This window comes from Marinobacter sp. X15-166B (assembly GCF_001752365.1).
In the GTDB taxonomy this organism is placed as follows: Bacteria; Pseudomonadota; Gammaproteobacteria; order Pseudomonadales; family Oleiphilaceae; genus Marinobacter.
The window spans coordinates 228,087-284,477 of the sequence record NZ_MEIY01000001.1 but is presented as its reverse complement, the minus strand read 5'-3'; the positions used below and the strand labels follow the sequence as shown (position 1 = coordinate 284,477).

Below are 56,391 nucleotides of genomic sequence, written 5' to 3'. Positions count from 1 at the left end.
CCGGGAGCATCACCCGTTCCAGCGAGGCGCGCTTCTGGCTGACTTCCAGATCGGAGTAGCCATTGGCGCGCTTGAATTCATGGTGCAGCCGGGTCTGGGCGTCCTGCTCCGATTCAGAATCAAAGCGGATTTTTTCCGACAGAATGACCACGCCGCCCGGGCGTGTCGCGGCGGCGATCCGTGCCAGCAGTCCGGCCCGGGCCTCCGGCGCCACAAACTGCAGGGTGAAATTCAGCGTGGTCACCGACGCATCCTGAAGTTCGGTGGTGAGGATGTCCTCGCACCGCAAGGTGACCGGCAGCGGGTGATCATCCAGTGCGATGAAGTGCTCACACCGCTCCAGCATGGCGGCGGAATTATCCACGCCGACCAGGGTGCAGTCCTCGAAGGGAATGCCGTGGCGCATGGCCAGGGTCGAGGCGCCCAGCGAGCAGCCCAGGTCGTAACAGTGGCTGCCCGGCTGCACGTACTGACTGGTGATGACCTCAATCATCGGAATGATGGTGGTGTAGCCCGGCACCGAGCGGCGGATCATGTCCGGGAACACCCGGGCCACGGCGGCGTCAAAGCGAAAATCGGTGTGCGCACGCTGTTCGGCAAACAGGGTGTCGGTCTGATGTTGCGGGTGTTTCGGGTCGGGCATAAGAGCGTCTCCGCGAGGGCTTCAGTCGGTCGGGTTGCTGGTGTCGTTGGCGGCCGGATCGTCGACAAAGGTGTGGATGTCGCCGCAGCGCACCCCGCGGTTCTTGTAGTCCACCATCACACCGCGAAACGCCGGATCCACATCCGAGGCGATCGCCAGGTAACCCTGTTCGCACACGGCGTGTAATTCGGAAAATTTCCGCGACATGCGGAAGGGTTCATCCGGGGACAGGTGGATGGCCCTGAACTCGCCGATGGGCACCGCCGATTTATCCTCAGTGTGGATAATGCGGCCCGCGCTTTCCAGTGCCAGCACTGTGCCCACCAGGGTGACCAGCCCGGTCAGTATGAGGGCACGAACTGAATACCTGGCTTCGCTCTGGCTCATAACAGCAACTCCTGAAATGGTTCAATTGTGGTTGTCCCGATCAATACTGACCAGGAATGGTGATGGGGGGCGCCTGCAGGGCAGCCAGTTGCTCCCGCAGCGCCAGAATCTGGTCGGACCAGAAGCGCGGCTGGCCAAACCAGGGAAAAAACCGTGGAAAGGCCGGGTCATCCCAGCGTCGGGCCAGCCAGGCGCAATGATACAGCTGCCGGTGACACCGCAAGGGCTCGATCAGGTAGCGTTCCCGGCGGTCGAACTCGCGGAACATCTCGTAGCCTTCAAGCAGTTCCGCGAACTGTCCGCCCTGGGCATGCTCGTCGCCGTTGAGCAGCAGCCACAGGTCCTGCACCGCGGGGCCGGTGCGGCAGTCGTCCAGGTCCACAAACAGCATCTGCTCGTCGCGGACCAGGATGTTGCCGGCATGGCAGTCGCCGTGCAGGCGCAGGGTGCTGACGGTACCCGCTTCCTCAATCCGCCGGGCACAGTGCGTCAGCAGGTGCGGAATCAGACTGTCCCACGCGGCACGCAAGTCTTCGGGAATCCAGCCGTTTTCGGTCAGAAAGCGATTGTGTTCGTGCAATTCCGGGAGTATGTCGAGGGTCTCCCGGTGCGCAAACGGCGCCACCGCACCGATATTGTGCAACTGCCCCAGCCACTGCCCCAGGCGGTACAGGGTGTCGGGCACGCTGGTGTCCGGTGCCTGGCCGCCCCGTTGCGCGAACAGCGCAAAGTGGAAGTGATGATGCCGGCCCAGAGTGTCGCCCGAGGGCATGCGCTGGGGCGCGACCACCGGGATGCCCGCATCCACCAGATCCAGTGAAAAACGGTGCTCTTCGCGAATCTGCGCTTCCGACCAGCGGTCGGGGCGGTAAAACTTGGCAATCAGCGGTGGTTGTTCTTCAAGGCCGATCTGGTAAACCCGGTTTTCGTAACTGTTGAGCGCAAACAGGCGCCCGTTAACGTCGTAGCCCTCGGCTTCTATGGCGTCCAGGATGTTATCCGGGGTGAGGGCATCGTAAGGATGGGTGGTGCTGTGGGTCATGGGGGCCTGTCAGTGCGAACCTGCCCGCTGGTGTTGCATCGCGGTCAGGTGATACCAGTTGCTGTCCAGTTCCCAGCGAATGCGGGAAATGCCAGGTGAACTCAAGATGATACTGCCGGCCAATGCCTGCACGTGGGCGAGATCCCGCTCGGCACGCTGCCAGGAACGGTCGCCATCACTTGCCAGTCGCAATTCCGGATGCAGTGTGGCGAGGGCCTCCCGTGCCGAGCGCTGGTATGAGTGCAGGGCGCTCATCACCGCGGTGCGGCCTTCCACCCGGAGCACCCGGTGTTGGTACGGGTAGTTGGCGATGGTCTCGTTGTCACGCAATTTCTGATTCAGAGATATCACCTCAAAGCCCCGCCAACCAATCCAGCCTACGAAGATCGCAGCCACCACCATGACAATTAAAAACTGCATTCTGTCCGTCATTATGCCGAGTAGCTCCGTGCTTTGCAGATCATGGGCCCGATTATACCGGTTTAAACGGACACAGAGGAGGGATTGCGTACATTCTTCCTCCCGGCGTACCGCAGAAATCGCGGCGGGTGTGGTAAATCAGTCCCGAGGGCGGGCCACCGGGGCCGGCGTCCGGGCCAGGGCCCAGATCTCGATGTTCCTGGCTCCGGCGCGGCGCAGCGCGCTCGCCATGGCCCGGGCGGTGGCGCCTGTGGTGACCACATCGTCCACGATCGCCACCCGGGCCGGCACCGCTCCGGTGACCCGATAGAGGTTGCTGAGATTGGTCAGGCGCTGATGGCGATCGAGGCCCGACTGGGGAGCGGTCCGGCGGATGCGCTGCAACACGTTCACCGACCAGGGGATGCCGGCGCAGCGCGACACCCGCTCGGCCATGTCCTCCGCCTGGTTGAAGCCCCGTTGGCGGCGTTTGTCCGGATGCATGGGGCTGGGGATGATCAACTCCGGTCGCCGGGGCGGCGTGAAGCACCCCTGGTCGTGCAGGTGTTGGACGAGGCCGTCAATCAGCGGGCGCCCACAGGCGTATTGCCGCTGGTACTTGTAATGGCTGATCAGCCGGTCAACAGGGAACTGGTAGCACCAGGGGGCCAGGGCGCGCTGGAAGTGGGGCGGGTCGCGCAGGCATTCACCGCAGCGCAGGTCCGCCGCGGCGGTGGGCAGGGGCAGGGCGCATTGCCGGCAGCTTTGCCGGTTCAGGGGCAAGCTCGCCCGGCACGGTGCGCACAGCCCTCCGGGTGAGCGGGGGGCGAGGCAGGCGACACACAATGTCAGTGGCCGGCCGGCTCTGTTAACCCATCCTTTGGCAAGGGTTGACACGTGCATCGATCTCTTTATCATCTGGTTCATCCGTAAACCCCGATTCGCCGATACGTTAACAGGACTTGTGCATGACCGCCAACGCCATCCGCCACGACTGGACTGTCGAGGAAACCAGAGCGCTGTTTGAACTTCCCTTTAATGATCTGCTGTTCAAGGCACACTCGGTGCACCGGCAGCATTTTGATCCCAACCAAGTGCAAGTCAGCACCTTGCTGTCGATCAAAACCGGTGCCTGTCCGGAGGATTGCAAATACTGCCCCCAGAGTGGTCATTACAACACCGGTCTGGAAAAAGAAAAGCTGCTTGAGATCGAGAAGGTGGTCGCAGAGGCGCGGGCCGCCAAAGCCAAAGGTGCGTCCCGCTTCTGTATGGGGGCGGCCTGGCGCAGCCCCGCGCGCAAAGACATGCCCTATGTGGTCGACATGGTCCGACAGGTGAAAAGCCTCGGGCTGGAAACCTGCATGACCCTGGGCATGTTGCAGGAAGACCAGGCCCGGGAGCTGGCGGATGCCGGCCTGGACTATTACAACCACAATCTGGATACCTCCGAGACTTACTACAACCATATCATCACCACGCGCACCTATCAGGATCGGCTGAATACGCTGAGTAACGTGCGCAAAGCGGGCATGAAGGTGTGTTGTGGCGGCATCATGGGCATGGGCGAAGACCTCAACGACCGGGCCGGGCTGCTGGTGCAGCTGGCGAATCTGCCCCACCACCCGGAAAGTGTACCGGTGAACATGCTGGTCAAGGTGGAAGGCACCCCCATGGCCGATGTGGCCGATCTCGATCCTTTTGATTTTATCCGCACCATCGCCGTGGCCCGCATTCTGATGCCCGCATCCCATGTGCGCCTGTCGGCAGGGCGGGAAAACATGAACGAGCAAATGCAATCCCTGTGTTTTTTCGCCGGCGCCAACTCGATTTTTTACGGCGAGAAACTGCTGACCACTGCCAACCCGGAAGCCGACAGTGACCGGCAGCTGTTTGCGCGCTTGGGCATTCAGCCCGAGCCCAGAGAAACAGCCCATTCCGACCAGCAGGAACAAGCGGCGCTGGCCGAGGCAGTGGAGTACGAGCAAACCCGGCACCTGTTTTATGACGCCACCCGCGACACGGCTTGAGTACGGACCGGTGCGTGATTTCCAGGCCGAGTTGCAACAACGCCGGCAGGACGGACTGTACCGCAAGCGCCGGCTGATCGACGGCCCTCAACAACCCAGGCTGAGCGCAGATGGCCAGCCGCAGCTGGCGTTTTGCAGTAACGACTACCTGGGACTGGCCAGCCACCCCCGTGTGCGTCAGCAACTGATCGATGCGGTGGCCGAACAGGGGGTGGGCGGCGGCTCGTCCCATCTGATCTGTGGCCACCATCAGGCGCACCACGAACTGGAGCAGCGTCTGGCCCGCTTTACCGGGCGCAGTGCGGCCTTGCTGTTCTCCACCGGTTACATGGCCAACCTCGGGGTGATCAGCGCTCTGGCGGGGCGGGGCGACACCATTTTCTCCGACCGGCTCAACCACGCCTCCATTGTGGATGGCGCCATCCTCAGTCGCGCCAAGGTGCACCGTTACCCCCACAACGACCTGGAGTGGCTGGCCCCGCGCCTGGCGCAGACGCCGGGCCACAAACTGGTGGTCACCGATGGGGTGTTCAGTATGGACGGTGATCTCGCCCCCTTGCGGGAACTGGCCGGGTTGTGTCGCACCTACAACGCCTTGCTGATGGTGGATGATGCCCACGGGATCGGCGTGCTGGGTCGTCACGGCGGGGGGCTGGTCGATCAGCTGGGACTGTCGGAACAGGAGGTCCCTCTGTTGATGGGGACCCTGGGGAAAGCCCTGGGCACCGGAGGCGCATTCGTGGCGGGCCCCGAACTGTTGATCGATTATCTGGTGCAGAAGGCCCGCTCTTACATCTACACCACGGCGATGCCGCCGGCGTTGGCGTCGGCCACCTGTGCCAGCCTGGACCTGGTGGCCCGGGAACCCGAGCGTCGCGAGCATGTGCTTGCGCTGGTGCGCCGCTTCCGTGCGGGCGCCACGGCTCTGGGGTATCAGCTGCTGCCCTCAGCCACACCGATTCAACCCATTCTGGTGGGCGATAACCAGACCGCCCTGGAACTCAGTGCCCGGCTGGAAGCCCGGGGAATTCTGGTGGGCGCGATCCGTCCGCCCACGGTCCCGGCCGGGGAAGCGCGCCTGCGGGTGACGCTGACCGCCAGCCACACGGAGGCGGATGTACAGCGGTTGCTGGACGCTCTGGCGGAGGTGCGCCCATGACCCCCGATATCGTGCTGGTTGGCGGTTGGGGGGTGGATGCCGCGATGGTTGCGCCGATTGTCGAGCAATGGCCGGCGGCGGTGCATCTGGTGACTCTGGACGACACCACCCTGGGTTCAGCGGACACGGTCGATGCGCTCGCCCGGCAGTTGCTGCGCCAGTACCCGGAGCCTGCGCTCTGGCTGGGTTGGTCTCTGGGTGGGCAGGTCGCCATGGCGGCGGCCCGGCAGGCAGCGGCGCAGGTCGTGGGGGTGGTAACCCTGTGTTCATTTCCCCGGTTCGTGGCCGCTCCCCAGTGGCCCTACGGCATGCCGGAGGACAGTTTTACGCAGTTTTACCGGGGCTTGCACGACGATGGCGTCCGTTACTGGAAGCGGTTCCTGCTCATGCAGGTGGTGGGCGCACCCGATGCCGAAGCCGCTAAAGAAGCGCTGAAACACTGGATGGTGACAGGCCCACCGGCGGATCAGCTCCGCCTGGAACGCAGTCTGGGCTGGCTGGCGAGCAGCGACCAGCGGGCCGACTGGCAGCGCATGCCGGTGCCCTGTCTGCACCTGTGGGGAGAGCAGGACTATCTGGTTAATCCGCTGATGGCCTTATCGGACTATGGCCCCGGCGCGCGGGTGGAGGTGATTCCCGGCATGACCCACTGGCCGAGGGCCGCGGCGGTCGCGCTGTGCCGGCGGGAGCTGGAGCGGTTCAGTGACCAGCTGCAACCGGCCGGGCGGGTGGCGGTATGACGGTGGCGGCCAAACATTCGGTAGCCCGGGATTTTGGCGAAGCGGCCCGCTCCTACGATGACGCGGCGCGTTTGCAACGTCATATGGGGCAGGCCCTGCTGGCCCGGGAGGGGGCACCAACCGTTGCCGGTGTGCGCCAGGTGCTTGATCTGGGCTGCGGTACCGGCCAGTTTTCGGCGGCATTGGCAAACTGTTATCCCGGCAGTGCGCAGCTGGGCCTGGATTTGTCGCCCGCCATGGTTGCTTACGCCCAAGCCCGTCAGAGGGGGGCCGAACCTGTTGATGGGAGTCGTAACAATCCGGCCATGCGCTGGCTGGTGGCCGACGCCGAGCAGCTGCCCCTCGCGGATGCCAGTGTGGACCGTATTTTCAGCAATCTGATGATCCAGTGGTGCGCCGACCCGCGCCCGGTGCTGCAAGAATGTCTGCGGGTGTTACGCCCGGGCGGCGTGTTGCTGTGCTCCAGTCTGCTGCAGGGTACCTTGCGGGAACTGGAGGCCGCCTGGCAGCGGGCGGATCCGGGCCGACCGCACATCAACCGGTTTGAATCGGCGGAGGTGTTTGCCCGCCAGGTGAAGGATGCCTGTCCGTCTGCCGAAGTGCTGGTTGAAACGGTCCGTCTGCGTTACCGCTCGCCGCTGGCCTTATTGCAGGAACTGAAAGCGTTGGGGGCCCGGTACAAGGGGCAAGGGCGCCGCCGTACCGCCACCGCCCCCGGCCGCTTGCGCGCCATGTGCCGGCACTACCCGCGAACGCCCCGGGGCGATGTGCTGGCCAGCTACGAAGCCGGGTACATCATTTGCCGGAAACCCGCCTGACCCCGAGGTCGGCGCGGACATACAATCAGGACACGCTATGGCTCGTAAAACGTTTTTTGTCACCGGCACGGACACCGGTGTGGGCAAAACCCTGGTCACCCGGGTGTTGTTGGAGGCGGCCCGGCTGCAGGGCTTGAAAACCCTGGCGATGAAACCGGTCGCGTCCGGGTGTGAGCAGACGGCGGACGGGCTGCGTAATGAGGACGCGGTATTGCTGGCGGCGGCCATGACCGAACGGGTGCCTTACGAGCAGGTCAACCCGGTTGCGCTGGCACCGGCCATCGCCCCCCATGTGGCGGCACAACAAGCCGGTCGCCGGTTGACGGCGGAGCGGCTGGCAGGGTTTTGTCGGGGCATGCAGACGCAACCGGCGGATCTGCTGCTGGTGGAAGGCGCCGGAGGTTGGTGTGTGCCCCTGAATGACCGGGAAACCTACGCAAAAGTGCCGCAACTGCTGGAATTGCCTGTGATTATGGTGGTGCCGCTGCGATTGGGGTGCATCAACCATGCGGTACTGACGGCCCGTGCCGTACTGGCCGATGGGGTCCCTCTGGCGGGCTGGGTGGGGAATCGGCCGGATGCCCAGACGATGTCCTGTGAGGCGCAGACGGTGAGTTATCTGGCCGATCAGTTGCCGGCGCCCTGTCTGGGATTATTGCCCTGGCAGCCATCGGTGGATGTGACCGCCCTGGCGGCGCAGGTGTCACTGGACCCCCTGCTGCTCGGTTGAGAGGCTTTGTTTGAAAATTGAGCAGCGCTATGGCCTAATGCACCCAACCTTAACAATAATGAGTGACGGTATGATCAACAATACCTTGTCGGTCGGCTTGCAGGGCCTGCAGAACAGCGTGCAGGGCATGGAGAGCGCCGCACGGCGCATCGCCCACGCCGGCAGCGCGGGTCCCGAGGGTGCGACCCGGCAACCGGGCGGATTGCTGGAGCCGGTCATGGACCTCAAACTGTATGAGCGCCACGCCGAAGCGTCGGCCCGGGTGATCCGCACCGCCGACGAAACCCTGGGCTCGTTGCTGGACATCATGGTTTAGGCGCCTGTCGCCCACCAAGCCAATCCTGCCCCTGCCGGGCGCCCCCTTCCTGTTTCGCTATGGCCGTCCCGACGGTCCGTGCTCCGTACTCGCCCCTGCTCGATTAACTAACTGAAACCAACTCGCTGCGCGCACCATCCGCGCGGGATAGGGCGTGGCTGTGGGTCCTTATTGGGGCGCCGGGAGCACAAGATTTACCCGTCGGGCTTGACAATTCCAACCTTGCAAACGTATGTTTCAAACAGTTGTTTTATTTTCGAAACCCCGAGGTGGATGCAATGCCTGAATATAAAGCGCCCCTGCGTGAAATTAAGTTTGTCATGAGTGAATTGCTGAACAGTGAGCAGCACTACGCCGGTCTGGAGGGGGCGGAAGATGCGACTCCGGATATGGTCGATGCCATCATTCAGGAAGGTGCCCGCTTTTCCGAACAGGTGCTGGCACCGCTGAACCGGACCGGTGATCTGGAAGGCTGTCGCTGGAGTGCCGACGGGGTCACCACACCCACCGGCTTCAAGGAGGCCTATCAGCAGTATGTCGAGGGTGGCTGGCCATCCATGAGTGCCGATCCGGCTTACGGGGGGCAGGGCCTGCCCGGTTCGCTCAGTATTGTCATGAACGAAATGGTGGGCACCGCCAACTGGTCCTGGGGCATGTACCCGGGGCTGAGTCATGGCGCCACCCACACGGTGGAAACCCACGGCACCGAAGAGCAGAAACAAATCTATCTGACCAAACTGATCAGCGGGGAGTGGACCGGCACCATGTGTCTGACCGAGCCCCACTGCGGTTCTGATCTGGGTATCCTGCGTTCCAAAGCGGAGCCCAACCCCGATGGCAGCTACAGCATTTCGGGCACCAAGATATTCATTTCGGCCGGTGAGCACGACATGGCCGAGAACATCGTGCACATCGTGCTGGCCCGATTGCCGGATGCGCCGGAAGGTACCAAGGGCATTTCGCTGTTCATCGTGCCCAAGTTTCTGCCAACAGCAGACGGTGAGGTGGGCGACAGAAACGCGGTCACCTGCGGTTCCATTGAGCACAAGATGGGCATCCACGGCAACTCGACCTGCGTGATGAATTTTGATGGCGCCAAAGGCTGGTTGATCGGCCCCGAAAACAAAGGCCTGAACTGCATGTTCACCTTTATGAATGTGGCCCGGATCGGCACCGCCATTCAGGGGCTGGGTGCGGCGGAACTCGGTTTCCAGGGATCCCTGGCGTACGCCAGAGAGCGTCTGGCCATGCGCTCCCTGACCGGTGCCAAGAACCCCGAAGGTGCGGCCGACCCGATCATTGTGCATCCCGACGTGCGGCGCATGCTGCTGACCCAGAAAGCCATTGCGGAAGCCGGCCGCGCGCTGATTTATCTGACCGCCCAGCAGGCCGACATTGTGCAGCGTGGTAAAACCGACGAGGAACGCCACAACGCGGATGAGCTGCTGGGTTTCCTGACCCCGATCGCCAAGGCGTTTGTGACCGAAGCCGGTTACGAAGCGGCCAATCTGGGCCTGCAGGTATTTGGCGGTCACGGTTATATTTCCGAATGGGGCATGGAACAGAACGTCCGTGACGCCCGTATCGGGATGATCTACGAAGGCACCACCGGCATTCAGGCCCTGGATCTGCTGGGCCGCAAGGTGCTGTTGACCCAGGGTGAATCCCTCAAAAACTTCACCAAACAGGTGCATCTGTTCTGTAAGGAACACGCCGCCAACGAGCAGCTGAGCGAGTTTATCGAGCCGTTGCAGGCGATCAACAAAGAATGGGCCGACCTGACCATGAAAGTGGGCATGAGCGCGATGAACAATGCCGACGAGGTGGGCGCCGCATCGGTGGACTACCTGATGTACTCCGGGTATGCCGTGTTCGCCTATCTGTGGGCGCGGATGGCCCAGGTGGCTCTGGCGGCCATGGCCGATGGCACCACCGAAGAGGCGTTCTACCATGCCAAGTTGCTGACCGCGCGTTTCTATTTCAAACGCTTGCTGCCACGCACCAAGGCGCACGCGGTCAGCATGCTGGCCGGCGCGGACACCCTGATGGATCTGCCCGACGAATCCTTTGCCTTTTAAGGAATGCCACCGCAGTAAAACCCCCGCCTTGTTGTTTCTGGCGGGGGTTTTTATGTATTCTGGCTGACATACCATTCAATAAAAAAGAAATACCAAGGCACACACCTTGTGGTGTAGTTGATACAGCTGCATCAATCAGAATAGACGGAATCCTGGAGAATAAAGATGGCAGACTATCAAGCGCCTTTGCGAGACATGCGCTTCATCCTTAACGAAGTCTTTGATGCACCGGCATTGTGGCAGTCGTTGCCCGGTATTGCCGACCACGTTGATCCGGAAACAGCGGACGCTATTCTGGAGGAGGCGGCCAAGATCGCAGGGGGTGTGCTGGCGCCGCTGAACCGTGAGGCAGACGAGCAGGGGTGCCAGTGGAACAACGGCGAAGTGACTACGCCGGAAGGTTTTCGTGAAGCCTACCAGACGATCGTGGAAGGGGGCTGGAACGGTCTGGGCGGCAATCCGGAGTTTGGCGGCATGGGCATGCCCAAGACCCTCGTAGCCCAGTTTGAAGAAATGATGCAGGGGGCCAATATGGCCTTCGGTCTGGCCCCCATGCTCACCGCCGGGGCGTGTCTGGCGCTGGACGCCCACGGCAGTCAGGAGTTGAAGGACAAGTACCTGCCGAACATGTACGCCGGTGTCTGGTCGGGTTCGATGGATCTCACCGAGGCCCACGCCGGCACCGATCTGGGTCTGATCCGTACCAAGGCGGAGCCCAATGGAGACGGTTCCTACCAGGTGACCGGTACCAAGATATTCATCACTTGGGGTGAGCACGACATGGCGGAGAACATCATCCATCTGGTGCTGGCCAAGTTGCCGGACGCGCCCCCGGGCGCCAAGGGCATTTCCCTGTTTCTGGTCCCCAAGTTCCTGGTGAACGACGACGGTTCCCTGGCGGAGCGCAACAGTGTCAGTTGCGGCTCCATCGAGAAGAAAATGGGGATCAAGGCGTCGGCCACCTGCGTGATGAACTTTGACAGTGCCAAAGGCTGGCTGGTGGGCGAGCCCAACAGGGGACTGGCCGCCATGTTCACCATGATGAACTACGAGCGTCTGGGAGTGGGCATTCAGGGCATGGGGGCGGCCGAAGCGTCGCTGCAGAGCGCCCGGGAGTATGCGCTGGAACGTATCCAAAGCCGCGCACCCACCGGCGCACAACAGCAAGACAAGGCGGCTGACCCGATCATTGTGCATCCTGATGTCCGTCGCATGCTGCTGACCATGAAGAGTTACGTCGAAGGTGGCCGCGCTTTTTCCACCTACGTGGCCCAGTGGCTGGATATCTCCAAGTACGCGGACGACACCGCGCGCCGTGAGCAGGCTGAAGGTCTGGTGGCGCTGCTGACCCCGGTGGCCAAGGCGTTTCTGACCGACCGGGGCCTGGAGGCCTGCATCCTCGGCCAGCAGGTGTTCGGCGGGCATGGCTACATCCGCGAGTGGGGCCAGGAGCAGCTGGTGCGGGATTGCCGCATTACCCAGATCTACGAGGGCACCAACGGCATTCAGGCGCTGGATCTGATGGGGCGTAAAGTAGTCGGCAGCCAGGGCCAGCTGTACGAGCTGTTTGCCAATGACGTCGCCAGCTTTATCGAAGACAACAGTGGCGACGAACAATTGCGGCCCTATCTGGAATCGCTGGCAGCGGCGCTGGAGCGGCTCTCGGATGTCACCGAGCACGTCATCAAACAGGCGGCGGACACCCCCAATGCGGTTGGTGCCGCGTCGGTGGATTATCTGGACCTGTTCGGCATGACCGCGGTCGCCTATATGTGGGCCCGAATGGTCAAAGCGGCGGGCGTCGGGGCGGACAGCGATACTTCGGGTTTTTACAGCGGCAAGCTGAAGACCGCGCGCTTCTACTACGATCGGCTGTTGCCCAGAACTGTGTCGCTGGCGGAAAGTATCCGCAGTGGCAGTGACGCGATGATGGCGTTGGCGGCTGAAGAGTTCTGATGCCGCTGAACGGACAGTAACCGCGAATGCCGGAACCCCGTTCCGGCATTTTTTATGGTGCGCGGGTTACCGGCTACTTCAGACGGTCCCGCAGGCGGGAATAGCTGTTTTTGAGTTCTTCGCCCAATTTGCGCGCGGCGTCGACGGCATTCTGGCGTGCTTCGTCCGTTTCCTGACCGATACCGTCCAGTTTGTGTCGAAACTGCTGCCACTTCGGCTCCAGATCCTCCCATTCGTCCTTGAGCTCTTCCCTGGCCAAATGCAATTGGACGCGCACTTCGTCCCGGTACTGACGCACCTTGTCGCCCAGCTTTTTCAGATCGTCTTTTAAATCCATCCTCATAGCGCCTCTCTGGGTTAGTGGACCGAACAGTTATCACCATGCGCCGAGGGGCGCAGCAGGTCAAGAGGGCGGGCTGTCGTGAACACCCTGCAGGGACAATCAGCGGCTGGCGAGGAGGGTCGCCAGATCACGCAAGTAATGCCAGGGAGGCAGGTCGGCAAAGCCTTTGGCGGCGCGATCGGTGTCGCTGCAATAGTTGAGCGCCTGATGGATTTGCGCGCGGGACAGGCGCCGGGCCGCCTGTTCAAGGGCTCGCGCCCGTTGCGGCTGAAAGACACCGCGTTTTTTCAGGAAGCCGCTGCCGGCTTCCCGGCGGGCCTGGGCCTGCTTCAATTCGAGAATCAGGTTCAGATCCCGGGTCAGCACGCTTAACAGCCCCAGCGGATTTTCACCTTCCTGTTGCAAGGCGCCGATGATTTTTTGGGCGTGGGCGGCCCGGCCCAGCAGCAGTTCGGTGACCAGTTCAAAGCCATTGAAGCGGGCGCTGTTCTGTACCGCCAGCTGCACCACGTCTTCATCAATGGTTGCGCCCTTGGAAAACAGCGCCAGGCGTTCCAGTTCCTGACTGGCGGCCAGCAGGTTGCCCTCCAGGCGCTCCGTCAGCAGGGCCAGCGCACCGCGGGTGAGCCCCAGCCCCTGTGCCTGCGCGCGCTGTTGCAACCAGGCGGGAAATTTGTCGGCGTCTATGGGCCACACCGGCAGGTGCACGCCGCAGGTCTGCAGGGCCTTGTACCATTTGCGCCGGGTTTCGGCGGCGTCCAGACGGGTGCTGATCAGCAGCAGAATGATGTCCTCGGGCGGGTTGGCCAGCACCCGCTCGATCACGTCGCGACCATTACCAAGCCGGCCGGTGGGCAGGTGGATTTCAATCCGGCGGCGCTCGGCAAACAGCGACAGGGCGCCAAATTCTTCCGCCACCCTGGACCAGTCGAGCTGGTGATCCGCGTGATAGGTGATCCGGTCCTGAAAGCCGGCGTCACGGGCGGCCTTGCGTATCTGGTCGCAGCATTCCTGCACCAGCAGCGGCTCATCCCCGGACACCAGGTAGACTGGCGCGAGGCCCTTTTTCAGCGTCTGCGCCAATTGGGCGGGTTGAATTTTCACGGCCCCGGGCTCGCCTCAGGCTCGGCCGCTGTGCTGCGCTCCAGTATGGCCTGGATGCGTTCGGCGGACAGGGGCGCGAGCCGGAAGATGATTTGCTGCGCCAGACGTTGATGCAGGGTCTCCCGAATGGCCCGCTCCTCCCGCTGCTTGGCCAGGACGCTGCTTTCGTCGTAGCGATAGGATTCGCTGCTGTGCACATCGGTCAGGGCCACCAGCGGAATCTGTTCCCGGGTGATGACCTGGATACCGACGCTCTGGCGGATATCGTACTCTGCGGCTGCGCCCTGCAGGGTGACGGCGCTGGCCCGCCGGGTTTCCTTGAATTGGGACAGCTTAAGCCGATAGGCGGCGGCCTCGGGGGGGCTGGACTCAATCCCCCCAAGGCGCAGCTGCTCCCGCACTGCCTGGCACAGGGTTTCCGGAATCCGGGTGGTGCATTCCACGGCCAAAGGCTGCAACGCCGCAGACACCGGCGCCGCGCCCCGCAGCTGGAAGCCGCAGGCCGACAGCATCAGCAGGGCGGCCAGAGCCGCTAACTGCCGGATCCTCAATTGGCCACCACGTTTACCAGTTTGCCGGGCACCACGATGACTTTGCGTACGGTTTTCCCCTCGGTAAACCGCTGTACGTTTTCATCGGCCACCGCCAGGGCTTCCAGCGCAGGCTTGTCGATATCAGCGGGTACATCCACCTTGGCGCGCACTTTGCCATTGACCTGCAGCACAATCTGGATTTCCGATTTGACCATTGCCTCGGGGTCCGCTACCGGCCACAGGGCGTCGACCACCGGTGTGTCGTGTCCCAGCTCGAACCACAGGCTGTGACAGATATGCGGGGTGATCGGCGCCAGCATCTGCACCGCCGCATTGAGGGCTTCGCCGGTGACCGCACGACTCTGGCGGTCCTGTTTCAGCTGCGCGTCGTTATTCAGTTTCGATACTTCGTTGAGCAGCTCCATCACCGCGGCAATGGCGGTGTTGAAGGTCAGGCGGCGGCTGACGTCGTCACTCACCTTGGCAATGGTCTGATGGGTTTTGCGACGGACCGCTTTTTGGGCATCGTTCAGTGCCGCCACCTCCACCGCTGGCGTCGGACCGCCGCCGGTGTGCTCGGTCACCATGCGCCATAACCGCCGCAGGAAGCGATTGGCACCTTCCACGCCGCTGTCGGACCACTCCAGCGATTGCTCCGGCGGTGCTGCGAACATGATGAACAGGCGCACGGTATCGGCGCCAAACCGGTCAATGATGGCTTGCGGGTCGATGCCGTTATTTTTGGATTTGGACATCTTGGTGACGCCGCCGGCAATCACGGGCTGGCCGTCGTCCTTATGACGGGCCGAGATCACGTGGCCTTTGTCGTCCCGCTCGGTGATCACGTCGGCGGGCGGAATCCACTGGATGCCGCCGTTGCTGTCTTCGCGGTAATAGGTCTCGGCCAGCACCATGCCCTGGGTCAGCAGGCGCTTGAACGGTTCGCTGCTGGTGACCAGCCCCACATCCCGCAACAATTTGTGGAAAAAGCGGGCGTACAGCAGGTGCAGGATGGCGTGCTCCACCCCGCCAATGTACTGGTCAACCGGCAGCCAGTAGTTGGCGGCTGCGGGGTCGAGCATGCCCTGGTCGTAGTTGGGGCTGCAGAAACGGGCGTAATACCAGGAGGACTCCATAAAGGTATCAAAGGTGTCCGTTTCCCGGGTCGCCGGCTGGCCTTGGTAGGTGGTTTTGGCCCACTCCTCGTCGGCCTTGATGGGGGACTTGACGCCGTCCATTTCCACGTCTTCCGGCAGTACCACCGGCAACTCATCGGCGGGCACCGGCCGCTCGCTGCCGTCCGCCAGCGTCAGCATGGGGATAGGCGCCCCCCAGTAACGCTGCCGGGATACCCCCCAGTCGCGCAGACGGTAATTGACGGTACGCTTGCCGATGCCACTGTGTTCCAGGTCGTCGGCGATGGCGTCAAAGGCCTCCTCGCTGGTCAGACCGTTGTATTTGCCCGAGGACACCAGCACGCCGGTGTCGGTAAAAGCGGCTTCCTGGGGGTCGATCTCACGGCTGTCGGTGGGTGCGATCACCTGTTTGATCGGCAGTCGGTATTTGCGCGCAAACTCGTGGTCACGCTCATCGTGGGCGGGTACCGCCATCAGCGCACCGGTGCCGTAATCGGTGAGTACAAAATTGGCGACCCACACCGGAATCAGCTCCTGGGTCAGCGGGTGCACCACCTGGAAACCGGTGTCGACGCCGAGTTTTTCCATGGTCGCCATATCAGCTTCGGCGACTTTGTTGCTGCGGCATTGGGCAACGAATTCGGCCACTTCCTTGCTGCGTTCCGCAGCGGCGGTGGCGAGCGGGTGCTCAGCGGCCACCGCCATATAAGTGACCCCCATCAGGGTATCCGGGCGGGTGGTGTATACCGTCAGACCCTCGCCGTTGTCCTGCTGGGTAAAGGTCAGTTCCACCCCGACGGACTTGCCGATCCAGTTGCGCTGCATGGTTTTGACCTGCTCAGGCCAATCGTCCAGCTGGTCCAGATCGCTCAGCAACTCTTCGGCGTAATCGGTAATGCGGATAAACCACTGGGGGATTTTCTTGCGTTCAACCAGCGCACCGGAGCGCCAGCCGCGGCCATCCACCACCTGTTCGTTGGCGAGTACGGTCTGGTCCACCGGGTCCCAGTTCACGGTGGCCATTTTTTTGTAGACCAGCCCCTTTTCGTACAGCTGGGTGAAAAACCACTGTTCCCAGCGGTAGTAGTCCGGCTGGCAGGTGGCCAGTTCCCGCTTCCAGTCGTACCCGAAACCCAGCTGCTTGAGCTGGTTCTTCATGTACTCGATATTGGCGTACGTCCATTTGGCGGGGGCCGTGTGGTTGGCAATGGCGGCGTTTTCGGCCGGCAGACCAAAGGCGTCCCAGCCCATGGGCTGCATCACGTTCTTGCCCTGCATGCGCTGGTAGCGGGAAATTACGTCGCCGATGGTGTAGTTACGCACGTGCCCCATGTGCAACTTGCCGCTCGGGTAGGGGAACATGGACAGGCAGTAATACTTGGGCTTGTCAGGATCTTCCTGCACGGTGAACGTATTGTTGGTTTCCCAAAAAGTGCGTGCGTTGTGTTCGACGTCGCTGGGGCTGTATTGCTTGTCCATACCTGCCATTACTGAGTTTACCCTGTGTAGATAATCGATTTGGGGAGCGGCCGGACATTCTAACGCACCGGGGCCGCAACAGGTAGTCTGCGAAAAGGCCAAAGCTGTGCCAGACTGGGGGTAAGGTGTCATTTTGCGAGGTAACACCATGACGGAGACCGAACGCAAGCGTCTGTCCGGGCAGGCCCTGAAAGTCTATGACCGCATGCTGGAGCGGGTTCAGAGTCGCCTGGCCAACGCCGAGAAAACCACCCTGGAGGGGGTGCGTGCGGAAATCGCCAACGCGGTGGAAATGGAAAACGAACTGGAGGAAATGACCCGCGAAGAAGTGGATCTGCTGGCGGCCTATCTGCGGCGGGATTTGGAAAACCTGATGCACTTTGTCGACGAAACCGGCGACAGCCTCACCGAATGGCTGCAGCTGGATCTGTCGCTCCTGGAGCAGCAACTGACCGACGCGCTGTTTTCGATCGCCGACAAGACCCGGCTCGACACCCTGGAGCTGAACCAGAAGCTGGACAACGAAGACGTCAGCCGCTACATCGCCGGCGAGGTGGCCACCGCGGGCATGTTCCGTTGCCTCAACTGCCACCACATGACCTGTCTGACCGCCACCAGCCACATTGAAGTCTGCGAGGCGTGCGGTTCCCATTACTTTGAGCGGGTCACCGGGCGCTGGCCACCGGACGCGGAGTAAGCCGGTACTTCAAGCCCTCACTTCAAGCCGGCCGCGGTATGTCCCGCTCCCGGATCAGCACAATCAAAATCGCCGCGAAGGTGAGTGTCGGCCAGGAGCCCGTTTCCATAAACGGGGTGTTGCCGGTCGCCCGGTACACATCCCCCCGCAGGGTGCCTTGGGTGAACTGGGGAATGGCCCGGGTAATGCGGCCCCGGTGGTCAATGATGGCGGTGACCCCGTTGTTGGTGCCCCGGAGCATGTAGCGACCGGTTTCCAGCGCGCGCATGCGTGCCAGTTGCAGGTGCTGGAGGGGCCCGATGGAGTCGCCAAACCAGCCATCGTTGCTGATGGTGACCAGCAGATCCGTATGGCGGGCGTTGGTGGCGACAAAATCCGGGTAGGCCACTTCGTAACAGATGAACGGCATCACCTTGTGCTCGTTGACCGCCAGCGGTGGCTGGTGTTTGGGGCCTTTGGAAAAACTTGACATGGGCAGGTCAAAAAACCCGATCAGTCCGCGCAGCCAGGTTTCCAGGGGCACGTATTCGCCAAACGGCACCAGTTTCTGCTTGTAATAGATACCGTCACCGTTGCCGGTGGCCAGGATGCTGTTGCGGAAGGTAAAGTCTTCCCGGCTGTCACTGAACCCGTACCAGGGAATGCCGGTGATCAGGGTGCTGTCGGGGCCCAGCCGGGTATTGATGTGGGTCAGTATCTCGCCTGCCTGATCCTGGGTGATGGGGATGGCGGTTTCCGGCCACAGAATCAGGTCCCGGTCCCAGTCGTCCTCGGTGAGCAACAGATAGGTGACAATCTGCTCCTTCATGAACTCCGGGTCCCACTTGATCTGCTGGGGAATGTTGCCTTGCACGGCGGCGATGGCGGTGGGGGTGGTGGCGATCCGGGTCCACTGGACCTGACCGGCCAGGCCGCCGGTAAACCAGGGGGCGAGGATCACCAGCGCCAGCGCCAGCGCGGCCTTGTGGCGCTGGTTGCGGAGCAGCCAGAGGGCGCCGTAGAGGGCCGAACCGCTGGCGGCTATCCACAGGGTCAGACCGAACACGCCCACCATGGGGGCAAAGCCCGCCAGGGGGCCGTCCACCTGGGCGGTGCCCAGAAACAACCAGGGAAAGCCGGTCAGCAACCAGCCCCGCAGCCAGTCCCCCAGCACCCAGATGGCCGGCAGCAGCAGCAGCCGGCGCCAGGCGCTGTGGGGCGCAAGTTTGCCCCAGAACCAGAACGCCACCCCGTGAAACAGGGCCAGCCCGGCGACAAACAACAGGGTGAGCACCACCGCCACCGGGGTGTTGGTGTTGCCATACTCGCTGATGCTGATGTACACCCAGGAAGCCCCGGTGCCGAACAGACCGAAGCCGACCAGCCAGCCTGCCCGGAACAGTTGATTGGCGGGCAGCGTCAGGCCGATAGCGGCAATCAGCGCCAACGACAGCGGCGCCAGCCACCACCATCCGAAGGGTGAGAAGGTAAGGGTCTGCGCGCCGCCGGCGACCAGCAGCAAGGTCGCTTGCAGCCAGCGATTGGCGGGCCAGGGTACTCGGGGTAGCGCGGGGGAAGGCTCAGCCGTCACTGCGGGTTACCTGCAGCAGCCGGATAACGCGGTTGTCGGCATTGGCGATGGTGAACACCAGATCGCCCAATTGCACCGACTCGCCCCGGCGGGGCAGGTGGCCAAACTCGCGCAGCAGCACCCCACCGATGGTGTCAAACTCTTCGTCATCGAGCTGGGTATCGAAGAACTCATTGAAGTCTTCCACCGGGGTTGCGCCTTTGACGGCAAAGCTGCCATTGCCCCGGGTTTTGATGTGGGCTTCTTCGTCAAAATCGTGTTCGTCCTCGATTTCACCGACAATCTGCTCCAGCACGTCTTCAATGGTGATCAGTCCCGCGGTACCACCGTATTCGTCCACCACAATGGCCATGTGGTTGCGGGTTTGCTTGAATTCCTTGAGGAGTTGGTTCAGGCGCTTGCTTTCCGGCACAAACGTGGGCGGGCGCAGGATTTCACGGACCCGGTTCCAGCTCAGCTCTTCATTGACGGCCAGTGGCAGCAGGTCTTTGGCCAGCAGGATACCGATAACATCGTCCTGGCTGTCGCCAAGCACCGGGAACCGGCTGTGGGCAGACTCGAATATGGCGCTCAGGTAGGATTTCGGGTCCTGGGCCGCTTTCACGGTGACCATCTGGGAGCGGGGTATCATGATTTCATCGACGCGCATATCGATCACCTGCATGGCGCCTTCGATGATGCTCATGGCATCGGCATCAATTATATTGTGGGCTTCTGCATCGCGCAGAATCTCCAGCACATCTTCGACGGTTTCAGGCTCACTGGAAAAAGCCTGTGATATACGTTCCAGCCAAGACTTGTTGCCTTGACTGCGACTCGAGTGTTCGTCGCTCATGAGCCCTGTACTATCTCCTCTGTGGCGTAAGGGTTGCAAAAACCAAGTTGCTCGAGCAGCTTGATTTCGAGGGCTTCCATGACCTCGGCATCGGTATCGTTAATGTGGTCAAAGCCTTGCAGGTGCAACATGCCGTGCACCACCATATGCGCCCAGTGGGCCGCCAGCGATTTGCCCTGTTGCCGGGCCTCCGCAGTGACCACCGGCACGCAGATAATCAGGTCGCCCGCCAGGGGCACCGTTATACCGGCTGGCGCTTCAAATGGAAAGGACAGGACGTTGGTCGGGCCGTCTTTGCCCCGGTAGCGGCTGTTCAGCTGGGCGCTTTCCTCGGCATCCACGATGCGGATGGTCACTTCCGAGTCGTGGGGCTGTTGCCAGCCCGCATTGGCCCACTGGCTCAGGGAGGCCTCGTCGGGGATGTCGGCCGACTGCACCATGTTCTGAATATCGACAGTGAGCGTATTCACGGGTTCCCCGGATGAGCCTTGTCAAAACGGTCGTAGGCTTCCACAACCCGCTGCACCAGCGGATGGCGGACCACGTCTTTGGCCTCGAAATGGGTAAAGCCGACTCCGGCCACCCCTTGCAGGACATCAATGGCCTGCACCAGTCCGGAGTTTTGCCCCCGGGGCAGGTCAATCTGGCTGGGATCGCCGGTGATCACGGCGGTGGAGCCAAAGCCAATCCGGGTGAGGAACATTTTCATCTGCTCCCGGGTGGTGTTCTGGCTCTCGTCCAGAATGATGAACGAGTTGTTGAGGGTGCGCCCGCGCATGAACGCCAGCGGGGCGATTTCGATCACGCTTTTTTCAATCAGCCGGGTGACATGCTCAAAGCCCAGCATTTCGTACAGGGCGTCGTAGAGCGGGCGCAGGTAAGGGTCAACTTTTTGCGCCAGGTCGCCGGGCAGGAACCCGAGTTTCTCACCGGCTTCCACCGCCGGGCGCACCAGCAGGATGCGCTTGACCTGCTCGTCCTTCAGGGCCTCCACGGCGCAGGCCACCGCCAGCCAGGTTTTCCCGGTGCCGGCGGGGCCGATACCAAAGTTGAGGTCGTAGGAGCGCATGCTGTGCACGTACTTCTGTTGGTTCACGCCCCGCGCTTTGGCTTTCAGTTTGGGGGTTTTGATCACCGTCAGGCTGCCGTCAAACGGGACGTCGTCGGGCAGGCGTTCAAGGCCGGACTCGCGGACGTACAAATGCACGGTTTCCGGATCGATGTCGTCGTTGCCCTCAGTTTCCCGATACAAATGGCGGACCACCTCGGTGGCAGCGGCCACGTTTTCGCTGGGGCCGTCCACCTTGAAATGGTGGCCCCGGCGGCCGATGGTGACGTCCAGGCGCCGCTCAATCTGCTTGAGGTGCTCGTCAAACTGGCCGCACAGGGTGGCCAGGCGCCGCTGGTCCACCGGGTGTAAATCAAATTGGCGGGAATTCTGGCTGGTCAATGCAGCTCTCCGTTTACCGGCACGGCCCGCAGGGAGTTGGGCAGGGCCTCGCGAATTTCCACGTCAATGAAGTGACCAACAACCTCCGGGTTGTCGTGACGGAAGTTGACGATCCGGTTGTTCTCGGTGCGGCCGGCGTACTCCCCCGGGTCCTTTTTCGACAATCCGGTGACCAGGATGCGCTGCACCGACCCGACCATGCGCCGGCTGATCTCCATGACGTTCTGGTTGATGCGCTGCTGGAGGATACTCAGGCGCTGTTTTTTGACATCCATGGGGGTGGTGTCGGGCAGCTCCGCCGCGGGCGTGCCGGGACGGGCGCTGTACACAAAGCTGAACGACATGTCGAAACCGATATCGTTGATCAGCTTCATGGTGTCTTCGAAATCTTTTTCGGTTTCGCCGGGGAAACCGATGATGAAGTCGGAGGAGAAACTGATGTCCGGGCGAATCTTGCGCAGCCGGCGTAACTTGGATTTGTACTCCAGTGCCGTGTGTCCCCGTTTCATGGCCGCGAGAATGCGATCGGAGCCACTCTGTACCGGCAGGTGCAAATGGCTGACCAGCTCCGGCACCTGCTCGTACACCTCGATCAGCGCGTCGCTGAACTCCACCGGGTGGGAGGTGGTGTAGCGGATGCGGTCAATGCCGTCGATGCTGGCAATCAGGGTAATCAGTTCCGCCAGATCCATGGTGTCGCCGTCGTGGGTGTCCCCCCGGTAGGCGTTGACGTTCTGTCCCAGCAGGTTGACCTCACGGACGTTCTGTTCCGCCAGGTGGGCAACTTCGGCAATCACGTCATCCACCGGGCGGCTGACTTCCTCGCCCCGGGTGTAGGGCACCACGCAGAAGGTGCAGTACTTGCTGCAGCCTTCCATGATGGACACAAACGCCGACGGGCCCTCGGCCCCCGGGGCGGGCAGGTTGTCGAATTTTTCGATCTCGGGGAAGCTGACGTCGACGATGCCCACGCCCCCCCTTGGTGCGCACTTCCGTCATCATTTCCGGCAGCCGGTGCAGGGTTTGCGGGCCAAACACCATGTCCACGTAGGGCGCACGGTCCAGAATGGCCTGGCCTTCCTGACTGGCCACGCAGCCGCCCACGCCGATGATCAGATCCGGGTTGTCGCTTTTCAGTCTTTTCCAGCGCCCCAGCTGATGAAAGACTTTTTCCTGGGCCTTTTCACGGATCGAGCAGGTGTTCAGCAGGAGAATATCAGCGTCTTCCGGGTTGTCGGTCATTTCAACCGCTTCGTCGGTGCGCAGCAGGTCAGCCATGCGGGATGAATCGTACTCGTTCATCTGGCAGCCGTGGGTCTTGATGAATAGCTTGGTGGCCATGGGTCTCAACGTACGTTGGTGGATGTTCGCGGTGCCCCGGTTACCCATAATAACAAGAGTAGCCAGGGCGGCGCGACTGGAATCGAACTGGGCATTATAGCGGGGTGATCAATCGGCAACCAGTATTTAATGTTGGTTGTCGCGGTCTTCCAGATAGCGTTGCAGTTGTTCCCGTAACGCTTTCGGCAGGCGGGTGATGGTGAGCGCGTCCTGCTCGCGGTCGTAGTAAACCGCCTGATTGACCAGGTCTGAGGAGAAGGACACGCTCATGCCACCGCCGGAGCCGGCGATGCGCACCAGCTTTCTGACTTTGCGGTGGTCCGGATGCAACACGGTGTCCGCCGGCAGGTCCTGGGCGCTGGCGGCAAATTCTGTGAAGCGCTCCGGCTGGTCTTCGTCCAGATAGCCGGACAGGGCTTCGATCGCCACGGGTTCGCCCAGGGCGTGTTGTTCCTTGCAGAACTCGTAGGCGCGGCTGCGCACCTCGCCGGCTTCTTCCGGTTGCCCGGACTGGCGCGCGAAGGCTTCGACCGCATCGAGAAAAGTGATGGTTTCCTGTTCCACATCCACCTGATTGGTGAACCCGCACAGGCGGATGAACAGGTCACCCGCTTCGGCCGTGCCCCGGGCGTGCACCAGAGTCAGGTAATTGCTGTCCGGATCGTCCGTCCAGGCATCGAGGTCGACCCGCACCGCCAGATTCAGCCGGGACAGGCTGATCACGTCGGTGGCGTCCAGCGCCTGCTGGTGATCGAAACGCAGGGCACTGTCGCTTTCCACCACCAACAGGTACACCACGTCGCTGTCCGCCAGCGCCTCGTGAACCAGCAGCAGGTGGCCCTGATGTTCTTCCTGGGCGCCGTGAAGCAGTTCCTGCCACTGGCCAAACAGGCGATTGCTCAGGGATTCGAAACTCTGGCGGCCTTCTTGATACTCTTTCAGCCAGCTGCCAAAGGGGCATTCGCCGATATCCTCCGAGAATCGCCCGTATTTTTTACCGGGTTTGCTGTTGAACAAACGTTTCATTTGTTTGTGCAGGGCTTCGTAATCACCCCCGGGGTCCTGCAGGGGACTGCCGGGGGTGATGCGGGCCGGTTGTCCCGGCTGGAGCTGACTGGAAAAGCAGATGCGGAGCTGTTTAATGGCCATGGATCAGATGAGTTTATCCCGAATCAAACCGTGTATGAGTTCATGTGCGGCGGCAGCGACTGCGTCGTCGCTGTCTGCCGATACTGAAGCCGTGGCCACGCGACTATCAATATTGACAACTATGGCGATCAGACCGTGGGCGCAGAGCAGCTGCGCCGTGCGCCGCCGGTCTGCGTCATTGCCGGCGCTGTGCTCATCAAGCGCCACCGTGGTCTTGCCCAGGTCGAACAACAACCGCTCGACGGCCACCGCCACTGCGGCAGCGGAGGCCCCCTGACAGGCAATGATGGCGGGCTTCTGGGCCAGCCGGCGCTGCCGTTCCTCTGCGCTGAGGGGGGCGGTCGACAGCTTGCTGGTGGCGGTGCTGGCGATCATGCCGGCCCCAATGGTGACGTTGGTAAGGCGGTCGATGATGATGAAACTGCCGGTCGCGTGGTTGCGCGAGTATATATCGAATGCCACTGGTTGGCTAAGGGTCAGCTCGCACAGACCGATCTCGTTGAGGGCCAGCACCGCCGGCTCGGGGTGTTGTTGCAGGGTATTGACGTCGGTGCGGTGCACAATCCGGCGCACCGTGCCGGAGGTTAACGCCGGGCCCAGCTTGATGTCGTACAGGCGTCCGGTTTCCAGGGGCGCATCGGCCATCCACACGATGTTGGCGTTGAAGCGGTTGCCGATTTCCGGCAGGTCGTCCGGTTTGACCAGCATGTCACCCCGGCTGATGTCGATTTCATCCTCGAGGGTCAGGGTAACGGCCTGGTCGGTATAGGCCTCGGCCATCGCGCCTTCGAAGCTGACCACCTGCTTGACCCGGCTGGTGCGCCGTGAGGGCAGGGCCATGACCTCATCGCCCGGGCGAATGACTCCCGAGGCAAGGGTGCCGCAAAATCCGCGGAAGTCCAGATTGGGACGATTGACGTATTGCACCGGAAAGCGGAAATGCTCGAGGTCTTTATCTTTCGCCACTTCCACGGATTCCAGGATCTCCATCAGCGACTGGCCGTCGAACCAGGGCGTGTGCACGCTGCGGTTGACCACATTGTCGCCTTCCAGCGCGGACATGGGCACAAAATGCACGTCGGCGAGGCCGAGCTGCGCAGCGAAGGCGAGGTACTCCTGCCGGATCTCGTTGAAGCGGGCTTCGCTGAAATCCACCAAGTCCATCTTGTTCACAGCGACCACGATGTGGCGAATGCCCAGCAGTGAGGCGATGAACGAATGCCGGCGGGTTTGCGTCATCACCCCGTGGCGGGCGTCGATCATCACAATAGCCAGCTGGGCGGTGGATGCACCGGTAGCCATGTTGCGGGTGTACTGTTCGTGTCCCGGGGTATCGGCGATGATGAATTTGCGCTGGTCGGTGGAAAAATAGCGATAGGCCACATCAATGGTGATGCCTTGTTCACGTTCGGCCTGCAAGCCATCCACCAGCAACGCCAGATCCAGCTTTTCGCCGGTGGTGCCCAGCTTGGCGCTGTCGGTTTTCAGGCTGGCCATGTGGTCTTCGTAGATCATCTTGGTATCGTGCAGCAGGCGGCCGATCAGCGTGCTTTTACCGTCATCCACACTGCCGCAGGTGAGCAGGCGCAGCAGCTGCTTGTTCTCATGCTGCTTCAGATAAGACTGGATGTCTTCGGCGATAAGATTTGATTGGTGCGACATAACTGGTGTCCGTCTGGCTAAATGGTGAATCGGCTGCGTGGTGCCCTTAAAAATAACCTTCCCGTTTTTTCTGCTCCATGGAGCCGGCGGAGTCGTGGTCGATCACCCGGCCTTGCCGTTCGGAGCTGGTGGCCAGCAGCATTTCCTGAATAATGTCGGGCAAGGTGGTTGCCGTGGATTCGATGGCACCGGTCAGCGGGTAGCACCCCAGGGTGCGGAACCGCACCGACTTCATCATCGGCGTTTCGCCTGCTTTGAGCGGCATGCGCTCGTCGTCCACCATGATCAGCGTGCCGTCACGCTCGACCACCGGACGTACGGCGGAAAAATACAGCGGCACTATGTCGATGTTTTCCAGATAGATGTACTGCCAGATGTCCAGTTCGGTCCAGTTGGACAGCGGGAACACGCGAATGCTTTCGCCTTTGTTGACCTTGCCGTTGTACAGGTTCCACAACTCCGGCCGCTGGTTTTTGGGGTCCCAGCGATGGTACTCGTCGCGAAACGAGTAGACCCGCTCTTTGGCGCGGGACTTTTCTTCATCCCGGCGGGCTCCGCCAAAGGCGGCATCAAATTTGTATTTGTCCAGGGCCTGCTTCAGCCCCTGGGTTTTCATGATGTCGGTATGCTTGGCACTGCCGTGGGTAAAGGGGCCTATGCCCTGGCGCACGCCGTCTTCATTGATGTGGACAATCAGTTCGAAGCCGTGTTTTTTCACCTGCTGGTCGCGGAACGCGATCATTTCCTGGAATTTCCAGGTGGTGTCCACGTGCATCAGCGGAAACGGCGGTTTGCCGGGAGCGAAGGCCTTGCGCGCCAGGTGCAGCATGACGGCCGAATCCTTGCCAATGGAATAGAGCATGACCGGGTTATCAAACTCGGCAGCGACTTCCCGGATGATATGGATGCTTTCCGCTTCCAGCTGCTTGAGATGGGTCAGGTTGTAGGTGGTCATCGTAGGCTGTTACCGCTGTCTGTAGGCGTGTGAAGAACGCAACTATATCAGCGGGATGGCGGCATAAGAAAGCTCTGAGCTAGAGCTTTACGCTATAACAATATGCCGTTACGACCGGGGGCCGTGCAGCCGTTTGGTCAGTCCGTGTTGGGGAGGTTTTCGAGCGGCACCAGCAAGCGCCGGACATACTGGCTGAGGTAGTCGAAGCCGTTGCCTTTGAATTGCTTGAACTGGATGCCGATGTAGAAGTCGTTGCGGGCGATGCGCCGCAGATTGACCATGTGCCCCTCGGCTTCGATGCAGACAATCTGGCTGGCCACCACGGGAATGAACAGTTTCGTCGCCACCGGTACCCAGTTTCCGGGGGCCGGGGAGATCTGTTGCGGGAGCAGGGTCTGATAGGCCGGCAGATCGCAGTGCACCATGATGCCGCTGCGGGACAGATTGGCCGTTGCACATTGCACCGAGGCACCATCCGCAGTGATGAGGGTGACGTCAACACGGCTGTCAACACGCTGCTGGCTGCGAAGATTGGGCTTGGCGATCACTGGGTTCATCGAAACACTTAGCGGTGGATGAGGGTCATTGGATTCTAAGTATTTGATATATACCCAGCAAGGCGCCTGTCGTGACTCACGTCAGGTTTTGAGGAAATAATGACAACTAAAATCGGAATATGGGCTGCAGGGCGCTCATCGCACCCCGCAACCCATCAGTCGGTGTCAGCCGGGCACTCAGCCTTCCAGTTTGCTGCGCAGAATCTCCGTGAACAATTTGGGGTTGCCTTGCCCTTTCGAGGCTTTCATCAGCGGTCCCATAAAGCCACCCAGCAGCCGTTTGCGTTTGTTGGCGTCGGTTTCGGCCCGGTACTGGGTCACCTGGTCCGGCAGGTTGGCGAGCACCTCATCGACCATTTGTTCCAGCGCGCCGGTGTCCGAAACCTGTTTCAGGCCCTGGTCCGCAATGATGGTGTCCACGTCCTGGTGGGTGCCGCTCCACAGGGCGTCGAACACCTTGCGGGCGCCGGCCGATGACAGGGTGTTGTCCGCCACGCGCACAATCAGGTCGCCCAGTTGGCTGCCGGAGACCGGTGATTCCTGGATGCTCTTCTCGTCGGCGTTCAGGCGCGCCGACAGTTCGCCCTGAACCCAGTTGGCGCTCAGTTTGGCGTCTTTGCCGCGCCGGACCACCTCTTCAAAGTAGCTCGCCAGCCGGGCGTCGGTGCTCAGCTGGCTGGCGTCGTAGTCGTTCAGGCCGTACTGTTCGACAAAACGGGCCTTGCGGGCGTCCGGCAGTTCCGGCAGGCGCTGACGGGCATCCTCGATGAATTCCTCGCTGAGCACCACCGGCAACAGGTCCGGGCAGGGGAAGTAACGGTAATCGTTGGCTTCCTCCTTGGAGCGCATGGAGCGGGATTCGCCGGTATCGCCGTTGTACAGGCGGGTTTCCTGGACGATACGGCCGCCGTCTTCCAGAAGGTCCATTTGCCGCTCCACTTCGTGGGCAATGGCCTGCTCCATAAACCGGAACGAGTTCAGGTTCTTGGTTTCGGTGCGGGTGCCCAGAACGGTGCTGCCTTTGGGTTTCAGCGAGATGTTCACGTCGAAGCGCAGCGAGCCTTGGGACATGTCACCGTCACAGATGCCCAGCGAGGTCACCAGGCTGTGCAGTTTTCTGGCGAAGCCGACCGCTTCTTCGGCGGAGTTCATGTCCGGCTCGGTGACCACCTCGATCAGCGGCGTGCCGGCGCGGTTGAGATCGATGCCGGTCATGCCGTGAAAGTCTTCGTGCAGGGACTTGCCCGCATCTTCTTCCAGGTGGGCGTGGTGAATGCGGACCCGTTTGCTGGTGCCGTCGGCCAGATCCACATCCAGATGACCAGCGCCGACCACCGGGTGATCCAGCTGGGTGGTCTGGTAGCCCTTGGGCAGATCCGGGTAAAAGTAGTTTTTGCGGTCAAACACCGACCGCCGGTTGATCTCGGCATCGATGGCCAGGCCGAACATCACCGCGTAGCGGACCGCCTGCTCGTTGAGTACCGGCAAGGTGCCAGGCATGGCCAGATCCACCGCACTGGCCTGGGTGTTAGGCGCGGCGCCGTAGGCGGTGCTGCTGCCGGAAAATATTTTGGTCTGGGTTGCGAGCTGTACGTGAATTTCGAGCCCGATCACAACGTCCCATTGCATACTGTTTAGTCTCCTGTTGGCTCGGTTCACTCGGGTTGGTGCAGGTGCCAGTCGGTGGCTTGCTGCAACTGATGGGCGACGTTCAGCAGGCGTGCTTCGGAGAAGTAGTCACCGAGAATCTGCAGGCCCACCGGCAGCCCGTCGACGAAGCCCGCCGGGACCGACATGGCGGGAATGCCCGCCAGGTTGACCGCTACGGTAAAAATGTCCTCCAGGTACATGGTCACCGGGTCCTGGGTTTTTTCACCCTGGATAAACGCCGGGGTGGGGGACACCGGACTCATCAGCACATCCACCTGTTTGAATGCGTCGATGAAGTCTTGCTGAATCAGGCGGCGGACTTTCTGCGCTTTCAGGTAATAGGCGTCGAAATAACCCGCCGACAGCGCGTAAGTGCCGATCATGATGCGGCGCTTCACCTCATCGCCAAAGCCTTCGGCCCGGGTGCGCTGGTACAGATCCATCAGGTCCTTCGGCTCCTCACAGCGGTACCCGTAGCGGACCCCGTCAAACCGGGACAGGTTGGTGGAGGCTTCCGCCGGGGCAATGATGTAATAGGCCGCAATGGCCAGACTGGCGTGGGGCAGGGACACTTCCTGCACCGTGGCGCCCAGCTTTTCATATTCGGCGATCGCTTCGCGGACCCGCTGCTCCATGTCGGCATTGAGCTGCTGGGCAAAGTACTCCCGGGGCAGGCCAATGCGCAGGCCTTTGAGGGGCTCGTTCAGGGTGGCGGTGTAGTCCGGTACGGCGCGGTCGGTGGAGGTGGAATCCTGGCGGTCGTGGCTGGCCATGACGTTGAGCATCATGGCGTTGTCCTCTGCGGTCAGCGCCATGGTGCCGCCCTGATCCAGACTGGAAGCAAAGGCGATCACGCCGTGCCGGGAAATGCGGCCGTAGGTGGATTTCAGACCGGTGATGCCGCACAGGGCCGCCGGCTGGCGAATCGAACCGCCGGTATCGGTGGCGGTGGCTGCCGGGGTCAGGCGGGCCGCGACCGCAGCGGCGGAGCCGCCGGACGAACCGCCGGGCACCCGCTTCTCGCCCCAGGGGTTGGTGACCGCACCAAAATAGCTGGATTCGCTGGACGAGCCCATGGCGAATTCGTCCATGTTGGTCTTGCCCAGGCACACCGCACCGGCCTTGTTGAAGTTGGCGACCACGGTGGCGTCGTAGGGCGGGACGAAATCCGCCAGCATTCTGGACGCTGCCGTGGTGCGGGTGCCGCGGGTGCAGAAGATGTCCTTGTGGGCCAGCGGGATGCCGGTCCAGGGGGTTGCTTCACCGCGGCGGCGGCGGGCGTCGGCTTCGGCAGCGGCGGCCAGGGCGGACTCGTCGCTGACCGTGATGAAGCTGTTAAAATGACCGTCCAGCTCATGGATGCGTTGGAGAAAATGGGTGGTCAGTTCGACACTGGAGACCGAACCGGATTCCAGTTCGCGGGACAGTTCTGCTACGGATTTGTTATGCATGGAAGTTCCTGGGAAGCTCCTGGGTATGGTCGGGTGATGCTAGGGGTTCACGAAGAGAAACGGTACGCACCGGGCGAGTGCTTATTCAATCACCCGGGGCACCAGATACAAGCCCTCTTCGGTGGCCGGTGCCAGCGCCTGAAACGCGTCGCGCTGATCGGTTTCGCTCACCACATCGGCGCGCAGGTGCTGGACCGCATCCAGGGGGTGCGCCAGCGGCTCAACGGCATCGGTATCCGCCGCTTGCAGTTGATCAACCAGATTCAGAATGTTGCCAAGATCCGTTTCCAGGCCGGCAATCTGTTCATCAGTGACTTGAATGCGTGCTAACACCGCAACTTTTTCAATGTCTTCTCGGGAAATGGCCACACAAAGTCTCCCTGGTAAATGAAATGTCTGTAACCTCGTGCACTTGTGCGCACCGCCGGATCAAGCGGGATTGGCGCGCGGGCAGTGAGACGGCAGGTAAACAGTGATCCGCTATGTTACCAGATTCGCCCCACCGCGCGAGTGTGAGTTGCCGTAATGCGTGCCGGTCCGGCCAGATCGTACCTTGCCTGCGGGGGTGCTCGCTGCTAAAGTTGCCGAATCTTTTTGCGACTGCATCTCTCAGGTTGAAAAACACGAATGTTGATTAAAAAAATACGGGGTCTTTTTTCCAGCGATCTGTCCATCGACCTGGGCACCGCCAACACATTGATTTACGTCCGCGACCGGGGCACGGTGCTGGACGAACCGTCGGTGGTCGCCATCCGCACCAGCAATTCCCAGAAAACCGTCGCCGCGGTGGGGACCGAGGCCAAACGGATGCTGGGGCGCACCCCCGGCAACATCACCGCGATCCGACCGATGAAAGACGGCGTCATTGCCGACTTCGTGGTGACCGAAAAGATGCTGCAGCACTTTATTCACAAAGTCCATGAAAACAGCTTCATCACCCCGAGCCCGCGAGTGCTGGTGTGCGTGCCCAGCAAGTCGACCCAGGTCGAGCGCAAGGCGATCCGCGAATCGGCCATGGGGGCCGGCGCCCGGGAGGTGTTGTTGATTGAAGAGCCTATGGCGGCTGCCATTGGCGCCGGGCTGCCGGTCGAAGAGGCCAGCGGTTCCATGGTGGTCGATATCGGCGGGGGCACCACCGAAATTGCCATCATCTCCCTGAATGGCATCGTCTACGCCGAGTCGGTCCGGGTCGGGGGCGACAAATTTGACGAGTCGATCGTTACTTACGTGCGCCGCAACTACGGCAGCCTGATCGGTGAATCCACCGCTGAGCGGATCAAGCACGAAATCGGCTGCGCCTACGAAGGCCTGGAAATTCGCGAAATCGATGTGCGCGGTCGCAATCTGGCCGAGGGTGTGCCCCGTGCCTTCACCCTGAACAGCGAAGAAATTCTCGACGCGCTGCAGGAATCCCTGGCACAGATCGTACAAACCATCAAAAGTGCGCTGGAACAGTCTCCACCCGAGCTGGCCTCGGACATTGCCGAGCGTGGTATTGTGTTGACCGGCGGCGGAGCCCTGTTGCGCGGTCTCGATAAACTGATCAGCGAAGAAACCGGCCTGCCGGTGATCGTTGCCGAAGATCCGCTGACCTGCGTGGCCCGCGGTGGCGGTAAGGCGCTGGAGCTGATCGATCGCAGTGGCATCGGAATGTTCAGCCAGGATTACTGATCCCCAGGTAACTCCGGATTCATGGTTTTCTCTTGCAGCCGCCGCTTGTGTGTAAACACTGCGGCGGTTGTTGTATCTGCCACACGGCTTTGTCCTCGTTAAACTGTAACCCTGGCGGGAGGGGTGGTTATCAAAAGTATTTTCATACAGGGGGCGATACCGGGATTCCGGCTGATGCTGGCGGTCGTGGCGTCGGTGGTGCTGGTGGTCTCGGACGCGTACTTCACCCGGCTGGATCATGTCCGCAGCATGATAGGCACCGGTCTGGCGCCGGTGTACTGGCTCGGCAGCGCGCCAGCGGAACTGAACCAGTGGGTCACCGGTTTGCTCACTACCCGTGAAGACCTGGCGGAAGAGAACGAAGCCCTCAAGGCGCGCTTGCTGATCCTGGAACGACGGGCGCTCAAATACGCCGCACTGGCGGCAGAAAACAACGAGTTACGCCGACTGATGAACTCCTCGGAAGTGCTGGATGACCGCGTGATCGTCGCGGAAATTGTCAGCATCTCCCCCGATCCGTTTTCCCACGAAGTGGTTATCAATAAAGGCAGCCGGGACGGCATTCGCGAAGGGCAGGCGATCCTCGACGCCAGCGGGCTGATGGGGCAGGTGGTGCAAACCAGCAGTTTCACGTCCCGGGTGCTGCTCATTTCGGACAGCAGCCATGCGGTACCGGTGGAGAACGTGCGCAACGGGGTGCGCGCGGTGCTGCTGGGGAATGGCGACATCACCTCCCTGGAACTGGTGCATGTGCCGGATACCTCGGACATCCGGGACGGCGACGTGCTGGTCAGTTCCGGGCTGGGGGGACGCTTTCCCCGTGGCTATCCGGTGGCCAGGGTGAGCCGGGTGCTCAAGGATCCCGGTGAATCCTTCATGAGGATTGATGCCACCCCGCTGGCACAACTCAATCGCAGTCATCTGGTGTTGATTGTGTTCGGCGGCGCGCAAACGGCGGATCGCACGGGTGGGCCGGATGGGGGGGCGTCGACTGATGCTGTCCATTATCAGTTATCCGGTGTTCGGTGTGAGCATTCTGCTGGCGCTGGTGATGAGTATTGCCTGGTTTCCGGTGGGCTGGTTCCAGTTCCGGCCGGAATGGCTGGGTTTGATGGTCTTTTACTGGACCTTCCGGGCCCCGGCCCAGTTTGGCATCGTCGGCGCCTGGGTGTTGGGGTTGTTGCTGGACGTGCTTGAAGCTACCCCGCTGGGGGTCAATGCCATGGCCATGGCGCTGGTCGCCTTTCTGGTGCTGACCACCCAGCAGCGGTTGCGCATGTTCCCCCTGCCGCAGCAGTGTTTGCTGGTGTTTCTGGTGCTGGGTATCAATCAGATGCTGGTGCACTTCATCAAACAGGTGCTGGGAGCCGACGACGCGGGTTTCAGTTACCTGTGGCCGGCATTCACCAGCGCAGTCATCTGGCCGCCGCTGTGTGTGTTGCTGGACAACCTCAACAGAAAACTTGGATAGGGCCCCCCATGCATCCACTCGTATTGGCTTCTGCATCACCGCGCCGCGCTGAACTGCTCCGCCAGATGGGGTTGGCGTTTACGGTCTGCCCGGTGGGTATTGACGAGACCCCCATGCCGGCAGAGCCTCCGCGCGAGTATGTGGTCCGCCTGGCCCACGACAAGGCCGTGGCGGGGTATCGCGCGGCCGCCGACCCCGGTGTGCGGGTGTTGGGTGCCGACACGTCGGTGGTGCTGGACGGGTGCATCCTGGGCAAACCGGTCGATGCCGCAGACGCCAGGGATACCCTGCGGCGCCTGTCGGGTCAGACTCACACGGTGATGACCGCCATTGCCCTGGCCAGTGCGACCGGCTGCACCACGCGACTGGTCAGCACCGAGGTGCGCATGCGGACCCTGTCCGAGGCCCAGATCCGCGCCTACGTGGCCACCGGGGAGCCGATGGACAAAGCCGGTTCCTATGGTATTCAGGGGCTGGGTGGTATCTTTGTTGAAGAACTGCAGGGAAATTACAGCGCTGTGGTGGGCTTGCCGGTCGATGTCACCGCGGAATTACTGGAAGACAGTGGTGCACCGGTGTGGCAAAGCTGGCCGGCAGCCTGTCGGACGGAACGCTGATTGCCGGCAAAAACGCCGGTATCGGTCATCGCTTCAGGCTCTTGTCGATCAACAGAACCACGGTTCGCCTCAAAAGAGCTTAACAGCTGCCCCGGTGTGAACTTGCCCTCGCTCGATCGGTCGGGTCCGGCAGGCTGCTGAGAAAAACAGGTAACAAGGAGAGCCTCTGTGAGTGAAGAAATTCTGATCAACGTGACCCCCGTTGAGACCCGTGTGGCGCTGGTTGAAAACGGCATGTTGCAAGAGGCATACATTGAAAGGGCCAGCCGCAAAGGCATTGTCGGTAACATCTACCGGGGCAAGGTGGTCCGGGTGCTGCCGGGTATGGAGGCTGCCTTTGTGGACATCGGGCTGGCGCGGGCCGCGTTCATCCACGCCTCGGATGTGGTCACCAGCCAGCTGGCGGATGCCGACACGGCCACGCCGTCGCGGGTGGTGCCGGACATCCGCAGCCTGCTTCGGGAAGGCCAGTCGCTGGTGGTACAGGTGACCAAAGACCCCATCGGCACCAAAGGCGCCCGGCTGACCACCCAGCTGTCCATTCCCTCCCGCTACCTGGTGTTCATGCCGGAGATGAACCACATCGGCATTTCCCAGCGCATCGAAGACGAAGTCGAGCGCGCCCGTCTGAAGGGCATTGTGGAAGAGGCGGCCGCCGACATGCCGGACATGTCGGCCGGGTTCATCATCCGTACCGCGGCCGAATCGGCCACGCCGGAAGACCTGATTGGCGACATGAAGTACCTGCATCGCCTGAGCCACTCGATCCACGAACGCATCAACCGGGTGTCGGGCAACGATGTCATCTATGAGGATCTGCCCCTGTTCATCCGCACCATCCGGGATCTGATTCGGCCGCAGACCGAAAAAGTGCGCATAGACAGCCGGGAAAGCTATCAGAAGGTGATGGAGTTTGTGAACGAGTTCGTCGCCGAGTTCTCCGACAAGGTGGAGTATTACCCGGGCGAACGGCCCATATTTGACCTCTACAGTGTGGAAGATGAAATTCAGCGGGCCCTCAGCCGCAAGGTGCAGCTGAAGTCCGGTGGTTACGTGATCATCGATCAGACCGAAGCGATGACCACCATCGACATCAATACCGGGGCGTTTGTGGGTCACCGCAACCTCGAAGAAACCATCTTCAAGACCAACCTGGAGGCGGCCCGCGCCATCAGCCGGCAGCTGCGCTTGCGTAATCTGGGTGGCATCATCATCATCGATTTCATCGACATGGAAGACCCGGAGCATCAGCGCCAGGTGTTGCGCATGCTGGAAAAGATGCTGGAGCGGGACCACGCCAAAACCAAGATCACCGGCGTGTCGGAGTTGGGGCTGGTGGAAATGACCCGCAAGCGCACCACCGAAAGTCTGGGGCAGGTGTTGTGTGAACCCTGCCCGATTTGCGACGGTCGGGGGTTTCTGAAAACCAGTGAAACCGTGTGCTTCGAAATATTCCGCGAGATCCTGCGGGTCAATCGGGCCTACGAAGCGGAAAGCTATCTGGTCATGGCGTCGCAAAGTGTGATTGACCGCTTGCTGGATGAGGAATCTGACAACGTGGCCGATCTGGAAACCTTTATCAGCAAGGCCATCCGCTTTCAGGTCGAGCCGTTTTACAGCCAGGAGCAGTACGATGTGGTGCTCCTGTGACCCGGGCGCAGCAGAGCGGTGGGCCGGTCCCGGGTGACCGTGGCTGACAGCGGCCCGCAACAGGAGCTGCCCGGCCCGCTGGTGCGCGCGGTGTACCGGGGGGCCACCGCGGTGTGGTGGTCTCTGGTCGTTGTTCTGGTGCTGCTGGCGCTGTACGCCGGCATCGGGCGCCAGCTTGCGCAGCATGTGGATGACTTTCGCCCCGAAATTGCTGCCCGCCTGTCGGCCGCACTCGGTCAGCCGGTCACCATCGGCCGGCTGAGCGCGCGCTGGGAATGGCTCGACCCGGTGCTGGAAGCGCGTCATGTGCAGGTGGGAGATGAAGGCTCCGCTTCTCTGGATCATTTGCGGCTGCGTCTCGACAGCCTGGCGTCGCTGCTGCGTTTCCGCATAGTGCTGGCCGAATTCGAAGCCGACTCCCTGGATCTAGCCGTGCAACATAACCCCGGCGATGGCCTCAGCACCGACGGCTTGCCCGACACGCCAACCGACCTCCCGAAAGTGGCCGAGTGGCTGGACATCGCCGGCGCCTGGCTGTCCGATCCCGCCGTCCGCATTACCCGCATCCGGCTGACCATCCGCACCGCCGACGAATCGAAATACGTGGACATACCCCAGCTGGATCTGCGTTACGAGGGTGGCCTGTTTTATGCGCACGGCCGCGCCATGCGTTCCGGAACCACCGAACAACTGGCCAGCTTCGCCTTGCGGGGGCAGCACTTTTTCCGCGGCGATTTTAACGGTGGGGTTTATGTGGAGGTCAGTTCCGGGCGCCTGTTGGACGGCTTGCTGGAGGGTTACCGCTGGCGTGGTTTACGGGTGATGGGCATGGATCTGGGGGGCCGCGCCTGGTTGACCTTTGCGCGCGGTCAGCTGCAGCAACTCAGTGGCCAGCTGCGCACCCCCTATTTGCAGCTGGACGCGGGCAACGAATCCCTGGCGCCGATCGAAAACCTGAGCGCCGATTTTGGCTGGAAGCGGACGGAAACGGGCAGGCCCCTGGCGGGAGAGCTGCACGTCCGCAACCTGAGCTGGCGCTGGTTGGGCGAGCAGGCCTCCGGCAGCGATCTGATAATCCGCACGGAGGGCGACCAGTGGCGGGTTGACGCTCAACGGGTACCGCTGCGGCCGCTGGCCAGGCTGGCCACCGCCGTGGCGGTGCTGCCCGAGGCGGCGGAGCGGGCGCTGGCCGGGCATCAGCCTGCCGGTACCCTCGATACCATGCAGTTGACGCTGGCACCGGCGGCCGGCCGCGAGTTCCGGCTGCAAGCCGAGTTCAGCGACGTCAGCGCGGCGTCGTTTCACGGCGCGCCTGCGGGGCGCGGACTGAGCGGTAACCTGCTGGTTGACCACCGGGGCGGCATGGTCAGGGTCGACAGTTCCGACGTGGAGCTGGGGTTTCCGGATCTGTTTCTCGACACCTGGCAGGTACGCCATCTGCAGGCCGAAGTGGCCTGGTCGCTGGAATGGCCTGTGGTGCGGGTGTTCGCCGATGACATCCAGGTGGCGTACGGCGAACATACCCGCCTGAGCGGGGGGTTCGATCTGCGTCTGGACCGGGAGGGGGAACACAACCTTGGTTTGCGGGTGGCGGTGGAAAACGGCCAGGCCAGTATGCTGGCGGATTTTGTACCCGCCCGGGTGGTGAACCGGACACTGTACGACTGGCTGACCGGGGCGGTGACCGCAGGGGTTATCGAGCGGGGAACGTATTACGGTCACGGGCAGATCGGCCGGGACGCACCGCCGGGGGCGTTCACCTCCGCGATGTATTATCGGTTCCGTGATGCCAGGGTCCAATACGATGAGCGGTGGCCTGCGGTCACCGACGCCCGGGGGCTGGTCAGGGTACAGGGGACCAATGCGCAGATCACCCTCGACGCCGGCCAAACCGGCGGACTGACCCTCGAGCCCAGCGTGGTCGAGCTGGTCACCGGGCCCGACGGGGTGGATTTGCAGGTCAACGCCGCGGCCCCCTTCGCCGGCACGGATGTGCCTTATTGGCTGACCCACAGCCCGCTGAAATCATACGCGGGCGAAGCCGCCGAACACCTGACCCTCAGCGGCGAGTATCGGCTGGATCTGCAGCTCGATCTTCCCCTGGGACGCGATCAGGCGCCCCGGGTCGGGGTGACGGTCAGCGCCAACCAGGGCGCACTCAGGGTGCCGGCCGCCAATCTGGAGTGGGCCGATATCACCGGCAGGGTCCGCTACAGCACCGGCGAAGGATTCACTGATGATACCCTGGCCGCCCGATTTATGGGCCAGCCGGTGACGGTGGGGTTCACCGAGCACCCGGACACCGGCGCAGTGAGTATCGCTCAGACGGGCCGCTTGACGATGGCGGATATAGCCGCTGCGCTGGCGTTGCCTGATCATCTGAACCCGGGTGTGCACGGGGACCTGTCCTACACCGCCCGCTTGAATGTAGCCGCCGATTCGGTAACCCGGGTGGCCGTTTATTCCAGTCTGGTCGGCACCGAGGTGGACTGGCCCCAACCCTTGTCCAAACGGGCGGCCGCGGTGACCCCGCTGCGGGCGGTCATTGACTGGGGCGACCCGGCCGGCCTTGTGCTGGCGGGTGTCTGGGATCAGCGGCTGGCGTTCCGGTCGCGCTGGGTGGAGGGCGAGTTTGATCGGGGCCGGATCGTGCTCGGGGCCCAGGCGGCGGAGTTGCCGGACCGCCCCGGGCTGATCCTGTCCGGGGGGCTCGGGACCCTGGACGTCAGTGAGTGGGGGCGCCAGATCGGCGGCTTGTTCCCGGACACGGCTTCGGAACGTGCGGGGGGCGGTGCGCCCACGGGTCTGGCGGCCAGTGGCGCGCTTGAACGCTGGCTGAACAGGATCCAGCTGACGGTGGCCCGGCTCGTGGTTGGCGGGCGAGTGTTCCCGGACGTGACGCTGAGCGCCCGCTTGCAGTCGGGGCGCTGGTTGATCGACGCCGAGTCCGAGCAGGCCAGCGGCCGGATCGCGTTGCCTCTGAACCAGCAGGAGCCGGTTACCGCAGACTTTCACCGGCTCCGGTTGCTGGCTGGCGCTGCGGAGGCCGCTGCGGAGGCGCCGGAGTTGACCGGGGCGCAGCGGATCGACACTTTCCGCGCCCTGGCGATGGAGGGCTGGCCCGAGGTGGACGTGAACATTGACAGCCTGCTATGGGGTGAGGGGGAGTTGGGCCGCTGGACCTTCAGGCTGAGGCCGGAAGCGGAGGTGCTGGCGGTGGACGCGATCCAGGGCACGCTGGGGTCGCTGGTTTTCAACGGTGAGCTGCGCTGGGGCATTGCCAGCGGCACCGAAACCACCCGCCTGACGGGTCAGCTGGCCGGGGGTAATTTGGGGGACTTGTCCAGACTGGTGCAGGATGGCTTCCCTCTCAACAGCAAGAAAAGCGATCTGGTGCTGGATCTGGCCTGGCCCGGGCGTCCGGACGAGTTTGCCCTGGCGCGACTGCGGGGTGACGCCAGTATCCGCCTGGAAAACGGCAAGATTTTGCAAAGCAACAAGTCGGCGCAGCTGTTCCGGATTTTCAACATCCTGAATGCGGACACCCTGTGGCGACGGCTGCAACTCGATTTTTCCGACCTTTACGAGGCCGGTGTGGCCTTCGACGCCCTGTCCGGCAAGGCGGTGCTGCAATCCGGGGTGCTCCGCTGGGACCCGGAACTGCAAATCGTCGGGCCGTCCGGGGCGTTTAAAGTCTCCGGGGTGACCGATCTGAACGCGGAGACTCTGGACATGCGCCTGGTGGTGGTGTTGCCGCTGACCAAGAATTTGCCGCTGGCGGCGCTGCTGATGGGCGCCTCCGCACCCATCGGCGGCGCGCTCTTCGTCCTGGATAAAGTGCTGGGAGACCCGTTGAGCAAACTGACCAGCGCTACCTACAATGTAAAGGGTACCTGGAGCGCCCCGGACGTTCGCCTGCGGGGTGTCTTCGATACCGATCGATAAGGAGGCAGTTATGACCAGCTCAGTCATGCAGGGAGTGGCCAGCGTGGGGGCCATTCAGATGGTCAGTGGTTACGATCTGGAGGCCAATCTGGCGGAGGCTGCGCGGCTGCTTGAGGCCGCCGCCGGGCAAGGCATCCGGGTGGCGGTGTTGCCCGAGAATTTCGCCTTGCTGCAGACCTCGAAAATGCAGGCCCAAGGAACACGGGAGCAGCAGGAAACCGGCGACATCCGCGGGTTTCTGCGGGAGCAGGCCCGGCGCCTGGGGTTGTGGATTGTGGGCGGTTCCCTGCCCATAGCGTCCCGCCCCGACGGTACCGCGTTGGAAGAACGGGTCAGGGCCAGCTGTTTTGTGGTCGACGACCGGGGTAACGAGATGGCCCGGTATGACAAGATTCACCTGTTCGACGCCACGGTGGGCGACGCGCAGGGGCAGTACCGGGAGTCCGATGCCTTCGAACCCGGGGACACCCTGGTGAGCGTGGAGACCCCGGCCGGCGTGCTCGGGTTGGCGATCTGCTACGACCTGCGTTTCCCGGAGTTGTTTCGCGGGTTGCGGGACAAGGGGGTGGATTGGGTGTCCCTGCCCAGTGCCTTTACCTACCTGACCGGAGCCGCCCACTGGCACGCCCTGATCCGCGCCCGGGCCATTGAGAATCAGGTCTATGTGGTCGCCGCCGGGCAGGGCGGGCACAACAGCGATCGCCGGCATACCTACGGGCACTCGCTGATCGCGGATCCCTGGGGCACGGTGGTGGCCGAAATGGCGGAAGGGGCGGGACTGGTCAGCGCCGATGTGGATCTGGCCCGCCTGGCCGACCTGCGGACGCGCATGCCGGTGTGGGAGCACCGCCGCCTGCGGTGGTGACAGCCGCGGTTAACCCTGTCCCTGCCGGGCGTCGTCGAGGCATTCCCGTAAATAACGGAACAGCTTGCGGCTGTGCCCGGTGGCTTGCGGCTTCTGGAGGTCGCGACGGGCGTTGCGCGCCAGATTGCGCAAATGCTGAACGTCGGCTTCCGGGCAATGCTGCAGGAATGCGTTCACCGCGGCATTGCCTTCGTTGAGCAACCGTTCCCGCCAGTGTTCCGCGATGTGCAGGCGACGGGTGTGCTCCTCGCTGCCCACATTGAACGCATCTATGGCGGTGGTGAGGGCGTCTATGTCGTCCTCGCTGCGAATGATTTTGCCAATGTACTGGAGGTGCCGGCGGCGGGCTTCGTGCTGTTTGATGCGGGCCGACTCTTCCAGGGCCCGCTTGAGGCGGTCACTGATCGGCAGGGTGTCCAGCTGGCTTTTGCTCAGTGCCAGCATGCGCTTACCCAGATCCTGGAGCGCGTGCATCTCCCGCTTCAGCTGGGATTTGCTGGGGCCATAGTCGTGTTCCGCATCCGGCTCGGGGTGGTGGTCTGTCATCGTCTTTCCTTTAGTGTGTCCGCCTGGGATTCTACTCGCCTTCGCCGAAACAGTCTGCAATCAGTTCCACCAGAGCGTTCATGGCGGCCTCTTCATCCGGGCCATCCACCAGTAAATCGATGGTGGTGCCCTGGCTGGCCGCCAGCATCATCACCGGCATGATGCTCTTGGCGTCCACGGTGCGGTCATCACGGGCAATGTGGATGCTGCTCTGGTAATTGGCCGCCGTGGACACCAGTTTGGCGGCCGCGCGGGCGTGCAGCCCCAGCTTGTTCACTATAACAACAGACTGGCAAATCATGGGGCTTCTCAGCGGGGGTCAAGTTTCAGGTGGGGGAGTTCGCTGTGCCGGACCTGCACGTTGCCATAGTGGGCGGCAAAGTGTCGCCCCAGCTGCTCGCTGATGTAGACCGAACGGTGCTGGCCGCCGGTGCAACCGATCGAGATGGTCATGTAACTGCGATTGCTGGCGGCGAAGGACGGCAGCCAGTTGTCCAGAAACCCGATCAGGTCTGCGGTCATCTGTTTGGCCATGGGCTCGCTTTCCAGAAAATCGATCACCGGTTGGTCCATGCCGGTGAACTGGCGCAGGCTGGTGTCCCAGTAGGGGTTGGGCAGGCAGCGCACGTCGAAGACGTAATCGGAATCCACCGGCACCCCGTGCTTGAAACCGAACGACTGGATCAGCAGCGCCAGCTCCTGCTCCCGGCGGCCGACGATGCGCTGTTTAACCATGTCCCGCAGCTCGTACATGGACAGCTCGGTGGTATCGATGTACAGATCGGCCAGCCGGGCCAGCGGCTCCAGCAGGGTTTTCTCGCAGCTAATGGCTTCCCGCAGCGAGGTGGTGTCGTTGCTCAGCGGGTGTTTGCGCCGGGTGGCGTGAAAGCGCTGCAGCAGCGACTGGTCGGTGGCGTCCAGAAAAATAACGTCCGCGTTCACCCCGGTCTGGGTAAGCTGCTGGTGAATGGCCTCGAAATTGGCGAGCTCATCCGACAGGTTGCGGGCATCGATGCTGACCGCCATGTTTTTGAGCCGTCCCGGTGAGGCGTGCTGGGTGGCTTCGCGAATAAGCGGAAACAGCAATCCGATGGGCAGGTTGTCGATGCAGTAATAGCCCAGATCTTCCAGTACATGCAGCGCCGTACTTTTGCCCGAGCCGGACCGGCCGCTGACCACGATCAGTTTCATAGGGTGTCACCCGTTATACAGTGTTGCCTGTGTCGCCCCCGGAGTCGGTCATGCGCTGATACAGGGACGCGTTGTCCGTGCATTGGCGCAGTTCGTTGCAGAACTCCCGGTCATTGAATTTTTCCGCCAGTTGACTGAGCAGCTCCAGGTGTTCGCTGGTGGCCTCTTTGGGCACAATCAGCGCGAACAGCAAATCAACGGGCTGGTTGTCGATGGCGTCAAAATTAACACCCTCTTCCAGCGTCAGCAGCACCCCGATCACCTTGGTGCAATTTTCCAGCCGGCAGTGGGGGATGGCGATGCCCTGGCCGATGCCGGTGCTGCCCAGCCGTTCCCGGGCCACCAGATTGTTGAAGGTTTGTACCGCATCGAGTTCGGGAAGGTGTTTATGCACTTCGCCGGCGATGAATTCCAGAATCCGCTTCTTGCTGGTGGCCGGAACCCGGCACAGCGCCAGCTCGGGAGCGAGAATGGTTTCGATAGTGAGAGCTGTGTCCGTCATGAATAGACAGTGTTTCCTAAAAAAAGGCTGCGATACGGAAGTCGTATCGCAGCGCAATCATGTGGTATGCGTGCAAGGATACCTGTTAGCGGTCGCCACTGCCTTGCATACGTGCAATATTTTTTTCCTTGAACTTGAGGATCTGCCGATCCAGTTTGTCTACAAGGGCGTCAATGGCTGCGTACATGTCATTTTCTTCGGCCTTTGCGTGTATTTCACCACCGCTCACATGGAGTGTCGCGTCCGCTTTCTGGCGTAGTTTTTCGACCTGGAGTATGACCTGGCAATTGGTGATGTTATCAAAATGGCGCTCAATACGCTGGAATTTGTCACTAACATACGCTTTCAGAGGGGCAGTCAATTCGATGTGATGGCCTGAAATATTGAGTTGCATAGGCTTCTCCTATTTATCAGCGGGCCAGTGCGCGGAGCACTGGCGGGGTACCATAACCACATGGCTATGACGTAATCACACTAACCGTTTGCGCTCATTTGAAGGCGGGATCTGCATCGACTCCCTGTATTTGGCAACCGTTCTGCGCGCGATGTTAATTCCATCCTCTCCCAGCATGGCGGCAATTTTGTTGTCGCTCAATGGTTTTTTGGGGGGTTTCTGTGTCAATCAGTTTCCTGATCATCGCACGAATCGCGGTCGAAGAGCACTCCCCTCCGTCGTCGGTACCGACGTGGCTGGAGAAAAAATACTTCAACTCGAAAATGCCACGGGGGGTGTGCATGTATTTCTGCGTGGTGACCCGTGAAATGGTGGACTCGTGCATGTCCACCGCCTGGGCGATATCCGCCAGAATCAGGGGTTTCATGGCCTTGTCGCCATGTTCCAGAAACGCCTGCTGGTGCTCGACGATCCGGGTGGCGACCCGGAGCAGGGTCTCGTTACGGCTCTGCACGCTTTTGATGAACCACTTGGCTTCCTGCAGCTGGTCGCGCATGTAGGTGTTGTCAGCACTGTTATCGCCCCTCCGTATCAATGAAGCATAGCTGGTATTGACACGAATGCGTGGCGCGATCTCCGGGTTGAGTTCCACTTTCCAGCGGTTATTGTCTTTACGAACAACCACATCGGGGATCACATAGTCCGGTTCGGCTTGATCGATGCTGTCACCGGGGCGCGGGTTGAGGGTAGTGATCAGCCCGAGCACCTCTTTCAGCTGCTCTTCCTTCATCCGGCTGCGGCGCAGCAGTTGGGCGTAATCCCGGTTGCCCAGCAGGTTGATGTAATGGGTGATGACCAGCCGTGCCTGCGGCAGCCAGCGGGTGTCAGGGGGCAACTGGTTGAGCTGGATCAGCAGGCACTCCTGCAGGTTGCGGGCGAACACCCCGGGTGGGTCGAAGTGCTGCAGCCGGCGCAGCACCACTTCGAGTTCTTCCAGTTCCAAGGGGTTGTCGTCGTGTTCATTGGACAACCCGGAGCGGATATCCTCCAGCTCCGACACCAGATAGCCCCGCTCATCTACCGAATCCAGCAGGGCGTAGGCGATGGCGGAATCGCGCTCACTCAGTGGCGTCAGATTCAACTGCCACTCCAGATGGTCCTGGAGGGTTTCGGCGGGGGAGTTGCGGGTCTCGAAATCAAAGTCGTTGTCGTCGTCCTGGCGGGACGCCGGCGCACTCGAGGATTGGTAAACGTCTTCCCAGGCAGTATCCACCGGCAGGTCATCCGGGATCTTGTCGGGCATGTCAGTGTCCGCCGACCAGTCCGGGGCGCTTTCCGGTTCGTCCCAGTTGGTGTCTGCGGCGCTGTCGGCGCTCGGGCCGTCGCCGCTGTGCTCGGGGCTGTCGGCCGGCGTGGCGTCCGCCTCCCGGTCGCCCGCAGCCTCGTCCGACTCCGCGTTCAGCCCGTCAGTGGCGCTGTCGTGCTCGTCCAGTTCCTCCAGCATGGGGTTGGACTCCAGGGCCTGCTGGATTTCCTGTTGCAGATCCAGGGTAGAAAGCTGTAGCAGTCGGATGGCCTGCTGCAACTGGGGGGTCATGGTCAGACTCTGGCCCAGTTTTAGTTGCAGAGAAGCTTTCATTACCATGATTTAAATACCGTCACTCGTTCACTCCTGCCGCCGATGGCAGCGCATCAGAATAGGCGCTGCCATTGTAAAAATTGTTATAGGGCAGTTACTTAACGCTGTTTTCATAATACAAGCAAGTTCTCTGCCGAGTCTACTTGCTTGTGCCAGGCAACACAATCCGGGTGCCGGCCTCACAGACTGAACTCGTCCCCCAGGTAAACATCTTTAACTTTCTGATTGGCAAGGATTTCTTCTGCCTGTCCGGAGGCGATGATATGGCCGCCGCTGACAATGTAGGCGTTTTCACAAATATCCAGGGTCTCGCGCACATTGTGATCGGTGATCAGCACGCCGATCCCCCGGTCCCGAAGATGACGGATAATCTGCTTGATGTCACTGACCGAGATGGGATCCACACCGGCAAAGGGCTCGTCCAGCAGGATGAACGACGGCTCCATGGCCAGGGCGCGGGCGATTTCCACCCGGCGCCGCTCGCCCCCCGACAGGGCCATGCCCAGGCTGTCGCGGATGTGGGTGATGTGGAACTCTTCGAGCAGTTCTTCGAGTTTTTGCCGGCGTTCGTTGCGGCGCAGGGCTTTGCGGGTCTCCAGAATGGCCATGATGTTGTCGCTGACACTCAGCTTGCGAAACACCGAGGCTTCCTGGGGCAGGTATCCGATCCCCTTGCGGGCGCGCCCGTGCATGGGCAGCGGGGTGATGTCCTGGTCGCCGATGGTAATGCGGCCATGATCCGCCCCGACCAGACCGACGATCATATAGAAGCAGGTGGTTTTACCCGCGCCGTTGGGGCCCAGCAGACCGACGATTTCGCCGCTGCGAATCTCCAGCGAGACATCGATCACCACTTTTTTCTGTTTGTAGCTTTTTGCCAGATTGCTGGCTCTGAGGACTGCCATCCTGTTCCTTCTTGAGATCGATGGGGCGGTTAGTTTTGCGGCCGCGGCTGGATGATGATTTCGATGCGCCCTTTGGAGTTGTCTTCCCGCGTGGTGCCTTCGGCGGTAACCACCCGTTGGGCGGTGTCATAGTGGATGATGTCACCGCGAAACAGATTGCCGTCCTGTTTGATCACCGCTTCCTGCTCCAGAATCAGCAAGCCGTCCCGGGAGGCGTAGGTGATGCTCAGCGCCTGGGCATCGGTCTCCCCTTTGCCGGCTTCGGTGGGCTGCTGGTAGCGAGCCGGCCGGCCACTGGCCTCAATGCGGCTGAGTTCACCCTCGTCCCGATACAGCATGACGCGGTCGGCGGACAGCCGGGTGGTGCCCTGAGTGACCACCACATCGCCCGAGTAGGTGGCGATGCCGCGGGTGTCGTCCATGCGGCCGCTGTCGGCGTTGATGGTGATGGGCTCGCCCGACTGCAGGTCAAAGCCGTGGGCAGGCGTGACCGCAAGCAGGGCAGCGGCCATCCATGCGGACAGTGCGGGAATGGTTCCCTTATTGTGCAGGCTCATAGTGTCCTTCTACGCGTGACTTGAGTTCCAGAATACGCTCGTCTATCTGTGCTTTCATGCCGACCGCCCGGGTCACATTGCGCTGATCGGTCATCAGTACCGGTGCGTCGGTAGACACGGTGCGGGTGCGGTTGTCTATGGTCAGGCTGTCGGTGGTCAGGGTGGCGGTGCGCTCATCCTGCAGGGGCCGGGTGACCACCACGTTGCCCGTCAGTTCGATCACATTGGTGGCTTCCAGAAATGTGCCATTGTCGGCGGTCAGATGCCAGGGTTTACCGGATTTTTCCTCAAACATGGTCGCCTGGGGGGTGCTCATAACGGCGCGCTGCGTCTGGTCAAACTGTTCGATGCGCGGGCTGTCGATGGCGGAGGCCAGCTGGCCGTCGGCGTTGAACGCCATGAAACGGCCGTTGACCACAAAGCCGTCCGGCTCGCCTTCACCGCGCAGGTCGCTGCTGTCGGTCGGTACCCGGCGTTCGTCGCTCTGCCACAACAGGGCCACCAGTATGCCGGTGCACACCAGCAGGGCCAGGTTGCGGACGCGCACCCGGGACAACAGTCGGGAGCCGGCCATCAGGGCGATCCCAGGTACGGCGTGAGGGTGGTGGCCAGCTGGTCCTGGGCTTCCAGCAGCAGGTCGCACAACTCCCGCACCGCGCCCGCACCGCCGGCCGCGCGGGTGCAGTAGTCGGCGTGCTGGCGCACAAACCAGTGGCCATTGGGCACGCTGACCCCCAGACCGGCGTGTTGGATGGCCGCCAGATCGGGCAGGTCATCGCCCATGTAGGCGGTGTGTTCCGCGGGCACCTCCAAAGTCTGGCTCAGTTCCAGCAACGCGGTGCGTTTGTCCTCCCGCCCCTGGAACAGGTGCCGGATACCCAGATCGTTGATGCGTCGCGCAGTCAGCGGTGAGGAGCGGCCGGTGATCACCGCCACCTCAATCCCCGCCGCAAGCACCTGTTTCAGCCCGAGACCATCCAGGATGTTGAACGCTTTCAGCTCGTCGCCACTGGCGCTGAACAGCAGGGTGCCGTCGGTCATCACGCCGTCCACATCCAGCACCAGCAGGCGGATGGCGGCGGCCCTGGCGAGAATATCCGCCGGCCAGACGGGTTTACAGGTTGCGGTCATCACAGAACTCCTGCACGCAGCAGATCGTGCATGTTGATCGCCCCGGTCAGCTGGCCATCCTGGTTGAGCACCGCAAGGGCGTTGATTTTAAGATCTTCCATCAACTTCAGGGCTTCGGCCGCCAGCTGGTCTTCGCGGATGGTTTTACCGTTGCGGGTCATGATGTCCTCGATGGGCGTGTGGTGAATGTCGATCGGCTGGTTCAGCGTACGGCGTAAGTCGCCGTCTGTGAAGATGCCGGAGAGGTTGCCCTCCCGGTCGACCACGGTGGTCATACCCAGGCCCTTCTGGGAGATTTCCAGCAGCGCACCGCTGAGCTTGGTGCCTTCGGTGACTCGCGGCAACTGCTTGCCGGTGTGCATGATATCCGCCACCCGCAGCAGCAGGCGCCGGCCCAGGGCCCCACCGGGGTGGGAAAAGGCAAAATCCTCCGCGCTGAACCCGCGGGCTTCCAGCAGGGCCACCGCCAGCGCGTCGCCCATCACCAGGGTGGCGGTGGTACTCGAGGTGGGTGCCAGCCCGAGCGGACAGGCCTCCTGGGTAACGCTGACGTCCAGGTTGGCTATGGCTTCCCGGGCGAGCAGCGACGAGGGGTTGCCGGTCATGCTGATCAGGGGGGCGCCCATCCGTTTGAGCAGCGGCAGAATGGTGACGATTTCACTGGTGTTGCCGGAGTTGGATATGGCCAGGACCACGTCTCTACCGGTCATCATGCCCAGATCGCCGTGGCTGGCTTCCCCCGGGTGGACGAAAAAAGCGGGGGTGCCGGTGCTCGCCAGGGTGGCCGCAATTTTGCTGCCAATGTGGCCGGACTTGCCCATGCCGGTGACGATCACCCGACCGTCACAGGCCATGATTATGTCGCAGGCCCGCTCGAAATTGTCGTCGATGCGCTGGAGCAGGGCGTCAATGGCGTCGCGTTCAATGTGAATCGTTTTCAGGGCCGAGTCTCTGTACTGTGTGCTCATAGAGTGTCCGGTTGGTGGTGTGGGTTCTGCAGCCAGGGGCAAGTATATCACCTTAATCGGGCAGATCCGCGCGCCAAAAGGTACGGGTCAATGCGGCCCGCTATAACATTATTTTAGGTTGCCATGATTGAGCTTGGGGAGCAGTTCAACTACTGTACTGCCCCAGGATTTTGAGGTCATCGCACGCTGGATAATGGAAGACTATGAGTTCTGCCTCCTACATTTCGTTGCAAGATGTCGTTTTTTCCCGCGGGTCGCGGCGCATTTTTGATGGCGTTACCCTGGACATCCCCCGGGGCAAGATAACCGCCATTATGGGCCCCAGTGGCACCGGCAAGACCACTCTGCTGCGCCTGATCGGCGGCCAGCTCAAGCCCGACAGCGGTGAAATTGTGGTCGCCGGCGAGCCGGTTCACCGGCTGAAGCGCAAGGCGCTGTACCTGTTGCGGGAGAAGATGGGCATGCTGTTTCAGAGTGGTGCGCTGTTCACCGATCTGAGCGTGTTTGAAAACGTCGCCTTTCCGTTGCGGGTGCATACCCGTCTGCCCGACGACATGATCCGCGACATCGTGTTGATGAAGCTGGAAGCGGTGGGGTTACGGGGCGCCCGGGACCTGATGCCGTCGGAACTGTCCGGCGGGATGACCCGGCGCATCGCTCTGGCGCGCAGCATCGCCCTGGACCCCGAACTCATCATGTACGACGAACCGTTTGCCGGCCAGGATCCGGTGGCCATGGGGGTGCTGGTCAAGCTGATCCGCGACCTGAACAGCACCATGGGCCTGACCAGCGTGTTGGTGTCCCATGATGTCCCCGAATCCCTGGGCATCTGCCATTACGCGTTCATCATTGCCGATGGCCGGGTGATCGGAGAGGGCACACCGGACGATTTGCGTCAGCACCCCTCCGCCCAGGTGCAGCAGTTCCTGCACGGCGATCCGGACGGACCGGTGCCTTTCCACTACCCCGCCCCGGCGCAGACCAGCGACTGGGCCTTGCACGGAGGTCGCCCATGACCGGCTGGCTTGCCACCCTGGGTGCCCGGGGCATCGACAGTCTGCGCGCCTTCGGCCGCGCGGGCGTTTTCCTGGTGGGGGTGCTGACGGGCACCCCCCGGCCCATCGCCGGCTTGCCGTTGCTGGTGCGGCAGTTGTACAGCATCGGGGTGTTGTCCCTCGCCATCATCGTGGTATCCGGCCTGTTCATTGGCATGGTGCTGGGATTGCAGGGCTACACCATTTTGAGCGATTTTGGTTCGGAGGATGCGATCGGGCAGATGATTGCCCTGACCCTGGTGCGGGAATTGGGACCGGTGGTCACCGCCCTGTTGTTTGCCGGGCGCGCCGGTTCGGCGCTGACCGCGGAAATCGGTCTGATGAAAGCCACCGAGCAGCTGTCCAGCATGGAGATGATGGGGGTCGACCCGCTGCGCCGCATTGTGGCGCCCCGTCTGTGGGGGGGCTTTATTGCCATGCCGCTGCTGGCGCTGATCTTTTCGGTCGCCGGCATCTGGGGCGGCATGATGGTGGGGGTGGAATGGCTGGGGGTGTTTGAAGGCGTGTTCTGGTCGAACATGCAGGCGTCCGTCAGCTTCTGGGACGACGTGGTCAACGGCATCATCAAAAGCATCGTCTTCGGGTTTGTGTGCAGCTGGATTGCGGTGTTTCAGGGGTACGACTGCGTTCCGACCTCGGCGGGTATCAGTTCCGCCACCACCAAGACCGTGGTGTATTCGTCACTGGCCGTACTGGGGCTGGATTTCGTACTGACCGCAGTGATGTTCGGGAACTTTTAAGGGACTGTTTATGAATCAGAGAGCAATAGAAATCATCGTCGGGCTGTTCATGGTCGCCGGTTTTGCGGCGTTGTTGTTTCTGGCCTTGCAGGTCAGCGGCTTGTCACCGACCGCCGCCGGCAGCACCTATACGGTCTCGGCCCGCTTCAACGATGCCGGGGGGCTGGCACCGCGGGGTAAAGTCTCCATGGCGGGGGTCACCGTGGGGACCATCAGTGCCATCGAGCTGGACACCAACACCTATCAGGCCAGGGTCACCATGCGGATCGATGCCACGGTCGACAACATCCCCACCGACAGTGCCGCGATCATTCGTACCTCCGGATTGCTGGGGGGGCAATACGTGGATATTTCCGTTGGTGCAGATGAGGAGTACATGCAGGACGGCGACGCGTTTTATGCGACCCAGTCCGCCATGAACCTTGAGCGGATCATCAGTAATTTTGCGTCCGGCAAGTAACGCGCAACCCGTAAGGAGAAACAACCGATGATGATGTTACGAAGTTTTGGTGCCCTGTTGGGGGGCCTGGCGTTACTGCTGGTTTTTTCCGGCACCGCCGCAGCCGACGAAACCGGCCTGAAACGCTACGTGGACACCAATACCCAGCAGCTGGTGGCCCGGCTCAACGCTGAAAAAGGGCTCTATACCACCGATCCGGAAGCGTTTTACACCAGCATGAACGATGCGCTGGAAGACTTTGTGGATTTTCGCCGGATCGCAGCCCGGGTCATGGGCCGGTATGCGCGGCAGGCCACGCCCGCACAGCGGGACGAGTTTGTAGACCGGTTCAAACGCAGTCTGTTTGACAGCTACGCCAAGGCACTGGTGGAAACCGACAGCTTCACCATCAGCGTCAAAGACGCGGTCATCCACGAGGGCAACGGCCATCGCGCATCGGTGCAGCTGGAAATTGTATCTGGCTCCGGCAACCGTCACCCGGTGACCTACTCCATGTATCGCAAGGATAATCAGACCTGGATGATGGAAAACATCATTGTGGAAGGCATCAACATTGGCCTGGCGTTCCGCGACCGGTTCAGTCAGGAAGTGGAGCAGCAGCGCGGCAACATTCAGGCCGTCATCGATGGCTGGACCAGTGAAGTGGTGGACACCATGGACCTTGATGAACAGGGGGCAGGGTCTTGAGCGGTATCCGGGTCGAGGGTTCGCGGCTGACGGTGACTGACAACGTCACCCCGGAGCAGGTGTTGCCGTTGCGTACCCGGGGGGAGGAGCTGGTGGCGCAGGTGCCGTCGCCGGTGGTGATCGACCTGGCCGGCGTCACCGAGCCGCACACCGTGGTGTTGTCGCTGGCCCTGTGCTGGATGCGCGCCGCCCAGGCGCAGGGGAAAACGGTCGAATTTGTGGGCGCAGGCCGCAGCCTGCAGGCGCTGGCGGCATTGGGCGGCGTCACCGACCTGTTGCCGGGGTTCGCCGGCGGGCACGAGCAAGGCTGACCTTGCCCCTGATATTCGTTACAATTCCGCACCTGACGTATTTCTGATCCCGAGGATTGTGTTTATGGAAGCCCATGAAGTTGCTGCGCTGGTCGAAAAAGAGTTGCCGGACTGCAAAATTGAAGTGCAGGTGGATGGTAACCATTACCTGGTGGTGGCGATAGGCGATGTGTTTGAGGGCCTGAGCACAGTCAAACGCCAGCAAATGATCAACAAAGCGCTGTTCCAGCCCCTCATGGACGGTGCGATTCACGCCCTGCATCCCAGAGCATTTACTCCGGCCGAATGGGCCGCCCGTAAAGGTTGATGCCGGCCCGCCAATTACAGGAAAATTATTGTGGATAAACTACTGATTCGTGGCCGTAAGCCGCTAGACGGAGAAATTCGTATTTCCGGGGCCAAGAATGCAGCCTTGCCCATTCTTGCGGCGACCTTGCTGGCCGACGAGCCGGTGACGGTGGGCAATCTGCCCCACCTGAACGACGTTACCACAATGATCGAGTTGTTGGGGCGCATGGGGGTTGAGCTGATGGTGGACGAAAAATTGTGCGTTGAAATCCACGCCAATACCATCAAGCACTTTCACGCGCCTTATGAACTGGTGAAAACCATGCGCGCCTCCATTCTGGTGCTGGGGCCACTGCTGGCGCATTTTGGCGAAGCCGAAGTGTCTCTGCCCGGTGGATGTGCCATCGGCAGCCGGCCGGTCAACCTGCACATCCAGGGTCTGGAGCAGATGGGCGCCACCATCAAGGTGGAGAATGGCTACATCAAAGCCAAATCCAATGGCCGCCTCAAGGGGGCCCATATCTTCATGGACACCGTGACCGTCACCGGTACGGAAAATCTGATGATGGCGGCGGCGCTGGCGGATGGGGTCACCATTCTGGAAAACGCGGCCCGTGAGCCGGAAGTGGTGGATCTGGCCGAGTGCCTGATTGCCATGGGCGCGGATGTCCGCGGCCACGGCAGTTCAACCATCGAAATTCATGGGGTGGAACGACTCCATGGCTGCCATTACGACGTGTTGCCCGACCGGGTCGAAACCGGTACTTATCTGGTGGCCGCAGCGGCGACCCGGGGCCGGGTCAAACTCAAGGACACCCGGGCCAGTCTGCTGGATGCGGTATTGATCAAGCTGGAAGAAGCCGGTGCCCACATCAGCACCGGTGACGACTGGATCGAGCTCGACATGAAGGGCAACCGGCCCCGCGCGGTCAGCCTGAGAACGGCGCCGTATCCGGCGTTTCCGACCGATATGCAGGCCCAGTTTGCGGCCATGAACGCGGTTGCCGAAGGTACCGGCACCATCGTTGAAACCGTGTTTGAAAACCGGTTCATGCACCTGCACGAGCTGATCCGTATGGGGGCGGACATCACCCTGGAAGGCAACGCTGCCATTATTACCGGGGTGGATCACCTCACCGGCGCACCGGTGATGGCCACGGATCTGCGCGCCTCGGCCAGTCTGGTGATCGCCGGTCTGGTGGCGGGCGGTGACACCATTGTGGACCGGATTTATCACATCGACCGGGGCTATGAGTGTATTGAAGAAAAACTGCAGTTGCTGGGTGGCAGTATTCGTCGTCTGCCCGCCTGACGGCCAGTGAGTCAATGAACCAAGCGGATCAACAGCCGGAACAACTAATGACCGAAACCATCACCATTGCGTTATCGAAAGGCCGCATCCTCAAGGAAACCCTGCCGCTGCTGGAAGAGGCCGGGATCGAACTGATCGACGACGTCGACAAGTCGCGCAAGCTGGTGTTTCCCACCACCGACCCGAACGTGCGTATCCTGATCCTCCGCGCCACCGATGTGCCCACCTATGTCCAGTACGGGGGGGCGGATCTGGGCGTGGTGGGGAAGGACGTACTGATGGAGCATGGTGCGGAAGGGCTGTATGAACCCCTGGATCTGAACATCGCCCGGTGCCGGTTGATGACCGCCGGGCCCAGAGGCCAGCAGCCGCCCCAGGGGCGATTGCGGGTGGCCACCAAGTTCGTGGATCTGGCCCGGCGTTATTATGCCGCCCGGGGACGCCAGGCGGATATCATCAAACTCTATGGCGCCATGGAGCTGGCCCCCATTCTGGGGCTGGCCGACGAAATTGTGGATATCGTTGATACCGGAAATACTCTGAAAGCCAACGGCCTGGAGCCGCGGGATCTGATTGCGGACATCAGCACCCGGCTGGTGGCCAATCGGGCGTCCATGAAAACCAAGCACCGGCAGTTGCAGCCCATTATCGACAAGATGAGCGCCGCCGTCGCGCAGCGCCAGGCACACTGATTCCGCCGGGCTGACCGCCCCGGCGCCCCTACTGACTAGTGAAAGCAGGAGTCCTGCCATGACTGACCTGACCGTTACCCGCTTGTGCGCTGCGCAGGCCGATTTTGATGCCGAGCTGGGCCGGCTGCTGGCCTGGGAAGGCAGCGTGGACCAACAGGTTAACGATTCGGTCCGGCATATTCTGCAGGCGGTGAAATCCGAAGGCGATGCCGCCGTGCTCCGCTTCACCACCCAGTTTGATCAGCTCGACGCAGCCAGTGTGGCCGAGCTGGAGATCCCGCCGGAGCGCCTGCAACAGGCACTGCAGACGATCCCCGCCGCCCAGCGGGAGGCCTTGCAGCAGGCGGCTCAGCGGGTGCGGGACTACCACGAGCATCAGGTGCAGGCGTCCTGGCAGTATGAAGAAGCGGACGGCACCCTGCTGGGCCAGAAGGTAACGCCGCTGGACCGTGCCGGGCTGTACGTGCCCGGGGGCAAGGCAACCTACCCGTCGTCGGTGCTGATGAATGCCATCCCGGCGAAAGTGGCCGGGGTGGGTGAAGTGATCATGGTGGTGCCCACCCCGGGTGGGGTGCTCAACGAGATGGTGCTGGCCGCCGCCGCAATCGCCGGGGTAGACCGGGTGTTCACCATCGGCGGCGCTCAGGCGGTGGCGGCACTGGCCTATGGCACCGCCACCATTCCGGCGGTGGATAAAATCGTCGGACCCGGCAACATTTACGTGGCCACCGCCAAGCGGGAAGTGTTCGGCACAGTGGGCATTGACATGATCGCCGGCCCGTCGGAAATCCTGGTGATTTGTGACGGTCACACCGATCCGGACTGGATCGCCATGGATCTGTTCTCCCAGGCCGAGCACGACGAGCAGGCCCAGTCGATTCTGCTCAGCCCGAGTCGGGAGTTTCTGGATCAGGTGGAGGCCAGTATGCGGAAGTTGCTGCCCACCATGGAGCGTGCCGACATCATTCGCGCCTCGCTGAATCAGCGCGGTGCACTGATCGAAGTCGCCGATCTGGCGGAAGCCGCTGCCATCAGTAACCGCATTGCGCCCGAGCATCTCGAATTGTCGGTGGAAAACCCCCACAGCCTGCTGGCGCAGATCCGTCACGCCGGCGCCATCTTTTTGGGCCGCTACACGGCGGAAGCCCTGGGGGACTACTGTGCCGGCCCCAACCACGTGCTGCCCACCTCGGCGACCGCCCGGTTTTCGTCGCCACTCGGGGTGTACGACTTTCAGAAGCGTTCCTCGCTGATCGGCTTTTCCGCCCGGGGCGCCGACACCATGGGGCGGGTGGCGTCCGTGCTGGCCCGGGGCGAGGGCCTGACCGCCCACGCCCGCTCGGCAGAATACCGTATTCAATCCGACGGAGAATCCCAGTCATGAGCAAGTTCTGGAGCCCGCTGGTGCGCACGCTGGAGCCTTACGTACCCGGTGAGCAACCCAAGCTGGACAATCTGGTCAAGCTGAACACCAACGAAAACCCGTTTGGCCCGTCCCCCCGGGTGATCGCCGCCATCACCGCCGCCGTCGATGACAGCCTGCGGCTGTATCCGGATCCGGAAGCGGACGCCCTCAAGCAGGCGCTGGCGGATTATTACCAGGTCAACACCGATCAGGTGTTCGTGGGCAACGGCTCCGACGAGGTGCTGGCGCATATCTTCCAGGCCCTGCTCCAGCAGGATCAGCCCATTTTGTACCCGGACATCAGCTACAGTTTTTATCCGGTGTATTGCGGTCTGTATGGCATCGACAGTCAGGTCGTGCCGCTGACCGAGCACTTTGCAATCGATCCGGCGGATTACCAGCAGCCCAATGGCGGGGTGATTTTCCCCAACCCCAACGCGCCGACCGGGCGTTGCCTGCCACTTTCTGACGTAGAGGCCATCGTGCAGGCCAACCCTGAACGGGTGGTGGTGGTGGACGAAGCCTACGTGGATTTCGGCGGCGAGACTGCCATCCGCCTGGTGGATCAGTACCCGAACCTGCTGGTCACCCAGACTTTCTCCAAATCCCGCTCGCTGGCGGGCCTGCGGGTCGGATTTGCCATCGGTCACCGGGATCTCATCGAAGCGCTGACGCGGGTCAAGGACAGTTTCAACTCCTATCCGCTGGATAAGCTGGCGCAGGTAGGGGCCATCGCCGCCCTCGAGGACACCGAGTATTTCGAAGCCTGTCGGCGGACGGTCATCGACGAGCGCGAGCGGGTCACCGCCGCACTGGCGGCCAACGGATTTGAGGTGTTACCCTCTGCCGCCAACTTCGTGTTTGCCCGCCACCCCGACCACAGCGGCGAGGAACTGGCCCGGGCGCTTCGGGAGAAGAAGATCATCGTGCGCCACTTCAACCGGCCCCGCATCAGCGATTACCTGCGCATCACCATCGGCACCCCGGAACAGAACAGCCAGCTACTCGAAGGCGTAGCACAACTGGTCTGAATACTCCCCCCTCTCCCCAGCCCTCTCCCGCGAGGGGAGAGGGGGCAAACAAACGTCCGCGGCGCCCAGCAGGTGAGGGCACAACATACTCCCCTCGCCCCTTGCGGGAGAGGGAATAAACACCCACTGCCCGAAGCAATGCAGTAGCCCC

The 56,391-nt window shown here is 61.9% G+C and carries 55 protein-coding genes and 3 pseudogenes (1 of these 58 cut by a window edge); 26 read left to right on the top strand and 32 right to left on the bottom strand.

Annotated features, from left to right (window positions below; all coding sequences use genetic code 11):
- From cmoA to BG841_RS01320, 5 genes are all read right to left on the bottom strand, one after another.
- Positions 1-643, bottom strand: partial view of a carboxy-S-adenosyl-L-methionine synthase CmoA gene (gene cmoA, locus BG841_RS01340; RefSeq protein WP_070056017.1) — the 5' portion only. 110 nt of this gene lie to the left of the window's left edge; the window shows 643 of its 753 coding nt (coding positions 1-643); it begins with the start codon at positions 641-643; its stop codon lies off the left edge, out of view.
- Between the two features lie 21 nt (positions 644-664).
- Positions 665-1,030 (bottom strand): kinase, encoded by a 366-nt coding sequence (locus BG841_RS01335; RefSeq protein WP_070056016.1) that lies wholly within the window; start codon positions 1,028-1,030, stop codon positions 665-667.
- A 40-nt stretch (positions 1,031-1,070) separates the two neighbouring features.
- Positions 1,071-2,072 (bottom strand): serine/threonine protein kinase, encoded by a 1,002-nt coding sequence (locus BG841_RS01330; RefSeq protein ID WP_070056015.1) that lies wholly within the window; start codon positions 2,070-2,072, stop codon positions 1,071-1,073.
- Between the two features lie 9 nt (positions 2,073-2,081).
- Positions 2,082-2,492: a hypothetical protein gene (locus tag BG841_RS01325; protein WP_228141562.1), complete on the bottom strand. Its 411-nt coding sequence runs from the start codon at positions 2,490-2,492 to the stop codon at positions 2,082-2,084.
- A gap of 138 nt (positions 2,493-2,630) precedes the next feature.
- The gene (locus BG841_RS01320; RefSeq protein WP_228141561.1) at positions 2,631-3,254 is read right to left on the bottom strand and encodes a ComF family protein; all 624 of its coding nucleotides are present in this window, start codon (positions 3,252-3,254) and stop codon (positions 2,631-2,633) included.
- A gap of 185 nt (positions 3,255-3,439) precedes the next feature.
- On the opposite strand from BG841_RS01320, the gene bioB reads away from it, so the two are divergent.
- The 8 genes from bioB (at position 3,440) to BG841_RS01280 (ending at position 12,295) form a co-directional block, all read left to right on the top strand.
- A complete protein-coding gene (gene bioB, locus BG841_RS01315) occupies positions 3,440-4,498 on the top strand; it encodes a biotin synthase BioB (RefSeq protein WP_070056012.1) in 1,059 nt (352 codons plus the stop codon).
- Positions 4,499-4,508: 10 nt separating this feature from the next.
- Positions 4,509-5,657, top strand: a complete 1,149-nt coding sequence (bioF, locus tag BG841_RS01310; RefSeq protein WP_070056011.1) for an 8-amino-7-oxononanoate synthase — start codon at positions 4,509-4,511, stop codon at positions 5,655-5,657.
- The gene (locus tag BG841_RS01305) at positions 5,654-6,397 is read left to right on the top strand and encodes an alpha/beta fold hydrolase (RefSeq protein WP_070056010.1); all 744 of its coding nucleotides are present in this window, start codon (positions 5,654-5,656) and stop codon (positions 6,395-6,397) included. Before bioF ends, BG841_RS01305 begins: the two co-directional genes overlap by 4 nt.
- Positions 6,394-7,215 (top strand): malonyl-ACP O-methyltransferase BioC, encoded by an 822-nt coding sequence (gene bioC, locus BG841_RS01300; RefSeq protein WP_070056009.1) that lies wholly within the window; start codon positions 6,394-6,396, stop codon positions 7,213-7,215. Before BG841_RS01305 ends, bioC begins: the two co-directional genes overlap by 4 nt.
- 37 nt (positions 7,216-7,252) lie before the next feature.
- Positions 7,253-7,945: a dethiobiotin synthase gene (gene bioD, locus BG841_RS01295; RefSeq protein ID WP_070056008.1), complete on the top strand. Its 693-nt coding sequence runs from the start codon at positions 7,253-7,255 to the stop codon at positions 7,943-7,945.
- Between the two features lie 70 nt (positions 7,946-8,015).
- The gene (locus tag BG841_RS01290) at positions 8,016-8,261 is read left to right on the top strand and encodes a flagellar biosynthesis protein FlgE (protein WP_070056007.1); all 246 of its coding nucleotides are present in this window, start codon (positions 8,016-8,018) and stop codon (positions 8,259-8,261) included.
- Between the two features lie 278 nt (positions 8,262-8,539).
- Positions 8,540-10,339 carry an acyl-CoA dehydrogenase C-terminal domain-containing protein gene (locus tag BG841_RS01285; RefSeq protein ID WP_070056006.1) on the top strand — a complete coding sequence of 600 codons (1,800 nt, stop codon included), beginning with the start codon at positions 8,540-8,542 and terminating at the stop codon, positions 10,337-10,339.
- A 165-nt stretch (positions 10,340-10,504) separates the two neighbouring features.
- Positions 10,505-12,295 carry an acyl-CoA dehydrogenase C-terminal domain-containing protein gene (locus BG841_RS01280; protein ID WP_070056005.1) on the top strand — a complete coding sequence of 597 codons (1,791 nt, stop codon included), beginning with the start codon at positions 10,505-10,507 and terminating at the stop codon, positions 12,293-12,295.
- 73 nt (positions 12,296-12,368) lie between these two features.
- Here the strand turns inward: BG841_RS01280 and BG841_RS01275 are convergent, their stop codons facing one another.
- The 4 genes from BG841_RS01275 to leuS form a co-directional block, all read right to left on the bottom strand.
- Positions 12,369-12,638: a hypothetical protein gene (locus BG841_RS01275; RefSeq protein ID WP_228141560.1), complete on the bottom strand. Its 270-nt coding sequence runs from the start codon at positions 12,636-12,638 to the stop codon at positions 12,369-12,371.
- Between the two features lie 99 nt (positions 12,639-12,737).
- A complete protein-coding gene (gene holA / locus BG841_RS01270; RefSeq protein ID WP_070056003.1) occupies positions 12,738-13,742 on the bottom strand; it encodes a DNA polymerase III subunit delta in 1,005 nt (334 codons plus the stop codon).
- Entirely contained in the window at positions 13,739-14,293 is a 555-nt protein-coding gene (lptE, locus tag BG841_RS01265; RefSeq protein WP_070056002.1) for an LPS assembly lipoprotein LptE, read from the bottom strand. Before lptE ends, holA begins: the two co-directional genes overlap by 4 nt.
- Positions 14,290-16,890, bottom strand: a complete 2,601-nt coding sequence (gene leuS, locus BG841_RS01260) for a leucine--tRNA ligase (RefSeq protein WP_070058629.1) — start codon at positions 16,888-16,890, stop codon at positions 14,290-14,292. Before leuS ends, lptE begins: the two co-directional genes overlap by 4 nt.
- Positions 16,891-17,038: 148 nt before the next feature.
- On the opposite strand from leuS, the gene BG841_RS01255 reads away from it, so the two are divergent.
- A complete protein-coding gene (locus BG841_RS01255) occupies positions 17,039-17,587 on the top strand; it encodes a zinc ribbon-containing protein (RefSeq protein ID WP_070056001.1) in 549 nt (182 codons plus the stop codon).
- Between the two features lie 22 nt (positions 17,588-17,609).
- Here BG841_RS01255 and lnt read toward each other — a convergent pair whose 3' ends face one another.
- From lnt to gatC, 12 genes and pseudogenes are all read right to left on the bottom strand, one after another.
- Entirely contained in the window at positions 17,610-19,157 is a 1,548-nt protein-coding gene (lnt, locus tag BG841_RS01250; protein ID WP_070056000.1) for an apolipoprotein N-acyltransferase, read from the bottom strand.
- The gene (locus tag BG841_RS01245; RefSeq protein WP_070055999.1) at positions 19,147-19,992 is read right to left on the bottom strand and encodes an HlyC/CorC family transporter; all 846 of its coding nucleotides are present in this window, start codon (positions 19,990-19,992) and stop codon (positions 19,147-19,149) included. Before BG841_RS01245 ends, lnt begins: the two co-directional genes overlap by 11 nt.
- Complete coding sequence (gene ybeY / locus BG841_RS01240) at positions 19,989-20,462, bottom strand: rRNA maturation RNase YbeY (RefSeq protein ID WP_070055998.1); 474 nt, start codon at positions 20,460-20,462, stop codon at positions 19,989-19,991. The genes BG841_RS01245 and ybeY overlap by 4 nt, the downstream gene beginning before the upstream one ends.
- Entirely contained in the window at positions 20,459-21,442 is a 984-nt protein-coding gene (locus BG841_RS01235) for a PhoH family protein (RefSeq protein WP_070055997.1), read from the bottom strand. The genes ybeY and BG841_RS01235 overlap by 4 nt, the downstream gene beginning before the upstream one ends.
- Positions 21,439-22,783 (bottom strand): annotated as a pseudogene (gene miaB, locus BG841_RS01230) (tRNA (N6-isopentenyl adenosine(37)-C2)-methylthiotransferase MiaB). The gene BG841_RS01235 and the pseudogene miaB overlap by 4 nt, the downstream one beginning before the upstream one ends.
- Positions 22,784-22,909: 126 nt before the next feature.
- Positions 22,910-23,932, bottom strand: coding sequence for a nucleoid-associated protein (locus tag BG841_RS01225; RefSeq protein WP_070055996.1), 1,023 nt, complete (start codon positions 23,930-23,932; stop codon positions 22,910-22,912).
- A 3-nt stretch (positions 23,933-23,935) separates the two neighbouring features.
- A complete protein-coding gene (gene cysN, locus BG841_RS01220) occupies positions 23,936-25,594 on the bottom strand; it encodes a sulfate adenylyltransferase subunit CysN (protein ID WP_070055995.1) in 1,659 nt (552 codons plus the stop codon).
- 46 nt (positions 25,595-25,640) lie between these two features.
- Complete coding sequence (cysD, locus tag BG841_RS01215; protein WP_070055994.1) at positions 25,641-26,549, bottom strand: sulfate adenylyltransferase subunit CysD; 909 nt, start codon at positions 26,547-26,549, stop codon at positions 25,641-25,643.
- Between the two features lie 137 nt (positions 26,550-26,686).
- Complete coding sequence (locus BG841_RS01210) at positions 26,687-27,106, bottom strand: PilZ domain-containing protein (protein WP_070055993.1); 420 nt, start codon at positions 27,104-27,106, stop codon at positions 26,687-26,689.
- A 177-nt stretch (positions 27,107-27,283) separates the two neighbouring features.
- Positions 27,284-28,735: an Asp-tRNA(Asn)/Glu-tRNA(Gln) amidotransferase subunit GatB gene (gene gatB, locus BG841_RS01205; protein WP_070055992.1), complete on the bottom strand. Its 1,452-nt coding sequence runs from the start codon at positions 28,733-28,735 to the stop codon at positions 27,284-27,286.
- Positions 28,736-28,761: 26 nt separating this feature from the next.
- Positions 28,762-30,207 (bottom strand): Asp-tRNA(Asn)/Glu-tRNA(Gln) amidotransferase subunit GatA, encoded by a 1,446-nt coding sequence (gatA, locus tag BG841_RS01200; RefSeq protein WP_070055991.1) that lies wholly within the window; start codon positions 30,205-30,207, stop codon positions 28,762-28,764.
- 81 nt (positions 30,208-30,288) lie between these two features.
- Positions 30,289-30,576: an Asp-tRNA(Asn)/Glu-tRNA(Gln) amidotransferase subunit GatC gene (gene gatC / locus BG841_RS01195; RefSeq protein WP_070055990.1), complete on the bottom strand. Its 288-nt coding sequence runs from the start codon at positions 30,574-30,576 to the stop codon at positions 30,289-30,291.
- A 261-nt stretch (positions 30,577-30,837) separates the two neighbouring features.
- Between gatC and BG841_RS01190 the strand changes: the two genes are divergently transcribed.
- From BG841_RS01190 to BG841_RS01160, 7 genes and pseudogenes are all read left to right on the top strand, one after another.
- Entirely contained in the window at positions 30,838-31,878 is a 1,041-nt protein-coding gene (locus BG841_RS01190; protein WP_070058628.1) for a rod shape-determining protein, read from the top strand.
- Between the two features lie 174 nt (positions 31,879-32,052).
- Positions 32,053-32,808, top strand: a pseudogene (mreC, locus tag BG841_RS01185) (rod shape-determining protein MreC); the annotation flags it as partial.
- Positions 32,809-32,872: 64 nt separating this feature from the next.
- A complete protein-coding gene (gene mreD / locus BG841_RS16790; protein ID WP_070055989.1) occupies positions 32,873-33,349 on the top strand; it encodes a rod shape-determining protein MreD in 477 nt (158 codons plus the stop codon).
- A gap of 8 nt (positions 33,350-33,357) precedes the next feature.
- Positions 33,358-33,966, top strand: a complete 609-nt coding sequence (locus BG841_RS01175; RefSeq protein ID WP_070055988.1) for a Maf family protein — start codon at positions 33,358-33,360, stop codon at positions 33,964-33,966.
- Between the two features lie 168 nt (positions 33,967-34,134).
- Entirely contained in the window at positions 34,135-35,616 is a 1,482-nt protein-coding gene (gene rng / locus BG841_RS01170) for a ribonuclease G (RefSeq protein ID WP_070055987.1), read from the top strand.
- Positions 35,617-35,655: 39 nt separating this feature from the next.
- Positions 35,656-39,561 carry a YhdP family protein gene (locus tag BG841_RS01165; protein ID WP_158007585.1) on the top strand — a complete coding sequence of 1,302 codons (3,906 nt, stop codon included), beginning with the start codon at positions 35,656-35,658 and terminating at the stop codon, positions 39,559-39,561.
- A 10-nt stretch (positions 39,562-39,571) separates the two neighbouring features.
- On the top strand, positions 39,572-40,426 hold the full coding sequence (locus tag BG841_RS01160; RefSeq protein ID WP_070055985.1) for a carbon-nitrogen hydrolase family protein: 855 nt from the start codon (positions 39,572-39,574) through the stop codon (positions 40,424-40,426).
- Positions 40,427-40,435: 9 nt separating this feature from the next.
- On the opposite strand, the gene yjgA is transcribed toward BG841_RS01160, so the two are convergent.
- From yjgA to BG841_RS01105, 11 genes and pseudogenes are all read right to left on the bottom strand, one after another.
- Entirely contained in the window at positions 40,436-40,972 is a 537-nt protein-coding gene (yjgA, locus tag BG841_RS01155; RefSeq protein ID WP_070055984.1) for a ribosome biogenesis factor YjgA, read from the bottom strand.
- 31 nt (positions 40,973-41,003) lie between these two features.
- Positions 41,004-41,273, bottom strand: coding sequence for an HPr family phosphocarrier protein (locus tag BG841_RS01150; RefSeq protein ID WP_070055983.1), 270 nt, complete (start codon positions 41,271-41,273; stop codon positions 41,004-41,006).
- An 8-nt stretch (positions 41,274-41,281) separates the two neighbouring features.
- Positions 41,282-42,163, bottom strand: coding sequence for an RNase adapter RapZ (rapZ, locus tag BG841_RS01145; RefSeq protein ID WP_070055982.1), 882 nt, complete (start codon positions 42,161-42,163; stop codon positions 41,282-41,284).
- Between the two features lie 13 nt (positions 42,164-42,176).
- The gene (gene ptsN, locus BG841_RS01140; protein ID WP_070055981.1) at positions 42,177-42,665 is read right to left on the bottom strand and encodes a PTS IIA-like nitrogen regulatory protein PtsN; all 489 of its coding nucleotides are present in this window, start codon (positions 42,663-42,665) and stop codon (positions 42,177-42,179) included.
- Positions 42,666-42,750: 85 nt separating this feature from the next.
- Positions 42,751-43,059, bottom strand: coding sequence for a ribosome hibernation-promoting factor, HPF/YfiA family (gene hpf / locus BG841_RS01135; protein WP_070055980.1), 309 nt, complete (start codon positions 43,057-43,059; stop codon positions 42,751-42,753).
- A gap of 75 nt (positions 43,060-43,134) precedes the next feature.
- A pseudogene (locus BG841_RS01130) lies at positions 43,135-44,698 on the bottom strand (RNA polymerase factor sigma-54).
- 179 nt (positions 44,699-44,877) lie between these two features.
- Complete coding sequence (gene lptB / locus BG841_RS01125) at positions 44,878-45,603, bottom strand: LPS export ABC transporter ATP-binding protein (protein ID WP_070055979.1); 726 nt, start codon at positions 45,601-45,603, stop codon at positions 44,878-44,880.
- A gap of 29 nt (positions 45,604-45,632) precedes the next feature.
- Positions 45,633-46,160: a lipopolysaccharide transport periplasmic protein LptA gene (gene lptA, locus BG841_RS01120; RefSeq protein WP_070055978.1), complete on the bottom strand. Its 528-nt coding sequence runs from the start codon at positions 46,158-46,160 to the stop codon at positions 45,633-45,635.
- Positions 46,144-46,734 (bottom strand): LPS export ABC transporter periplasmic protein LptC, encoded by a 591-nt coding sequence (gene lptC, locus BG841_RS01115; protein ID WP_070055977.1) that lies wholly within the window; start codon positions 46,732-46,734, stop codon positions 46,144-46,146. Before lptC ends, lptA begins: the two co-directional genes overlap by 17 nt.
- On the bottom strand, positions 46,734-47,291 hold the full coding sequence (locus BG841_RS01110; RefSeq protein ID WP_070055976.1) for a KdsC family phosphatase: 558 nt from the start codon (positions 47,289-47,291) through the stop codon (positions 46,734-46,736). Before BG841_RS01110 ends, lptC begins: the two co-directional genes overlap by 1 nt.
- Positions 47,291-48,259, bottom strand: a complete 969-nt coding sequence (locus BG841_RS01105) for a KpsF/GutQ family sugar-phosphate isomerase (RefSeq protein ID WP_070055975.1) — start codon at positions 48,257-48,259, stop codon at positions 47,291-47,293. Before BG841_RS01105 ends, BG841_RS01110 begins: the two co-directional genes overlap by 1 nt.
- A 203-nt stretch (positions 48,260-48,462) precedes the next feature.
- Between BG841_RS01105 and BG841_RS01100 the strand changes: the two genes are divergently transcribed.
- The 10 genes from BG841_RS01100 to hisC all read left to right on the top strand — a co-directional run bounded on the left by BG841_RS01100 (position 48,463) and on the right by hisC (position 56,240).
- On the top strand, positions 48,463-49,275 hold the full coding sequence (locus BG841_RS01100) for an ABC transporter ATP-binding protein (protein WP_070055974.1): 813 nt from the start codon (positions 48,463-48,465) through the stop codon (positions 49,273-49,275).
- Positions 49,272-50,054 carry a lipid asymmetry maintenance ABC transporter permease subunit MlaE gene (mlaE, locus tag BG841_RS01095; RefSeq protein WP_070055973.1) on the top strand — a complete coding sequence of 261 codons (783 nt, stop codon included), beginning with the start codon at positions 49,272-49,274 and terminating at the stop codon, positions 50,052-50,054. The genes BG841_RS01100 and mlaE overlap by 4 nt, the downstream gene beginning before the upstream one ends.
- A gap of 10 nt (positions 50,055-50,064) precedes the next feature.
- Positions 50,065-50,514, top strand: a complete 450-nt coding sequence (gene mlaD, locus BG841_RS01090; protein ID WP_070055972.1) for an outer membrane lipid asymmetry maintenance protein MlaD — start codon at positions 50,065-50,067, stop codon at positions 50,512-50,514.
- 30 nt (positions 50,515-50,544) lie between these two features.
- Positions 50,545-51,201 (top strand): ABC transporter substrate-binding protein, encoded by a 657-nt coding sequence (locus tag BG841_RS01085; protein WP_141737126.1) that lies wholly within the window; start codon positions 50,545-50,547, stop codon positions 51,199-51,201.
- The gene (locus BG841_RS01080; RefSeq protein ID WP_070055970.1) at positions 51,198-51,512 is read left to right on the top strand and encodes an STAS domain-containing protein; all 315 of its coding nucleotides are present in this window, start codon (positions 51,198-51,200) and stop codon (positions 51,510-51,512) included. The genes BG841_RS01085 and BG841_RS01080 overlap by 4 nt, the downstream gene beginning before the upstream one ends.
- Before the next feature lie 64 nt (positions 51,513-51,576).
- A complete protein-coding gene (locus tag BG841_RS01075) occupies positions 51,577-51,819 on the top strand; it encodes a BolA family protein (RefSeq protein WP_070055969.1) in 243 nt (80 codons plus the stop codon).
- A 30-nt stretch (positions 51,820-51,849) separates the two neighbouring features.
- Positions 51,850-53,112 (top strand): UDP-N-acetylglucosamine 1-carboxyvinyltransferase, encoded by a 1,263-nt coding sequence (gene murA, locus BG841_RS01070; protein WP_070055968.1) that lies wholly within the window; start codon positions 51,850-51,852, stop codon positions 53,110-53,112.
- A gap of 47 nt (positions 53,113-53,159) precedes the next feature.
- Positions 53,160-53,804: an ATP phosphoribosyltransferase gene (gene hisG / locus BG841_RS01065; protein ID WP_070055967.1), complete on the top strand. Its 645-nt coding sequence runs from the start codon at positions 53,160-53,162 to the stop codon at positions 53,802-53,804.
- Between the two features lie 58 nt (positions 53,805-53,862).
- Entirely contained in the window at positions 53,863-55,188 is a 1,326-nt protein-coding gene (gene hisD / locus BG841_RS01060) for a histidinol dehydrogenase (RefSeq protein WP_070055966.1), read from the top strand.
- On the top strand, positions 55,185-56,240 hold the full coding sequence (gene hisC, locus BG841_RS01055; protein ID WP_070055965.1) for a histidinol-phosphate transaminase: 1,056 nt from the start codon (positions 55,185-55,187) through the stop codon (positions 56,238-56,240). Before hisD ends, hisC begins: the two co-directional genes overlap by 4 nt.
- Positions 56,241-56,391: the final 151 nt, after the last annotated feature.

Excerpts from the sequence above, each read along its gene's own strand:
- mlaD (WP_070055972.1), top strand. The coding sequence starts at position 50,065 with ATGAATCAGAGAGCAATAGAAATCATCGTCGGGCTGTTCATGGTCGCC.
- yjgA (WP_070055984.1), bottom strand. The coding sequence starts at position 40,972 with ATGACAGACCACCACCCCGAGCCGGATGCGGAACACGACTATGGCCCC.
- lptC (WP_070055977.1), bottom strand. The coding sequence starts at position 46,734 with ATGGCCGGCTCCCGACTGTTGTCCCGGGTGCGCGTCCGCAACCTGGCC.
- gatA (WP_070055991.1), bottom strand. The coding sequence starts at position 30,207 with ATGCATAACAAATCCGTAGCAGAACTGTCCCGCGAACTGGAATCCGGT.
- BG841_RS01330 (WP_070056015.1), bottom strand. The coding sequence starts at position 2,072 with ATGACCCACAGCACCACCCATCCTTACGATGCCCTCACCCCGGATAAC.
- BG841_RS01280 (WP_070056005.1), top strand. The coding sequence starts at position 10,505 with ATGGCAGACTATCAAGCGCCTTTGCGAGACATGCGCTTCATCCTTAAC.
- BG841_RS01325 (WP_228141562.1), bottom strand. The coding sequence starts at position 2,492 with ATGCAGTTTTTAATTGTCATGGTGGTGGCTGCGATCTTCGTAGGCTGG.
- BG841_RS01290 (WP_070056007.1), top strand. The coding sequence starts at position 8,016 with ATGATCAACAATACCTTGTCGGTCGGCTTGCAGGGCCTGCAGAACAGC.
- BG841_RS01335 (WP_070056016.1), bottom strand. The coding sequence starts at position 1,030 with ATGAGCCAGAGCGAAGCCAGGTATTCAGTTCGTGCCCTCATACTGACC.
- BG841_RS01085 (WP_141737126.1), top strand. The coding sequence starts at position 50,545 with ATGATGTTACGAAGTTTTGGTGCCCTGTTGGGGGGCCTGGCGTTACTG.
- BG841_RS01110 (WP_070055976.1), bottom strand. The coding sequence starts at position 47,291 with ATGACCGCAACCTGTAAACCCGTCTGGCCGGCGGATATTCTCGCCAGG.
- BG841_RS01305 (WP_070056010.1), top strand. The coding sequence starts at position 5,654 with ATGACCCCCGATATCGTGCTGGTTGGCGGTTGGGGGGTGGATGCCGCG.
- BG841_RS01255 (WP_070056001.1), top strand. The coding sequence starts at position 17,039 with ATGACGGAGACCGAACGCAAGCGTCTGTCCGGGCAGGCCCTGAAAGTC.
- hisG (WP_070055967.1), top strand. The coding sequence starts at position 53,160 with ATGACCGAAACCATCACCATTGCGTTATCGAAAGGCCGCATCCTCAAG.
- BG841_RS01285 (WP_070056006.1), top strand. The coding sequence starts at position 8,540 with ATGCCTGAATATAAAGCGCCCCTGCGTGAAATTAAGTTTGTCATGAGT.
- lptA (WP_070055978.1), bottom strand. The coding sequence starts at position 46,160 with ATGAGCCTGCACAATAAGGGAACCATTCCCGCACTGTCCGCATGGATG.
- BG841_RS01105 (WP_070055975.1), bottom strand. The coding sequence starts at position 48,259 with ATGAGCACACAGTACAGAGACTCGGCCCTGAAAACGATTCACATTGAA.
- BG841_RS01100 (WP_070055974.1), top strand. The coding sequence starts at position 48,463 with ATGAGTTCTGCCTCCTACATTTCGTTGCAAGATGTCGTTTTTTCCCGC.
- ptsN (WP_070055981.1), bottom strand. The coding sequence starts at position 42,665 with ATGACGGACACAGCTCTCACTATCGAAACCATTCTCGCTCCCGAGCTG.
- hpf (WP_070055980.1), bottom strand. The coding sequence starts at position 43,059 with ATGCAACTCAATATTTCAGGCCATCACATCGAATTGACTGCCCCTCTG.
- BG841_RS01175 (WP_070055988.1), top strand. The coding sequence starts at position 33,358 with ATGCATCCACTCGTATTGGCTTCTGCATCACCGCGCCGCGCTGAACTG.
- hisC (WP_070055965.1), top strand. The coding sequence starts at position 55,185 with ATGAGCAAGTTCTGGAGCCCGCTGGTGCGCACGCTGGAGCCTTACGTA.
- bioC (WP_070056009.1), top strand. The coding sequence starts at position 6,394 with ATGACGGTGGCGGCCAAACATTCGGTAGCCCGGGATTTTGGCGAAGCG.
- BG841_RS01075 (WP_070055969.1), top strand. The coding sequence starts at position 51,577 with ATGGAAGCCCATGAAGTTGCTGCGCTGGTCGAAAAAGAGTTGCCGGAC.
- lptB (WP_070055979.1), bottom strand. The coding sequence starts at position 45,603 with ATGGCAGTCCTCAGAGCCAGCAATCTGGCAAAAAGCTACAAACAGAAA.
- bioD (WP_070056008.1), top strand. The coding sequence starts at position 7,253 with ATGGCTCGTAAAACGTTTTTTGTCACCGGCACGGACACCGGTGTGGGC.
- bioB (WP_070056012.1), top strand. The coding sequence starts at position 3,440 with ATGACCGCCAACGCCATCCGCCACGACTGGACTGTCGAGGAAACCAGA.
- BG841_RS01160 (WP_070055985.1), top strand. The coding sequence starts at position 39,572 with ATGACCAGCTCAGTCATGCAGGGAGTGGCCAGCGTGGGGGCCATTCAG.
- BG841_RS01150 (WP_070055983.1), bottom strand. The coding sequence starts at position 41,273 with ATGATTTGCCAGTCTGTTGTTATAGTGAACAAGCTGGGGCTGCACGCC.
- leuS (WP_070058629.1), bottom strand. The coding sequence starts at position 16,890 with ATGGACAAGCAATACAGCCCCAGCGACGTCGAACACAACGCACGCACT.
- gatB (WP_070055992.1), bottom strand. The coding sequence starts at position 28,735 with ATGCAATGGGACGTTGTGATCGGGCTCGAAATTCACGTACAGCTCGCA.
- mlaE (WP_070055973.1), top strand. The coding sequence starts at position 49,272 with ATGACCGGCTGGCTTGCCACCCTGGGTGCCCGGGGCATCGACAGTCTG.
- cysN (WP_070055995.1), bottom strand. The coding sequence starts at position 25,594 with ATGTCGCACCAATCAAATCTTATCGCCGAAGACATCCAGTCTTATCTG.
- cysD (WP_070055994.1), bottom strand. The coding sequence starts at position 26,549 with ATGACCACCTACAACCTGACCCATCTCAAGCAGCTGGAAGCGGAAAGC.
- hisD (WP_070055966.1), top strand. The coding sequence starts at position 53,863 with ATGACTGACCTGACCGTTACCCGCTTGTGCGCTGCGCAGGCCGATTTT.
- BG841_RS01210 (WP_070055993.1), bottom strand. The coding sequence starts at position 27,106 with ATGAACCCAGTGATCGCCAAGCCCAATCTTCGCAGCCAGCAGCGTGTT.
- BG841_RS01245 (WP_070055999.1), bottom strand. The coding sequence starts at position 19,992 with ATGAGCGACGAACACTCGAGTCGCAGTCAAGGCAACAAGTCTTGGCTG.
- mreD (WP_070055989.1), top strand. The coding sequence starts at position 32,873 with ATGCTGTCCATTATCAGTTATCCGGTGTTCGGTGTGAGCATTCTGCTG.
- rapZ (WP_070055982.1), bottom strand. The coding sequence starts at position 42,163 with ATGAAACTGATCGTGGTCAGCGGCCGGTCCGGCTCGGGCAAAAGTACG.
- BG841_RS01225 (WP_070055996.1), bottom strand. The coding sequence starts at position 23,932 with ATGGCCATTAAACAGCTCCGCATCTGCTTTTCCAGTCAGCTCCAGCCG.
- BG841_RS01275 (WP_228141560.1), bottom strand. The coding sequence starts at position 12,638 with ATGAGGATGGATTTAAAAGACGATCTGAAAAAGCTGGGCGACAAGGTG.